At 39.3% G+C, this 57,671-nt stretch carries 45 protein-coding genes and 1 riboswitch (2 of these 46 running past the window's edge); of the genes, 17 read left to right on the top strand and 28 right to left on the bottom strand.

Annotation, left to right across the window (positions count from 1 at the left end; all coding sequences use genetic code 11):
• On the bottom strand, window positions 1-123 hold the beginning of the coding sequence (locus CFY84_RS07390) for an isochorismate synthase (RefSeq protein ID WP_088823580.1). 1,101 nt of this gene lie to the left of the window's left edge; only the first 123 of its 1,224 coding nucleotides appear in the window; its start codon is at window positions 121-123; its stop codon lies off the left edge, out of view.
• Window positions 124-187: 64 nt separating this feature from the next.
• The gene (locus tag CFY84_RS07395) at window positions 188-958 is read right to left on the bottom strand and encodes an SDR family oxidoreductase (RefSeq protein ID WP_088823581.1); all 771 of its coding nucleotides are present in this window, start codon (window positions 956-958) and stop codon (window positions 188-190) included.
• A 268-nt stretch (window positions 959-1,226) separates the two neighbouring features.
• On the opposite strand from CFY84_RS07395, the gene CFY84_RS07400 reads away from it, so the two are divergent.
• The 4 genes from CFY84_RS07400 to entS are packed head-to-tail and all read left to right on the top strand — an operon-like array spanning window position 1,227 to window position 11,169.
• Window positions 1,227-2,516, top strand: a complete 1,290-nt coding sequence (locus CFY84_RS07400) for an alpha/beta hydrolase-fold protein (protein WP_088823582.1) — start codon at window positions 1,227-1,229, stop codon at window positions 2,514-2,516.
• Between the two features lie 24 nt (window positions 2,517-2,540).
• A complete protein-coding gene (locus tag CFY84_RS07405; protein ID WP_088823583.1) occupies window positions 2,541-2,756 on the top strand; it encodes an MbtH family protein in 216 nt (71 codons plus the stop codon).
• Window positions 2,757-2,768: 12 nt separating this feature from the next.
• Window positions 2,769-9,926 carry an amino acid adenylation domain-containing protein gene (locus tag CFY84_RS07410; protein WP_088823584.1) on the top strand — a complete coding sequence of 2,386 codons (7,158 nt, stop codon included), beginning with the start codon at window positions 2,769-2,771 and terminating at the stop codon, window positions 9,924-9,926.
• Window positions 9,916-11,169: an enterobactin transporter EntS gene (gene entS / locus CFY84_RS07415; RefSeq protein WP_088823585.1), complete on the top strand. Its 1,254-nt coding sequence runs from the start codon at window positions 9,916-9,918 to the stop codon at window positions 11,167-11,169. The genes CFY84_RS07410 and entS overlap by 11 nt, the downstream gene beginning before the upstream one ends.
• 56 nt (window positions 11,170-11,225) lie before the next feature.
• Here the strand turns inward: entS and CFY84_RS07420 are convergent, their stop codons facing one another.
• On the bottom strand, window positions 11,226-11,942 hold the full coding sequence (locus CFY84_RS07420; protein WP_088823586.1) for a 4'-phosphopantetheinyl transferase family protein: 717 nt from the start codon (window positions 11,940-11,942) through the stop codon (window positions 11,226-11,228).
• Window positions 11,943-12,368: 426 nt separating this feature from the next.
• Between CFY84_RS07420 and CFY84_RS07430 the strand changes: the two genes are divergently transcribed.
• Together CFY84_RS07430 and CFY84_RS07435 are read left to right on the top strand one after the other, a co-directional pair.
• A complete protein-coding gene (locus CFY84_RS07430; protein WP_088823588.1) occupies window positions 12,369-12,659 on the top strand; it encodes a hypothetical protein in 291 nt (96 codons plus the stop codon).
• A 3-nt stretch (window positions 12,660-12,662) separates the two neighbouring features.
• Window positions 12,663-14,234, top strand: coding sequence for a PepSY-associated TM helix domain-containing protein (locus CFY84_RS07435; RefSeq protein WP_088823589.1), 1,572 nt, complete (start codon window positions 12,663-12,665; stop codon window positions 14,232-14,234).
• Between the two features lie 71 nt (window positions 14,235-14,305).
• Here CFY84_RS07435 and CFY84_RS07440 read toward each other — a convergent pair whose 3' ends face one another.
• Both CFY84_RS07440 and CFY84_RS07445 read right to left on the bottom strand, forming a co-directional pair.
• Window positions 14,306-15,010, bottom strand: a complete 705-nt coding sequence (locus CFY84_RS07440) for an amino acid kinase family protein (RefSeq protein WP_088823590.1) — start codon at window positions 15,008-15,010, stop codon at window positions 14,306-14,308.
• A gap of 144 nt (window positions 15,011-15,154) precedes the next feature.
• A complete protein-coding gene (locus tag CFY84_RS07445; protein WP_171289059.1) occupies window positions 15,155-16,075 on the bottom strand; it encodes an SMP-30/gluconolactonase/LRE family protein in 921 nt (306 codons plus the stop codon).
• A 318-nt stretch (window positions 16,076-16,393) separates the two neighbouring features.
• Between CFY84_RS07445 and CFY84_RS07450 the strand changes: the two genes are divergently transcribed.
• From CFY84_RS07450 to CFY84_RS07470, 5 genes are all read left to right on the top strand, one after another.
• Window positions 16,394-16,630 carry a hypothetical protein gene (locus tag CFY84_RS07450; RefSeq protein WP_088823592.1) on the top strand — a complete coding sequence of 79 codons (237 nt, stop codon included), beginning with the start codon at window positions 16,394-16,396 and terminating at the stop codon, window positions 16,628-16,630.
• Between the two features lie 476 nt (window positions 16,631-17,106).
• A complete protein-coding gene (locus CFY84_RS07455; protein WP_088823593.1) occupies window positions 17,107-18,720 on the top strand; it encodes a purine-cytosine permease family protein in 1,614 nt (537 codons plus the stop codon).
• A gap of 103 nt (window positions 18,721-18,823) precedes the next feature.
• A complete protein-coding gene (atzF, locus tag CFY84_RS07460) occupies window positions 18,824-20,644 on the top strand; it encodes an allophanate hydrolase (RefSeq protein WP_088823594.1) in 1,821 nt (606 codons plus the stop codon).
• A 38-nt stretch (window positions 20,645-20,682) separates the two neighbouring features.
• On the top strand, window positions 20,683-24,300 hold the full coding sequence (gene uca, locus CFY84_RS07465) for an urea carboxylase (RefSeq protein WP_088823595.1): 3,618 nt from the start codon (window positions 20,683-20,685) through the stop codon (window positions 24,298-24,300).
• Window positions 24,301-24,303: 3 nt separating this feature from the next.
• The gene (locus tag CFY84_RS07470) at window positions 24,304-24,996 is read left to right on the top strand and encodes a GntR family transcriptional regulator (protein WP_088823596.1); all 693 of its coding nucleotides are present in this window, start codon (window positions 24,304-24,306) and stop codon (window positions 24,994-24,996) included.
• A 60-nt stretch (window positions 24,997-25,056) separates the two neighbouring features.
• On the opposite strand, the gene CFY84_RS07475 is transcribed toward CFY84_RS07470, so the two are convergent.
• The 3 genes from CFY84_RS07475 to prfB all read right to left on the bottom strand — a co-directional run bounded on the left by CFY84_RS07475 (window position 25,057) and on the right by prfB (window position 28,727).
• The gene (locus tag CFY84_RS07475; protein WP_088823597.1) at window positions 25,057-26,181 is read right to left on the bottom strand and encodes a glycerophosphodiester phosphodiesterase; all 1,125 of its coding nucleotides are present in this window, start codon (window positions 26,179-26,181) and stop codon (window positions 25,057-25,059) included.
• A gap of 109 nt (window positions 26,182-26,290) precedes the next feature.
• Window positions 26,291-27,349, bottom strand: a complete 1,059-nt coding sequence (locus tag CFY84_RS07480) for an alkene reductase (RefSeq protein WP_088823598.1) — start codon at window positions 27,347-27,349, stop codon at window positions 26,291-26,293.
• Window positions 27,350-27,631: 282 nt separating this feature from the next.
• Window positions 27,632-28,727, bottom strand: a protein-coding gene (gene prfB, locus CFY84_RS07485) for a peptide chain release factor 2 (protein WP_143218774.1) whose coding sequence is annotated in 2 segments (ribosomal slippage) — window positions 27,632-28,654 and window positions 28,656-28,727 — 1,095 coding nt in all. Because the reading frame shifts where the segments join, the coding sequence is not laid out codon by codon here.
• A gap of 342 nt (window positions 28,728-29,069) precedes the next feature.
• On the opposite strand from prfB, the gene CFY84_RS07490 reads away from it, so the two are divergent.
• A complete protein-coding gene (locus tag CFY84_RS07490; protein ID WP_088823600.1) occupies window positions 29,070-29,843 on the top strand; it encodes a putative porin in 774 nt (257 codons plus the stop codon).
• A gap of 44 nt (window positions 29,844-29,887) precedes the next feature.
• Here the strand turns inward: CFY84_RS07490 and recJ are convergent, their stop codons facing one another.
• From recJ to CFY84_RS07530, 8 genes are all read right to left on the bottom strand, one after another.
• Entirely contained in the window at window positions 29,888-31,594 is a 1,707-nt protein-coding gene (recJ, locus tag CFY84_RS07495; protein WP_088823601.1) for a single-stranded-DNA-specific exonuclease RecJ, read from the bottom strand.
• Complete coding sequence (pdxH, locus tag CFY84_RS07500) at window positions 31,595-32,251, bottom strand: pyridoxamine 5'-phosphate oxidase (RefSeq protein ID WP_088823602.1); 657 nt, start codon at window positions 32,249-32,251, stop codon at window positions 31,595-31,597.
• Window positions 32,248-33,591 (bottom strand): phosphoglucosamine mutase, encoded by a 1,344-nt coding sequence (gene glmM, locus CFY84_RS07505; RefSeq protein WP_088823603.1) that lies wholly within the window; start codon window positions 33,589-33,591, stop codon window positions 32,248-32,250. The genes pdxH and glmM overlap by 4 nt, the downstream gene beginning before the upstream one ends.
• 140 nt (window positions 33,592-33,731) lie before the next feature.
• On the bottom strand, window positions 33,732-35,198 hold the full coding sequence (gene guaB / locus CFY84_RS07510; RefSeq protein ID WP_088823604.1) for an IMP dehydrogenase: 1,467 nt from the start codon (window positions 35,196-35,198) through the stop codon (window positions 33,732-33,734).
• Window positions 35,199-35,356: 158 nt separating this feature from the next.
• Entirely contained in the window at window positions 35,357-35,935 is a 579-nt protein-coding gene (locus CFY84_RS07515; RefSeq protein ID WP_088823605.1) for a TMEM165/GDT1 family protein, read from the bottom strand.
• 75 nt (window positions 35,936-36,010) lie between these two features.
• A riboswitch (yybP-ykoY riboswitch) is annotated at window positions 36,011-36,137 on the bottom strand.
• A gap of 165 nt (window positions 36,138-36,302) precedes the next feature.
• On the bottom strand, window positions 36,303-38,330 hold the full coding sequence (locus CFY84_RS07520; protein ID WP_088823606.1) for a 2-oxo acid dehydrogenase subunit E2: 2,028 nt from the start codon (window positions 38,328-38,330) through the stop codon (window positions 36,303-36,305).
• A 4-nt stretch (window positions 38,331-38,334) separates the two neighbouring features.
• Entirely contained in the window at window positions 38,335-41,049 is a 2,715-nt protein-coding gene (aceE, locus tag CFY84_RS07525; protein ID WP_088823607.1) for a pyruvate dehydrogenase (acetyl-transferring), homodimeric type, read from the bottom strand.
• A gap of 231 nt (window positions 41,050-41,280) precedes the next feature.
• The gene (locus CFY84_RS07530) at window positions 41,281-41,946 is read right to left on the bottom strand and encodes a M23 family metallopeptidase (protein WP_088823608.1); all 666 of its coding nucleotides are present in this window, start codon (window positions 41,944-41,946) and stop codon (window positions 41,281-41,283) included.
• Window positions 41,947-42,047: 101 nt separating this feature from the next.
• On the opposite strand from CFY84_RS07530, the gene CFY84_RS07535 reads away from it, so the two are divergent.
• Window positions 42,048-42,506, top strand: a complete 459-nt coding sequence (locus CFY84_RS07535; RefSeq protein WP_088823609.1) for a DUF721 domain-containing protein — start codon at window positions 42,048-42,050, stop codon at window positions 42,504-42,506.
• 75 nt (window positions 42,507-42,581) lie between these two features.
• Here CFY84_RS07535 and lpxC read toward each other — a convergent pair whose 3' ends face one another.
• The 9 genes from lpxC to CFY84_RS07580 form a co-directional block, all read right to left on the bottom strand.
• Complete coding sequence (lpxC, locus tag CFY84_RS07540; RefSeq protein WP_088823610.1) at window positions 42,582-43,484, bottom strand: UDP-3-O-acyl-N-acetylglucosamine deacetylase; 903 nt, start codon at window positions 43,482-43,484, stop codon at window positions 42,582-42,584.
• A 122-nt stretch (window positions 43,485-43,606) separates the two neighbouring features.
• Window positions 43,607-44,809, bottom strand: a complete 1,203-nt coding sequence (gene ftsZ, locus CFY84_RS07545) for a cell division protein FtsZ (protein ID WP_088823611.1) — start codon at window positions 44,807-44,809, stop codon at window positions 43,607-43,609.
• 164 nt (window positions 44,810-44,973) lie between these two features.
• A complete protein-coding gene (ftsA, locus tag CFY84_RS07550; protein ID WP_088823612.1) occupies window positions 44,974-46,239 on the bottom strand; it encodes a cell division protein FtsA in 1,266 nt (421 codons plus the stop codon).
• Window positions 46,240-46,308: 69 nt separating this feature from the next.
• On the bottom strand, window positions 46,309-47,163 hold the full coding sequence (locus CFY84_RS07555; RefSeq protein WP_088823613.1) for a cell division protein FtsQ/DivIB: 855 nt from the start codon (window positions 47,161-47,163) through the stop codon (window positions 46,309-46,311).
• 3 nt (window positions 47,164-47,166) lie between these two features.
• Entirely contained in the window at window positions 47,167-48,096 is a 930-nt protein-coding gene (locus tag CFY84_RS07560; protein ID WP_088823614.1) for a D-alanine--D-alanine ligase, read from the bottom strand.
• A gap of 44 nt (window positions 48,097-48,140) precedes the next feature.
• A complete protein-coding gene (gene murC / locus CFY84_RS07565) occupies window positions 48,141-49,601 on the bottom strand; it encodes a UDP-N-acetylmuramate--L-alanine ligase (RefSeq protein ID WP_088823615.1) in 1,461 nt (486 codons plus the stop codon).
• Window positions 49,602-49,615: 14 nt separating this feature from the next.
• The gene (murG, locus tag CFY84_RS07570; RefSeq protein ID WP_407640202.1) at window positions 49,616-50,713 is read right to left on the bottom strand and encodes an undecaprenyldiphospho-muramoylpentapeptide beta-N-acetylglucosaminyltransferase; all 1,098 of its coding nucleotides are present in this window, start codon (window positions 50,711-50,713) and stop codon (window positions 49,616-49,618) included.
• A gap of 339 nt (window positions 50,714-51,052) precedes the next feature.
• Window positions 51,053-52,000, bottom strand: a complete 948-nt coding sequence (gshB, locus tag CFY84_RS07575; protein WP_088823616.1) for a glutathione synthase — start codon at window positions 51,998-52,000, stop codon at window positions 51,053-51,055.
• Between the two features lie 15 nt (window positions 52,001-52,015).
• The gene (locus tag CFY84_RS07580; protein WP_088823617.1) at window positions 52,016-52,861 is read right to left on the bottom strand and encodes a shikimate 5-dehydrogenase; all 846 of its coding nucleotides are present in this window, start codon (window positions 52,859-52,861) and stop codon (window positions 52,016-52,018) included.
• Between the two features lie 85 nt (window positions 52,862-52,946).
• On the opposite strand from CFY84_RS07580, the gene CFY84_RS07585 reads away from it, so the two are divergent.
• The gene (locus CFY84_RS07585) at window positions 52,947-53,159 is read left to right on the top strand and encodes a DUF1737 domain-containing protein (RefSeq protein ID WP_088823618.1); all 213 of its coding nucleotides are present in this window, start codon (window positions 52,947-52,949) and stop codon (window positions 53,157-53,159) included.
• A 25-nt stretch (window positions 53,160-53,184) separates the two neighbouring features.
• On the opposite strand, the gene pyrE is transcribed toward CFY84_RS07585, so the two are convergent.
• Window positions 53,185-53,844, bottom strand: a complete 660-nt coding sequence (gene pyrE, locus CFY84_RS07590; protein WP_088823619.1) for an orotate phosphoribosyltransferase — start codon at window positions 53,842-53,844, stop codon at window positions 53,185-53,187.
• A gap of 45 nt (window positions 53,845-53,889) precedes the next feature.
• Here pyrE and CFY84_RS07595 point away from each other — a divergent pair, with 45 nt between their 5' ends.
• Both CFY84_RS07595 and CFY84_RS07600 read left to right on the top strand, forming a co-directional pair.
• Window positions 53,890-54,708: an exodeoxyribonuclease III gene (locus CFY84_RS07595; RefSeq protein WP_088823620.1), complete on the top strand. Its 819-nt coding sequence runs from the start codon at window positions 53,890-53,892 to the stop codon at window positions 54,706-54,708.
• 551 nt (window positions 54,709-55,259) lie between these two features.
• Window positions 55,260-55,622 (top strand): Spx/MgsR family RNA polymerase-binding regulatory protein, encoded by a 363-nt coding sequence (locus tag CFY84_RS07600; RefSeq protein WP_088823621.1) that lies wholly within the window; start codon window positions 55,260-55,262, stop codon window positions 55,620-55,622.
• On the opposite strand, the gene CFY84_RS07605 is transcribed toward CFY84_RS07600, so the two are convergent.
• Window positions 55,623-56,060 (bottom strand): DUF2147 domain-containing protein, encoded by a 438-nt coding sequence (locus tag CFY84_RS07605; protein ID WP_088823622.1) that lies wholly within the window; start codon window positions 56,058-56,060, stop codon window positions 55,623-55,625.
• Between the two features lie 154 nt (window positions 56,061-56,214).
• Between CFY84_RS07605 and CFY84_RS07610 the strand changes: the two genes are divergently transcribed.
• Window positions 56,215-57,126 (top strand): alpha/beta hydrolase, encoded by a 912-nt coding sequence (locus CFY84_RS07610; protein ID WP_088823724.1) that lies wholly within the window; start codon window positions 56,215-56,217, stop codon window positions 57,124-57,126.
• A gap of 25 nt (window positions 57,127-57,151) precedes the next feature.
• Here CFY84_RS07610 and dsbD read toward each other — a convergent pair whose 3' ends face one another.
• Window positions 57,152-57,671, bottom strand: the end of a protein-coding gene (gene dsbD / locus CFY84_RS07615; RefSeq protein WP_088823623.1) for a protein-disulfide reductase DsbD. Its footprint extends 1,268 nt past the window's final position; the window shows 520 of its 1,788 coding nt (coding positions 1,269-1,788); its start codon lies off the right edge, out of view; it ends in the stop codon at window positions 57,152-57,154.

The following is a 57,671-nucleotide window of genomic DNA, read 5'->3' on the forward strand; positions in this document are numbered from 1 at the left end:
ATAATCAGGGGTACTAAATAAAAATGCAGGTGTATCTCCGCACTGTAAAACCTCTTCTGCTAAGGCAACATGTGCTTCTGTTAAATTCGGATCTTGAATAAAATAAGGTGGTTGAATAGACATCGCATGCTTCCTTCTGCGGTTATATATTATTCATTTTTTTGTCATTAATTGATTAAATGATCGACTACACACCTAATGTAGCGCCTCCATCGACCACAATTTCTTGCATCGTGATTTGTGATGCTTGCTCAGACAATAAAAACACCACCGCATGGGCAATGTCTTCTGCTTGTGCCATTCGCTTAAGTGGAATACCGGTGCGAAACTGCACTAAGTCACCATCCACAATGCTTGCTGGCGGATGCTCATCTGTCCACAACTGTTTTTGCATTTGAGTCAAAGTTGAACCTGGGGAAACCACGTTAACGCGGACATTAAAAGGGGCAACTTCTAAGCCTAAATTACGACAAAAATGGCTTAGCGCAGCTTTGGTTGTGGCATATAAGCCAAGTTGTGTCCGAGCCATACGGGCACTGTTTGAGCTGACAGTAACAATGCTGCCACCACCTTGTTGAACCAAATGTTGAGCAACATATTGACTCAACACAATGGGAGCTTGTAAGTTCACGGCAATCGAGCTTTGCCAATCTTCGAGTGTTGCCTCTAACAGCGACGTCATTTTTAAAATACCTGCCACATTCACTAAACCAACCACATGATGATGTTGAACGATGTGTTGAATGAGCTTTTGTATTTGAGAAAATTCCGTGATGTCTTGCACCATCGCATGCCAACGGTGTTGATGTTGTTCTGTTATTTTTTGCTTAACTTCCCACTGATTTTTATCTGGTTCAATATCAATTCCAATGACATCAAAATCTTGTTCTAATAACTTTAAGGCAATAGCAGCCCCAATTCCTCTTGCAGCTCCTGTAACCACAATGGTAGAACCCATAAATCACTCCAAGTCGACCATTAATTGAGTAGTTAATACAAATAATTCTTATTAACATAATGATAATTATTTTATTAATCTTAACTGAAACTTAATTGAATCATTCTATGTGTCATATTTATTTAAATTACTAATATATACATATGATATTTATTAAAAAAATTAATTGGTCAATTTTTTATTAATAATAATGATAATCGTTTTTATTTACTAACAAAAATTACTCTGATAATTTAACGCGAAAATTTCCTATAAAAATGGTCAATAGATGAAGCTAAAATTTCATCCTACTCATCCCATATTGAATCAAGATCATGTTGGCTCAAGCATGTGGTGGGAGCAGATTAAAGACATTCAAAATCCGCTCATTACAGATCAGGACAACCACATTCAATGTCATTTTATTTATAGAAAAAAAAATTCTGACCATCATGTTTTAATTGATATTTATTCACAAACCCCTTCGGTATATGAACAGTGGAATCTTTTTCACTGTATTGAAAATACAGATGTTTGTGTTTACGAGATTGCTCTACCACGCGATTGGTTTGGCAGCTATGTGATTGTTGAAACCGTAGAACATCCACCTTTAACCACAATTGCTGCTGAGCGCCGTGCATGGTGGGTTCAACAATTACAACAGTGTGCACAAGTCGATCCATATAATGCTTATCCAAGCTATAAAGGTCAAATTGCTGCTGTTATTCACCAAATGTATGCTGTTGATGAGTTCCCAATCATATCAAAATCGAATTCATTAAATCGATATCAATCAAAATCATGGCATAGTGAAATATTAAATACTTGTTATCAAATCGATATTTACACCACCGAAGATCACAAATCACTGCAAGAGACTCCATTTGATTTGCCTCTCATTTTATTTTTAGATGGGCAATTGTGGTCTCAACAATCAGCATTGCATACCAAGCTTGCACAACACACTATATTACACCGTATAAAGCCTGCAATGTATGTGTTAATCCACTCTGCCTTTGAGCGACGACAACATGATTATGGTTGTCATGATCAGTTTAGTCATGCTGTGGTGAATGAATTAATTCCTTGGTTACAACAATGGCAAGCAAACATTGATTTGAATCAAGTTTCTTTAATTGGTCAAAGCCTAGGCGGCTTATGTGCCATACACAGCAGCATATTGTATCCAAATACCTTTCAACATGTGGTGGCACAATCGGGTGCATATTGGTGGTCTGACTTGACCCATAGCCCGTTTTTACAATCCCAACGAGATGCCTATCATTCAGCAGCGCATAAACCACCTATCGGTACTCAAACAACATCTACATCTGATGTTCAAACGACACCTGATTTTAATCATTTGATTCAGCCGCATTTAGCAGCTTATTCAACATCGACTCAATTTCATATGAGTGCGGGACAGTGTGAAAGCGATATGTATGAGTTGTCTCAACAACTCGATCTGCAATTCAAACATCACGGTATTCATTCCAATTTTCATCCATTTTACGGCGGACATGATCCTGTTCATTGGCACCACGATTTATTAAATACGCTTCAACACATTCTTGCTTAAAACATCACAATAAGGACATGTTATATGAGTCAATTACAAGAAAATTATGTCAATCCATTTGATAACGAACAACTTCCTTTTCAGGTATTAAAAAACCAAGCTGGTGAATATAGTTTATGGCCTGCAACACATCACTTGCCTGCAGGTTGGGAAAGCCATTTTGGTCCTGATACACGCCGTGCATGTATCGATTATGTCGAACAACATTGGACATCAATCAATCCATTTCAGCATGCTTAAAGGAGTTGCCGCATGAATCAATCTTTACCTTACCGACCTCAAGCAAATACATCGTATACACAAGAGTACCCTCTACTATCGACACAGCATGGCATATTTTTGGCTGATCATTTAACTGAGATTGAAAACTTATATGCGGTTGCACACTGTTTAGAATGTCCAAATAGTTTAGATATCTCTCAATTTACATTGGCCATTCAACAAGGTATTACTGAAGCAAAATCCATTACAGCAGCTTATTCAACTCAAGCCCATCAGGCCGTATTTTTGCTTCAGCCTGATGCTAAAATTGCCATTGAAACATTGGACTTTCGTCATTTAGCTGCTGAACAAGCAATCCAACAAGTTTGGGATTGGATAGCTAGAGATCGTCAAAATGCCCCATCATTAAAGCAAAATAGTCATGCGCTCTATCGGCAAGTGCTTTTTCTAACGCATGACAAAGTATTTTGGTATCAACGCTATCACCATATTATGTTAGATGGTTTTAGCTTGATTCAACTGACTAAACGCATCATGGAAATTTATCAATACCGTGTGTTGAATCAACCTGTCACGCCATCGCCATTTATTGGTGTAGATGACGTCATTGGAGAGCGTTTGGCCTATGAAAAGAGCCAACAATTTAAAATAGACCAACAGTTTTGGCAGCGCTATTGTGAGGATTTACCCTCCCCCATCACACTGAGTATTCATCATGCTGCTGCAAAAACCACAGCGAAATTTGTACAGCATCAATTGCATTTTTCAACAGGAATTTTAAATAAAATTCAGCATCTTGCAACAGAGAACAAATGCACACTGCCTGATTTAATGATGGCATTGTCTTTATTGTATCTGTATAAAATGAGTGATAAATCTGCTTTGGTGGTGGGGATTCCATTCATGCGCAGACTTGGCTCTAAAGCCATTCGCGCTGTAATGCCAACAGTAAATGTGTTACCGGTCAAGTTTAATGTACTTCCAAACTCAAGCTGGTATGACTTAGCCACTCAAGTTCAACACATGCTGACATCGATTCGTCCACATCAAAAATATGATGCTGAACATATTGTGCGTGATCTTAACAGTGTCGATATTCACGAACGTATCCATGGCCCCATTCTAAATTATAAAGCGTTTGATCAAGACTTTAAGCTGGGTCAAGATGCTATTCAAACGCATCACATTTCTACCGGCCCAATTGATGACTTTGAGTTTTCATTTATTGTACAACAGCATACTTTAGTGATTGAGCTACGTGCAGATGCTGAACGTTATAGTCAGCAAGAGTTACTTGCACACGGGCAACGCCTCACCCTCCTTTTAGAGCAAGCATTAGCACAACCCAAACAGGCCATTCAACAGATAGACATTGTGCCGCAATCTGAAAAAAAAGCGTTAATTCAAGCTGGTACAGGTGAAAATATTACTCATCCGAATAAATATAATAATATTTTAGATATCTTTTATGAACAAGCTGCGTTATATCCTGACCGCATTGCACTCGTAAGTGGTGAGCGTGACCATTTATATCAACTCAGCTTTGCCGAACTATCCATTAAAATTAATCAATTTACACGATACTTAAAGGCACAAGGGGCCAAAAAAAATACCGTGATTGCGGCTGCAATGCCACGCTCTGCAGAATCTGTGGTGGTAATGCTGTCAATTTTAAATTCAGGTGCAAGCTTTTTACCCCTTGATTTAGATTATCCAATCGATCGCATGCAAATGATGTGTGAAGATGCCAATCCCATTTTTGTGCTGACTACACCATTGGTAACACATCAATTGCCACCTCATTTAAAACGGATTTACTTAGATGATCCACAGGTGCTTGAACAAATTCAACGCCAAGATAGCCAACCTATTCCACCAAGCCAACGTCATTTTGACTTTCAAGATGTTGCCTATGTCATTTTCACCTCAGGCAGTACAGGTCGCCCTAAAGGGGTGATGAATACACATGGGTCTTTACTGAATCTCATTCTTTCACATCAACACACAATTTTTCAACCTGCTTTAGATACAGTGAATCAAAAGCACCCACATCGCACATTACGTGCAGCACATACCCATTCATTTTCATTTGACTCATCATGGATACAAGTATTTTGGATGATATGGGGACAAGAATTACATATTTTTGATGAACATATGCGTCGTGATGCTTGGGGCTTAGTCCAAGAAATTCAGCATCGCCATATTGATACTTTGGACTTACCGCCGTCATTTTGTGCACAAATGATTACCAACGGTTTATTTGCTCAAGGTCAACATCATCCAAATCTAATTTTAATTGGTGGTGAGGCTGCACCATTGGCATTGTGGCAACAATTAAATGCTCAGCCTGATTTATTTGCACATAATTTATATGGTCCAACAGAATACACGGTTGACACATTCCGTGCAGAATTAAAACACACAGAGCGTCCTGTCATTGCCAACCCCATTGGCAATACACATGCTTATGTTTTAGATCGAGATTTAAAACTCTGTGCCACAGGGGTCATTGGTGAGCTTTATATTTCAGGTTTTGGTATTGCCAATGGGTATCTTGGACGTGCTGATTTAAGTGCAACACGCTTTGTAGCCAATCCATTTCAAAGTCAGCAACGAATGTACCGCACAGGTGATTTAGTGCGCTGGAATACCCAAGGCAAACTTGAATTTATGGGGCGTTGTGACGACCAAATTAAAATCCGTGGTTACCGTGTTGAAATTGGTGAAGTGGAAAATGCACTGTCTATTCTTCCCAATATTGAAAGTGCTGTGGTAATTGCAGAACCTATGAATAATAGCCATCGCTTATTGGGCTACTGTGTTGTGAAAGGCTTCGTATGGAATGCCTCAGATGCAGAACAATTAAGCCAATCTTATTTAAGTGTATTACGCGAAAATTTACCTGATTATATGGTGCCTTCTGCATTGACAGTGATGCAGCAATTTCCACGTAATGTCAGTGGTAAAGTGGATAAAAAAGCCTTACCTCGCCCACAAATATCGACACTGAGTCGTACAGCACAAACCCCTGAACAACAATTACTGTGTGACTTATCAGCTCAAATTCTCAAACTTGAACGCATGGGAATAGATGATGACTTTTTCATGATTGGAGGCGACAGTATTTCTGCCATTATGTTATGTACTCAATTACGTCAACATGGCTATGTACTCAAACCAAGCGAAGTATTCCAACTTAAAAATATGGCTGCCATGTCATCACGCTTGAAAAAGTTAGAACAACAGGCAAATACACCTTTAACTTCTCAGGCTTTAATCGACGAACAAGTGCTCCAACAGGTTAAATCTAAATATGGTGAGCATTTCACTGTATTGCCCTTATTACCACTGCATAAAGGCATGCTGTTTCATACACAATTAAACGCACAGCATGCAAGCTATAATGCATTTACCCAAATGAGTTTAACAGGTCAAATCAACCATCAAGATTTACAACATGCTTTAAATACAGTATTGGCAAAACATCCACAATTGGCAGGATGGTTTGACAGCGAAAATGCCGAAGAACCCATTTTTATTTACCAAGATCAAATCACCCAAAACTGGCCACTGACACAGCTCCACTGTACGGTCAATCAATTAGAAAACCACATTCAAGATGTGTTACAACAACCCATGCAGGTAAATCAGGCTTATGGATTAATTCGTGCAGTCTTGATTGAGCATAGCAAAACACATGCAGAGCTCATTATTCTGATTCATCATTTGTTAACAGATGGTTGGTCAACGCCCTTATTTATGCAAGACTTTATAGCAGCGTATCAAAAGCCTTCTGCCCATTTAAATCCACTGTCCCATTCATATCATGACGTTATGCTGCAACTGGTTCAGCAAGACCATGCCGCGTCTCAAACCATTTGGGCAGAAGATTTAGATGATGCACAACCTCTGATTTTATTTGAAGCCTCAAAAAATCATGCCATTCAAGAATATGCATATCAGCTCAGCCCTACACTGAGTCAACAACTAGAGCAGCGCCTTCGTGAAGTAGGTATTACCTTAAATGTGTTTATGCAAATAATTTGGGCAATGACGCTACAAACATATGCTTACCGTGAAGACATTATTTTTGGTACACCTGTCTCTGGTCGCACAGCACCTATTATGGGCTTAGAACAACAGATTGGTTTATTTCTCAATACCATCCCTGTACATGTCAAATTAAATATGCAAAAGAATTTGTGGCAACAGCTAGATGCATTACAGCAGCTGCATAGTCGCCATTTAGAACATGATGGCTTAGGTCTTAATGAAATTCAGAATCTCTGTGGTAAAGGACAATTATTTGATACCCTTTTGGTGGTGGAAAACTATCCTGATCATCAATATTTAGAGCAGCCTTTTGGCAATGCACAGATTGAAAAACTGACCAATCGCGGTTATAGCCATTATCCATTGGCACTGTTAGTGATACCTGACCAATCTATCGAACTGTTACTAGAGCATCGTGGTGTGGTTGATCAGCCTGATCTATTAATGATGCGTATTGTACAAATGATCGAAACTGCATTACATCAGCCACATTTAATATTGGCAGATTACCAAATGCAACTGCCGCAAGAAATGCAGTTTGTGCAATCGATCAATCAAACACAACATGATGTACCTGCCACCACATTACAAACCTTATTACAGCATGCAGCTCAAAAACATGCTCACACCGTAGCTTTAATTGATGCTGAGCATACACTGAATTTAAAACAAGTCCGTGAACAAGTCTGCTATTTGGCACAACAATTACAGCAGCATAATGTCCAAGCAGGTGATGTGGTTGCTATTGCATTACCCCGCTCAGCCAAATTGAGCTTGGCCGTTTTAGCGGTGATTGAAGCAGGTGCTGCCTATTTACCGATTGATTTACAGCATCCTCATGAACGTATTCAATATATGCTTGAAGATGCACAGCCTCGACTTATCATCACCGAATCCAACATATTGACTGATTTGCCGACCGCGCGATTTGATTTTGATGTACTATTTGAGATCCAAGCAGATACATTTGCCAATTACCAACCCCCCCCTATTTCCCCACAACATCCTGCTTATATGATCTATACCTCAGGAACAACAGGACAACCTAAAGGGGTATTGGTCTCTCACCAAGCCATTGTGAATCGGATTTTATGGATGCAAGCGCAATATCCGCTCCATACAGATGATGTGATATTACAAAAAACCCCAAGCACCTTTGATGTGTCAGTGTGGGAGTTTTTTTGGTCTTATTTGGTGGGTGCGCGTTTAGTGATGGCAGAAGAAAATGCCCACAAAGATCCAATTAAGTTATTAGATATCATTCAGACACAAGGCATTACAACACTACATTTTGTCCCATCCATGTTGTCAGTGTTTGAACAAGCAGTTCGTGCATGTATATCTCAAACAGAATGTCAGCAACTGCCATTAAAACGAGTATTTTGTAGTGGTGAAGCGTTACCTACAAGCTTAACCACGAGCTTTAGTCAGCACTTTAATGCAGATTTATATAATTTATATGGCCCAACAGAAGCTGCGGTGGATGTCAGTTTTATGCAAGCTAATACGGCAATAGACACCTCAGAACATCACATTGCGATTGGCTATCCTGTTTGGAATACCGAACTTTATATTTTAGATCAGTATTTACGCCCTGTGCCACTCAATGTCGATGGTGAACTGTATATTGCAGGTGAACAATTGGCTTTGGGATATCATCACCGACCTGATTTAACAGCAAGCCGTTTTGTGGCCAATCCATTTCATCATGGCAAACGCATGTACCGCACAGGGGATATTGCGCATTGGCAATCAAATGGTCGTATTCAATATGTTGGCCGTGCTGATGATCAAGTAAAAATTCGTGGTCAACGTGTTGAATTAGGCGAAATTGAACAGCAAATTCGTTTAATCACGCAAGTAGATGATGTTGTGGTTCATCCTGTTGTTTTGAATCCTTCGCAAGAACCGCAATTGGTGGCATATTTAAAAACAGCCACAGCATTAGAAACTGCTGCAATCAACAAAAAATTGGCAAAAGTATTGCCGCCTTACATGTGCCCAAGTCACTTCATTTCACTGACTGAATTTCCTTTAAGTCATAATGGTAAATTAGACCGTAAAGCGTTACCTAAACCTATTGCCCTACAGACACATACTCAGCGATTACCACATTCTGAAATACAGCATCAAGTTGCTGCAATATTTAAAAAGATTTTAAACATTGAAGATGATATTTCGATTGATGCTGATTTTTTTGCGCTTGGTGGTCATTCAATTTTAGTGATGAAATTGGTGATCGAACTACGCAAAGTATTTAATCAGTCTTTACCAATGGGCATGTTAATGACACATGTGAGTATTGAGCGTATCGCAGCCTTATTGTTATCACAAGAACGAATCCACCATGTGGAACAAAGTGGTATGCAAGCGGTGTTGCCAATACGTGAAGGCACCACACGGCCGCTATTTTGTTTTGCACCAGGTTCAGGCTCTGCATGGCAATATACGGCATTGTCACCGTATCTTGATCCAAGTATTCCTATGATTGGCTTACAATCTCCTCGTCCCGATGGGCTGCTTGCAACCAGTAGCACACTTGATGAATTGGTCGAAAAACAATTGGCAATCATTCGTACCATACAGCCACATGGACCATATTACTTTTTAGGGTATTCCTTAGGTGGAACAGTAGCATATGCATTAGCAGCCAAACTGCTTGCACAAAATGAACAGGTGGATTATTTAGGATTATTAGATACGTATCCTGCCGAAATTCATCAGTGGTTAGATGCCTCAGCTGAAGACCTACATGCTGAAGCAGAACAAGAACAATTGCAGTTTTTTAATGATGTTTTAGATGATGCAGATGTGTCTCTTTGTCAAGAAACTCAGCGTTTGCAAGAAGATATTTTTGCAAATTATCGTGATGCAGTACGGCTATTAAAACCATTTAAAATGCCAAAATTTAATGGTCATTTACATCTTGTGGTTGCAGAAAAAGATTTACTTTCGTATATCCAACCACAAGCTCAGTGGCAACCTTTGGTCGCACAGCTTTCAATAACCACGCTGCCAAATGCAGATCACAGTAATGTGTTATCACCAAGCCAACTCAAAACATTTGGGCAGACGTTAAACCAATATATTATGCAGGCTCGTCATATTGCGGAGATTGATCATGTCATTTAACCGCTTAGTGACAGATTTTAGTATTCTGAAAACCAACCGTCATTTTCGTCATATTTTTATTGCACGAACTTTGTCGTTATTAACCATTGGAATGTTAATTGTTGCCATTCCACAACAAGTTTACCAAATGACACATGACCTGTTGCATGTCGCTTTTGCGACTGCAATTGAAGGCATTGCCATGTTTATTGGGTTGTTATTGGGTGGCATTTTATCTGACCGTTATGACCGAAAAAAACTGATTTTATGTGCTCGAAGTTTATGTGGTATTGGGTTTATCGGCTTGGCTGTGAATGCCATGTTGAGTTCTTCATCACTTAGCGTCATTTATTTTTTAAGTGCTTGGGATGGTTTCTTTGGTGCCTTAGGTGTAACCGCCATGATGGCAGTCATGCCCATTATTGTTGGTCGTGAAAATATTATGCAAGCACGTGCTGTCAGCATGTTGTCAATCCGTCTTGCAACAGTGATTGCTCCTGCATTAGGTGGCATAATTATCGCTACAACCAATATTGCTGCTGCTTATTGGATTGCAGCCATCGGTACTTTATTGACTGTGATGTTATTGCTCAACTTGCCGTCCCTTAAACCACTGCAACACAATGAAAATACTGAATCACCATTCAAACAACTGTTATTAGGCTTTAAATTTGTGTTCCATCATAAAATTGTCGGCAGTACCATTTTAATTGGTACGCTGCTTAGTTTTAGTAGCGCAATTCGTATTGTTTTTCCACAAATGGTTGAGCAGCAATTTGCAGGTGGTGCGTTTGAATTGGGACTCATGTATTCAGCAGTGCCTTTAGGAAGCGTTGTTGCTGCTTTTTTAAGTGGTTGGACCAATCAACTTATCCGTCCAGGGAATGTCATGCTGTATTTTTGCTTGGCCGTATTTACAAGTATGATTGCGATTGGTTTGAGTCCATGGTTTAGCCTGACCTTGTTTATTTTAACCGTATTTGGTTACTGCAGTGCGGTTGCCAACTTATTACAATATAGTATTGTGCAAGGCCATACGCCTGATCATTACTTGGGGCGTATTAATTCCATTTGGTTGGCACAAGATGCATCTACAGATTCTATTGCCACCACAGGTCTAGGCTTACTCACGCGTTTCTTACCGATTGCAAGCAGTATCTTTTATTTTGGGTTAATCAGTTTATTCATTGGATTACTGTGCATGATGCGTTTTAGCAGCGTACGGAAAACAAGCTTACAAGATCCTGATTTACAAGAAAGTTAATACAGCATCAGAAGAAAGCAACTTGCTTTCTTCTGACCTCCCCCATCTAAATGCCTTTATTTCAATTGAGAAACCCAAGTCATTATGTGGTTTGGAGCGACTTGCCAATAGCCATCATACTCATCAAGCAGTTGATACTTTTTCTGTATGTGATCTGAGAATTTTAATTTAACCCGCTGCTCTGCGAATGATATTTCAAATAAAGATGCATCTAAAAAATCAATATAATGCTGAACTTGTGGATAAACAGCTTTATATAAACTTTCTTTCATAGAAAACACAAGAGTAAGAAATTGCTGAAAGCTAAAATATGATTGTGCTTTTTGCCATATATTTAAATCTTGCTGATTTAAAATTAAATGCTGTCCATCTGTTAATAACTCCTCGCTCACCCAATGCTCTATATCCATGCCAATATAATTGACTTGGCAAGAGACCATGACCACAACTTGCTGCTTGGAGTGACTAATACTGCCTAAAATAGGTGAAATCCATTGGGGTAAACGCTGTACACACGATGTAATTGGTTGATAAAAATTAAAATGATGTGCCAATATCGCCTGAGTTAAAATCCTTCCGCTATAAAATTCTAATTGCCGCTGAGCAACAGCATGCTGCATATATTGTGGAGGCTTAAGAGATTTGAACAACTCAAGATCAATATGGTTTAAATCCAATTGATAGCAGATCCAATCCTTGCCTAAATTTAATTTTTCCGCTTGTTTAAATACGTGCTGAATTAAACGTGAATTAAAATATAAATAATGATTCATTAAAAAATGCTAATAAAATAAATTGTTAAATAAAATTATATATTTATAGTTTAAATTATTTTCTAGTGATCACTTTTATTTAAGCTTAAAAATATAAATTATTTACTTGATAATGATTATCAATTATATATACTCTTCAACAAATAAACAATGATTATAATTTATCATTCATATGAAAATGCTTGGAATATTACTCACGCTCATAGGGACATTGAGCATCTATTGCAGCCATAAAAATCAGAATTTATTCATCGTACCTCTTCCGCAAATATTTAAATTATTGGGAATAGAGATTTTATTGGTTGCACTGATTGTCCTCCTCATCAGCTTACCTAAAGTGGTTGCTTGCTTCATTTGGATTACGTTAATGATTTTGGTTTGGTCACATATTCCATTCATTAAACTCTTGAAACGCAGGCTGAATCCATGAAAAAAAATGCTGCGAAAACAATTCAACCTGATTGGTGGTCAAAGTCATGTGTTGGGGCAATTTTAGGTTTAAGTTTAGCGATTGCTTTGGGCAATTTAATTGTGGTGATTGGTAAACACTTTTTTGCGGTTGGTCTGATGGTACAGATTGGCATGTGGAGTATTGCATGGTTGTGGATGCCCCTCTTTTTTATCAGCTATCTATTTTATACCGGTAAAACTGCGTTTATCTACATGGCACTTGCCAATACCGTGGCCTATAGCTGCCTGTTCTTTTTACGAGGATAAAGCATGAAAATTCGCTCTGATCTCATGAAACTCGCAAAAAGTATGCATACTTGGGTGGGTGTAAGTGCAGGTATTTTATTGTTCATCTGCTTTTTTGCAGGTGGGTTAAGTATGTTTCAACATCAAATTAGTCAATGGTCGACGCCACAACAGCAAGTTTTACCTGCTATCCAACCTGAGCAATATAGCCAACTTATCCAACAAGTTCAGGAAAAATATCCTGCTACCCGACAGTCTTTTTTATTAAACATTCATTCTCTTGAACATCAATATGCCCCATTAATTTGGAAAGAATCTGAACATCGTCAAGGCTTTAATCTTGCACAACAGACATGGCTTGCAAGCTTAGATTCGCAAGGTCAGCTCATGACACAACAAGTTAATTTATCCAAAGCAGGTTGGTTAATCGAACAATTGCATGAAACGGCGGGTATTCCTGGCATGGTTGGCCGCCATGGCTTAGGCGTTTATGTGATGGGTGTGGTTGCCATATTATATTTTTTAGCCTTAATGACCGGTCTCATTTTATTACTTCCTACATTGGTCAAAGACTATTTTGCGGTTCGTCCCGGAAAAAATAAAAAACGTTTTTGGTTAGACACCCATAATGTGGTTGGAATCACAAGCTTACCGTTTCATATCATTATTTGTATTTCTGTCATTGTTTTTGCATTTCATGATTTTTTTTATGATTCAATTAATCAGCTTGCGATGAAAGGAAAACCTGCTTTTAACCGACCCAAACAAGAGCAACCTCATTTTCCATCAACCACGCTCGATATTCAGCAAATATTGCTCAAAACTCAAAAAGTAGCACCTGAATACACTGTGGACTACATTGAATTTAGTAATTTAGATCAGCCGCAAAAAGCGGCAGCACGTATTGCTTTATATAGCAGCGATCAAATGTTGCGTGGGGCATCAAATGATTTTGTACGCATGAACCCATACCACATTGAAAAGATCAATTACAGTGGTATTAGCACGCAAACAGATGCAGGCAATACCTTGGTCAATGCGATGTTTAGTCTACATTTTGGTAGCTATGGTGGTGATGTGGTACGTTGGATTTATTTTATTTTTGGTATAGGCGGTGCTTTTTTATTTTATTCAGGCAACATTCTTTGGATTGAAAGCCGTGCTAAAAAGCAAAAATTTGCACATGACCCGATTCCTGTTCAACGTAAAGATGTCACTTTTTTTGCGAATTTAACCATTGGCATGTGTTTAGGCTGTATTTTTGCAATTACAGGAACATTATTGATAAGTTGTTGGTTTTATTCAGTCGTTCATATCACAAGCATAAATCACTTCTTCCTTTATAGTTATTATGCTTTTTTCCTTTTGTGTACAGCTTATACATTCATGGTTGGCTATGCAAAAGCATTGCCGCATTTATTGGCAGCCATTTCAGTCAGTTTGGTTCTAATGCCAATCACCTCGTTCATCATCTCTAGCACCAACATTTGGCTTAATGTGCTTGCGCTATGTACCGCGTTTATGTTCTTTCGCTTTTATCAACAAGCGCAAGACCGTGCACATGCAGCACCTATAGGCTCGTTATGGGCAAAATAACTTTGTTGATAAACGACCTGTTTAATGTATTCAGGTCGTTTATCAAAACACATTTTGAATGGTGTATCATATTAAATTATAAATGTACCAATAGTCTCTTCGCCTATCAGTGCTTTATATAAACGATCTGAGTACATACCATTTCCAACCCAAACCTTGCCTCCTCTTTTTAAAATAAACTCAGGAACACATCGATCAACAGCCGTATGACCAAATGTGATTAACTCTTGAGCAGAAATACTTTGTAAGGGTTTGGCTTGTGCAAAATCAGAATTTATTGGAAATATTCCATCTACATTGGTTAAAACCATTGTAATTGGGCTCTGTATAACCCATGAAAACCAAACAGCTATACCATCAGAAGTGATATCCCAAGTTTTTTGAAAAGGATCCATGGTAAAAATAATCTGTGATGGTAGTAAAACAGGTATTAAATGTTGATCAGATATAAATCGAGCTTCTGCCAATGTAGTACATGGTCGTAAATATTTGCTAAAAATAGGATCACAAATCATCAAACCGGTCTGATCTTGAGCTCGCGCACAAGCTGCATGATGTGTTTCTGCAGATAAAGTATATTTTTGATCTATTTTTTCAATTGCTTTATCTGTTGGACCACCTCCAGGAATAACTAAAAGCTTTTTACCGTTTAACCGGCAAATTTCTAACGCTTGTATGGCATGATGCATTTTTTCAGCATCAATTAATAAACTACCACCAAACTTAATCACACAATCAAAATTATAGTCTGTATATCCACAAATATGATGATTCATAAAAACCTGTCTTTTACTGGTTATTCATTTAATAGTGCAATATTTAAATTAAAAATAATTTCTTTACTAAAATTTTAAATTTTTGATAAAGAAAATACCTATCCTCAAATTAATTAATGATATTTTGAATAACTCATAAAATGATTAGTTAGCTGCGCTCACATCAACGGCTAAACGATAAAGCGATGTACCACCTGTGATATAAACCACTTTGCTTCCATTTTTTAAGGTGGTAAATACCATGTTAGCAACAGGGGTTGGAAATTTGAGTTGACCTAATAATTTTCCTGCTTCAGTGAAAACATGAATATATTCACCACCCGTCACCCAAATATTGCCTTTATCATCGACAGCTAAGCCATCTGGTATACCTGTATCAATTCGTGCAAACATTCGACCATGTTGCGTCTGTTTATTGTCATCAATGTCATAGACAAATACATGATGATTCAATTGCTTATTGTTTTGATCATGCGCAATCTGTGAATCAGTCAAATACAGTTTTTTCTGATTAGGGCTAAAGGCAATTCCATTTGGTGTTTTAACCTCTGGTGTATTTAGTCGAATCAGTTGCTTAGATTTTGGAGAAAAACGATAACTGAATTCACCACCCACCACAGCATTACCACCATAACCTTCATTGTCTTTTTGAATACCAAAGGTTGGGTCGGTAAACCAAATATCTCCATCTCGATCAATAATTAAATCATTTGGACTATTTAGTTTTTTATCTCCATATAAATCGACAAGAATATTCCACGTTCCATCTGCCTCTAGGCGCTCAATGGCTCGTTTACCATGCGATGCTGCAACCACACGGCCTTGATGATCAATAGCATGACCATTATGAAATTGTGCTGGAAATAACCACGTTTTAACACCTGTTTGATCATTCCACTGTAATACTCTGTTATTTTCAATATCGCTCCAAATAATTGTTCCACCTTGTAAAATTGCTGGTCCTTCGCTCCATTTTGCTTGATCGGTAATCACTTCAATTTTAGCGTCTTTCGGAATAGGTAATGCTGCAAAGGTATGTAAACTCACCGCATAAACCATACTCATGACGAGTTGCTTGAACATTATGCTTTCTCTCCGTGTTTTATTTAAGCATTCACTTTATTATTTAATTTCAGTAATTAATTTAATTATCCCGTTGCAATGTATATGGCTCAGCCATCACCATTAAAATAAAATATTAGCTTTAAATCATTTAACACTTCAATATATCAAGTGTGAATAGCTCATAATAATAAATCTTAAAATATACAATTATTAAACTAATTATATAATAAGTGAACATTGTCACACAATAAACTTAATTATAAAATCCCGACCCTATAGAGGAATCTATTTCTAATTATCAATATATGGAACATAAACATGATAAAGCACTGTATTTTTGTATTGCCTGTTTTTTTATTATTATTGTCTGGCTGTGTATCTGAACAACAACAAATTCAGATGGATAAACAGAAGTGTTTAAATTTTGGTTACACCAACAGTAATAAACTTGCTGACTGTGTTAAAGACATTCAAATTCAAAGAGATAAAGAGTCTAATTATAACTTTAGACAAAATAACCGTTGGATGCATACCCAATCATCAAAGAGTAAATAAATTGATTTAAATATATTTAAATCAAAAAATATTATTACTTAATAAATAGGTATATTTTCATACCTATTTATTCATTTTATTTAATATTTATAATAAATCAGTGATTTATCAAAAATAAAATTAAAATAGATGAATTAAGAGATTAACTATTAAACTGAGTCATCAACTTAACTTATTACTCATATTATAATATAGACCTATCTGTATATTAAGTTATCCTCTATTACTCTTATTTAAAATCATCAAATATCTAAAATTTTTACAACATATACATTAATGAATATCAAAAAATTTATTATCTAAATTTCCTTAATAAAATTACACATTTTAATTCACCTCAATTTAACCAACTAATTTAATTAAATTTTTCATATTAAAATTGCAAAATTGGATTATTCATTCAATAAATATTGGCACAAGGCTTGCTACATATCATATGCATTTAATAAATAAAACTAAGGACAGGAGCATATGAAATGCAAAACTCTCATTCAACGCATGTCATTGACCGTGAAAAACCAACGGATCAATCAGCTCACGAAACATTAGAAGATTACACTTTACGTTATGCACCATACAGTTTTCGGCGATGGAGTCCAAAAGTTGTTGCCATTACTGCACTTGGTGGAATTGCCTATTTAGCTGATTTTTCCATTGGTGCCAGTATTGGAATGACTTATGGCACAACCAATGCTTTTTATTCAATTTTATTTGCAGCACTCATTATTTTTATTACTGGTATTCCACTGTCTTATTATGCAGCACGATATAATATTGATTTAGATTTGATCACTCGCGGCGCAGGTTTTGGATATTTTGGCTCAGTTATCACAAGCATTATTTTTGCAAGTTTCACCTTTATATTTTTTGCCCTTGAAGGTTCGATCATGGCGCAAGGACTATTATTGGGCTTAAATATTCCATTATGGCTCGGTTATATGATTTCGACATTCATGGTCATTCCGTTAGTTATCTATGGCATGAAAGCTTTAACCCAATTACAGGTTTGGACTACCCCTATTTGGTTAATTTTAATGATTGGTCCAGTCGCATATTTGATTTACCAAGAGCCTGATTTGGTTCAATCATTTGTCACATTTCATGGTCAATCAGGCTATCCTGTCGGTGATCTTGCTGCCATTATGCTCGGTGCGGGCATTTGTTTATCGCTGATCATGCAAATTGGTGAGCAAATTGATTATTTACGTTTCATGCCCGCAAAAACTAAAGAAAATAGCACTTCATGGTGGATTGCTGTTATTTCTGCAGGTCCAGGTTGGGTCATTCTTGGTGCAATCAAGCAAATGATTGGCGCTTTTTTGGGCTTTTATTTACTGACTAAACTTCCAGGCGTTGATTCAGCAGAACCAGTACAACAATTTAATGCTGCTTTTCACGACATGGTGCCAGGCTGGTTGGCTTTGTCTTTGGCTGTCATCTTGGTGGTTATTTCACAAATTAAAATTAATGTCACAAATGCCTATTCAGGTTCACTTGCTTGGACCAGTGCTTATACACGAATCACCAAAAAGTATCCTGGTCGTATTATCTTTGTTTTATTTAATCTCGCCATTGCTTTGTTGCTTATGGAAGGCAACATGTTTGCTGTTTTGGGTAAGATTCTTGGTTTTTATTCAAACTTTGCAATTTCGTGGGTTGTGGTGGTGGCTACAGATATCGCTATAAATAAATATCTACTCAAACTATCTCCGAAACAACCTGAATATCGCCGGGAAATGCTATATGACTATAACCCTGTGGGTTTAATTGCTTTTTTTACGGCAGCAGGTTTATCACTTCTTGCCTTCTTTGGCTTTTTAGGCAGTTTTTTATCTTCTTACTCACCACTTATTGCATTGGTCACAGGATTTATTTTAACTCCTATTCTTGGATTAATTACCCAAGGAAAATATTATATTCAGCACACAGATGATGGCATTGATGAACCTCGATTTGACCAAGACGGATCACCTGTGGCCACAGTCTATACCTGTTTATCCTGTGATCAAGATTATGAAAGACCTGATGTCATGCACTCAGTTAAACACCGTGGTGTTATTTGTTCATTATGTAAAACCATGGAAAAATAACTTCTTTATATGATCCTCGTCTTGTAAACAACGTTGATTTTACTCTTGGCATATTTTATGCTTATTTTTAAGCATCAACTTGTATACAAGATGGGATTTTAAAATGGATATTAAAAAAACCTGTGGATGGACAATTCGTGATTGGCAAGTCGCTTATCAAAATTTAGACATAAAAATAGAAGATTTAATTCGTTTTGTGGAACAATTTGATCCAAATGATCCCGCATGGATTTCAATTGCATCTCGTCAACACATCCAAGATCAAATAGAGCAACTACAAAATGCCATCCTTGATGCATCATCATCTGATGAATTTCCATTGTATGGTATTCCTTTTGCAGTCAAGGACAATATTGATGTAGCTGATTTTGTATCAACAGCAGCTTGTCAGGCACTTACAACAAAAGCCTCAAAAGATGCCACACTAATACAACGGCTCAAACAAGCAGGCGCTATTGTGGTTGGTAAAACCAACTTAGATCAGTTTGCGACAGGCTTGGTCGGAACACGTTCACCTTATGGTGCGGTACACAACACCTTTGATGCAGATTACGTCAGCGGCGGTTCAAGCTCAGGTTCAGCAAGTGTCGTTGCACGTGGACTTGTTCCTTTTTCCTTAGGTACAGATACAGCAGGTTCTGGACGAATTCCTGCTGGCTTTAATAATATTGTTGGTTTAAAGCCGACCAAAGGTCGTTTTTCAAATAATGGATTATTGCCTGCTTGTAAAAGTCTAGACTGTATTTCCATTTTTGCACTGACGGTTAAAGATGCTGAATATGTTGCCAACTTAGCAGAAGGCTATGATGAACAAGACAGTTATTCTCGTCACCATCCGAATACTGCACCTGCACAATTTTCTAAGCAGCCTGTTTTTGCCATTCCAAGCCATTTAGAGTTTTTTGGTGATCATCAAGCAAAACAGGCATTCCAAACTGCTGTTGCCAAGTTAAAATCACTTGATGTATCTATCAAAGAAATAGATTTTACACCTTTTAAAACGCTGGCATTACAACTTTACCAAAGTGCTTGGGTTGCTGAACGTACTGCTGCACTAACGCCCTATTTAACTGAACACCATGCAGATTTTGACCCAACTGTGCGTCAAATTGTACAACAAGGACATCAATACAGCGCAGTTGATGCCTATCAAGCTGAATACTTAAAACAAGATTTAGCACGTCAAATTCAATCTATTTTGGCTGAAGTTGATGCCCTGTTTTTACCAACTTCCCCGACCATTTACACCATCGAACAAATTAAAAAAGATCCGATTCAATACAACTCGCATTTCGGTACTTATACCAATTTCACCAATTTGGCGGATTTGAGTGCACTCGCATTGCCTGCTGGGTTTAGGGAGGATGGCCTACCACATGGCATTACATTAATTGCCAATGCATGGCATGATCAGGCTTTAGTACATTTTGGCAAATACTGGCAAAACCATTTGAATTTAACTTTAGGTGCAACACACCAACCGCTAAAGAAACAACCAACAATATCACCACCATCTAAGCATCATGTCCGGATTGCTGTGGTGGGTGCACATTTAACAGGAATGCCATTAAACGCTCAACTGACCGAGAGACAAGCGGTATTGGTTGAAACAACTCAGACCTCTCAGGCTTATAGTTTATATGCGTTAAAAGGCACAACACCGCCCAAACCAGGATTAGCACGAGATGAAATCAATGGACAACAGATTATTGTCGAACTTTGGGATATACCTCTTGCAAGATTTGGAGAATTTGTTGCTGAAATCCCAACACCGCTTGGCATAGGTAACATTGAACTTACAGATGGACGCTGGGTTAAAGGATTTATTTGTGAACCTTATGGGTTACAACATGCTGAAGATATCAGCCATTTTGGCGGTTGGCGTGCTTATATTCAGCATCTTCATGCGTCGCATACTGCATAACATATTGCATCAACTGAAACTGATCAAAGGGATTCGCTATGTTTCATACTGTTCTTATTGCAAACCGTGGTGAAATTGCGGTTAGGGCTATTCGCACGCTGAAAAAATTAGGCATTCAAAGTGTCGCTGTGTATTCATCATCTGACCGTTATGCACAGCATGTTTTAGATGCAGACGTGGCTATTTCTTTAGATGGTACTAAACCCGCTGAAACGTATTTAAATATTGAAAAACTGATTCAAATTGCATTAGATACAGGTGCCGAGGCAATTTTTCCAGGCTATGGTTTTTTATCTGAAAGTGCTGAATTTGCACATGTCTGTGAAGAAAATAATATTGTATTTATCGGTCCTACAGCGACACAAATTGTTGAATTTGGTCTAAAACATCGAGCACGAGAACTTGCAGCTTGTGCAAATGTCCCGATGACACCAGGTACAGGACTGTTAACCAATTTAGCAGATGCAATTTCATCAGCTGAAGAAATTGGCTATCCCGTTATGCTCAAAAGTACCGCTGGCGGCGGTGGTATTGGTTTAACTCGTTGTAATTCAGAACAAGAACTGATTGATGCCTATGACAGTGTAAAACGGCTTGGAGAACAGTTTTTCAAAGATTCAGGTGTATTTTTAGAACGCTTTATCGATCAAGCACGCCATGTAGAAGTGCAAATATTAGGTGATGGTCAAGGCACTGTGGTCGCATTAGGCGAGCGTGACTGCACTTTGCAACGACGTAACCAAAAAATTATAGAAGAAACCCCTGCTGCTCAACTACCACAGGCGACTCAAAAAAAGCTCCATCAAGCTGCGATTCAATTGGGTGAATCGGTTCAGTATCGCAGTGCTGGCACTGTCGAATTTATTTATGATGCTGTCCGTGATGAGTTTTATTTTTTAGAGGTCAACACACGTTTACAAGTTGAACATCCGATTACAGAAATGGTGACCGGATTAGATTTAGTTGAGTGCATGTTGCGCATTGCCGCCAATGATCGATTAGATTGGCAAGCATTATCAGCCCTTCAACCTAACGGTACAGCCATTGAAGTCAGAATTTACGCTGAAGATCCTGTACAGCAGTTTAAGCCGAGCCCTGGCATATTAACCGATGTATATTTCCCACCTAATATTCGAGTAGACACGTGGGTAAGCACAGGAACTGAAATTTCACAGTACTTTGACCCCATGATTGCCAAAGTCATCATTCATGCTCCAACACGACAAGAAGCGATCGCTCAATTACAACATGCTTTGAGCAAGATTCGACTCAATGGTATCAGTACCAATCTTGACTATGCACGTAAAATTATTGCTGATCAACGCTTCCATGCCATGCAAATTTGGACACGCATGTTAGATGATTTTTCATTTTGCCCACATGTCATTGAAGTGCTTGACGCAGGTACAGCAAGTTCTATTCAAGATTACCCTGGACGTATCGGATATTGGGATATTGGCGTTCCACCATCTGGCCCAATGGACGACTTTGCATTTCAGCTTGCCAACCGTATTGTAGGCAATCATGAAACAGCAGCAGGCTTTGAATTCACCCTACATGGACCGACATTTAAATTTCATGCAGATACTGTGATTGCCTTAACAGGTGCACCATCTGATGCACTACTCGATGGAGAACCCGTTCATTTTTGGCAACCGATTGATATTCAAGCAGGTCAGCAGCTTAGTTTAGGTTATGTTACCTCAGGCTGCCGTACTTATATGGCAGTACGACATGGCTTAGATGTGCCTTTATATTTAAATAGCCGTTCAACATTTGCTTTGGGGCATTTTGGTGGACATGCAGGTCGTACACTTCGTATCGGAGACACCATTAAAATGGTAGATCCTTTACAAGCATCTGATCATGTGCAAACTGCATCTACTTTGCCCCAAGCTTTAGCGCAAGATGCAGTTCCTCACTATAGCAATCAATGGAACATTGGCGTGGTATATGGACCACATGGCGCACCTGATTTTTTCACAGAAGAATATATCAAGACATTTTTTGACACACAGTGGACAGTGCATTTTAACTCTAATCGTTTAGGTGTTCGATTACTTGGACCGACACCAAACTGGGCACGCGAAAATGGTGGCGAAGCAGGATTACATCCATCCAATGTCCATGACTGTGAATATGCCATTGGTGCCATTAATTTCACAGGTGATTTTCCTGTTATTATTGCCAAAGATGGACCAAGCTTGGGAGGTTTTGTTTGCCCTGTTACTATTGCACATGCTGAGTTATGGAAAATTGGACAGTTAAAAGCAGATGATCAAATCACTTTTTATCCACTAAACATTGCTGAAGCCAATGAATTAGAAAAACAACAAAAACATACTATTGAGCATTTAGTGCAGCCTGTGCAGCCTGTGCAGCCTGTGCAGCAGCCGATAATGACTCACGCTGAGCCAACATCAGCAATATTAATACAAATTGAATCCACTGAAATTTCACCTAAAATTGTTTATCGCCAAGCAGGAGACCGTTATATTCTCCTAGAATATGGTGATAATGTCTTAGACCTCTCGCTGCGCTTACGAGTTCATCAACTGATTCAATCAATACAACACCTAAAAATTAAAGGCGTGTTAGAGCTTTCTCCGGGCGTCAGATCACTCCAAATTAAATATGATGGTTTAATTATTCCGCAGCAAGAATTAATTTATCAATTGATCGCTATTGAACACAATATGGGTGATTTAAGCCAAATTAAAGTGCCATCTCGGATTATTCATTTGCCCATGGCATTTGAAGACAGTGCAACATTAAACGCTGTTCAACGCTATCAAGACAGTGTTTGTGCCACTGCACCTTGGCTTCCAAATAATGTCGATTTCATTCAACGCATCAATGGCTTAGAACATCGAAATCAAGTGAAAAAAATCTTGTTTGATGCAAAATATCTCATCTTGGGTTTAGGTGATGTTTATTTAACAGCCCCTTGTGCTGTGCCAATTGACCCAAGACATCGCCTACTCAGCTCTAAATACAGTCCTGCACGTACTTTTACTGCAGAAGGTACCGTAGGCATTGGTGGAATGTATATGTGTATTTATGGCATGGACTCACCAGGTGGTTATCAATTGGTTGGGCGTACACTGCCGATTTGGAGCAGATTTAAAAAGAATAGCCAATTTAGTGATCAAGAGTGGTTTTTACGCTTTTTTGATCAAATTAAATATTTTGAAGTCACAGAAACTGAGTTAGAGCAATGGCGTGAAGATTTTGCACATGGTTTAGCTGAAATTAAAATCGAAAGCACAGAGTTTGATTATGCAAAATACTGTACTTTTTTAGAAAATGAAGCTGAAAGTATCCAAGCGTTTAAAGACCAACAACAAGCTGCTTTTGAACGAGAAGTCTCACATTGGAAAGAGCAACCTGCGCCTGCTGAATATACGCTCGCTGAAGATCATTCATCGCAAGATTTTAGCCAATATACGGCCATCAATGCATCGATGACGGGAAATGTTTGGAAAATTTTAGTTGAAGCAGGTCAGATTATTCAGCAAGATGAGCCGATTGCCGTCATTGAAGCCATGAAAATGGAACTGCCTGTTTATGCGCCTAAAAAAGGCATCGTTAAAGCAGTAATGTGTCGTACAGGACAAACTGTTCATGGTGGCGAACCACTTGTTTATATGGAATAAGTCATGAAAAAAACGACAGCAACTACACATCGCGCTGAAAATTTATCTGAATTGGTATATCAACAATTAAAAGCTGATATTTTTGATTTTAAGTTAGCCCCAGGTGAGCGATTTACCGAGTCTGAAATGTGTGAACATTATCAGGTAAGTCGAACACCGATACGCCAAGCTTTATATCGTTTACAGCAAGAAGGTTATGTTGAAGTCGGCTTTCGTCGAGGGTGGCAAATCAAGCCGCTGAATTTTCGCTACTATGAAGAACTGTATGATGTACGCACTATTTTAGAAAAAGTGGCTGTAGAAACGCTATGTGCAAACCCTAGCCAAGCAAGTATTGAACTAGAGGTTTTAAAAGAACAATGGTGTATTGCGCCTGAACACTATTTAAAAGACATTAAAACACTTTCTAAGCAAGATGAGGCCTTTCATTGTGCTTTGGTTCGAGCTGCTGCAAACCAAGAAATGGCGCGAATTCATAAAGAACTCAGTGAGAAAATGCGTATTATACGGCGCTTAGACTTTTCTAAACAACACCGTATTGAGGCCACCTATCTTGAGCATCAAACCATATTAAATTATATATTTGAGCATAATACCGAGGCCGCTTTAAATGCATTGGTATCACATATTCAACAAAGCCGTGATGAGGTCAAAAAAATTACTTTACACATGCTCGATTCAAGCCAATTTATTTAGGTGTTACTAAAAAATAAAGCGAGCACCGTGCTCGCTTTATTCAAAAACCAAGATGATCACTTATTTAATGGTCGCAATCGCTTCACGGCCAAGTTTTGAATCATCTGTAAAGAAGCCATCAATACCAAGCTTGATGTATTGCTGAATTTCTTTAATTGAACCTGTTGGGCAACGCTGATCTGCAACAGCACTACATTTTAAGTTTTCTGGTAAGAAATTATTTTCTGGTCTAAATGTATATGGATGTACTTTTAACCCAGCTTGATGCGCATCAGCCACATAAGTGGTTGGCTGCTGTGTTGCTTGATTAAAGATATAGCCTTTGCTAGGACCAACGCCATCTGCATATGTCGCAACTTGCTTTAAACCATTTGCTGTTGCTAAGTCTGCATATGTGGTCGCGACATCTTGCTTCACAAAATCAGCAGGACGAATGGCAGGATCATCATACAATTGAATAATTTTTGCATGTTGAATACCATATTTTTTAGTACGGTCTTTTAAGTACTTTAAGTTGGTTACTTCAAAAGACTGTAAATATACAGGTGCAATGTCACGCGTATATTTATATTTTGCAAGCGTTTTTAATAGGCGGTCTTCCATTGCCAAACCTTGCGATGCAAAATAAGTTGGGTGTTTGGTTTCAATGTATAAACCAATGACACGGCCTGTTTTTCTGTAATGTCTTTCTGCTAAACGAATAATCTGATCAAGGGTTGGAATACCATATAAATCATTAAACGTTGTATTGGCAGGACGAATATTTGGAATACGCTCTCTGGCTTTTAACTGTCTGATTTCTTTTGCTGTAAAATCTTCTGTAAACCAACCTTCTAATGTGTGTCCATCAATGACTTTTGTGGTTTTACGCTGAGCAAAAATAGGCAACGCACTCACATTTGATGTACCACCAATTTCATTTTCATGACGAGCAATTAATACACCGTCTTTTGTTGAGACCAAGTCTGGCTCAATAATATCAGCACCATCTTCAATTGCTTTTTGATAAGATGCCAATGTATGTTCCGGGCGCAATGCGCTTGCACCACGGTGGGCAATGACTAAAACTCCGTCTTGTTTATTTTCTTGGGTGGCGTGATTTTTTTTCACTTGGTGTGCAAAAGTTTCACCTGCACAAACAAACATAGAAACCGCACTTAAACCCAATAACACTTTTTTAAGCATACTTTGCCTCAATTGTTGTTATGACAATTTAAGTGCTTATCATGTAACAGTTTCTTTACTGTTCTATGAAAAATGCCTCTGGGACAGAGGCATTTATTAAAAAAAGTAATTATATTTTTGGGTAATCTGTATAACCTTTCTCTGGCGGTGCATCAGATGGATATAATGTGTTTGCATCAAGTTCATTGAGCGGTAAATTTTGCTCTAAACGTGTTAATAAGTCAGGATTAGCAATAAATAAGCGTCCGAAAGCAACCGCATCGGCCTGACCATCACGTAAAATTTGTTTTGCGCTATCAGCAGTTAAGTTTTCATTGGCAATCCAAGCACCACTAAATTGCTCACGTAGTTTTGGACCAATGCTATCTTCAGCCTGATGCTCACGTGAAAAAATGAATGAAATATGACGCTGATTTAGTTGTTTAACCACATAGCTAAATGTTTCGAATGGATTAGCATCGCTTACATCATGTTGGTCACCACGTGGCGAGATGTGTACACCAACTCGGCCTGCGCCCCACACCTCAATAAATACATCAGTTACTTCAAGCAGTAAACGTGCACGGTTTTCAACTGAACCACCATATTCATCTGTTCGGGTATTGGTCCCTGAATGTAAGAATTGATCAATCAAATAACCATTGGCCGCATGTAGCTCTACCCCATCAAAACCTGCGAGTTTTGCAAGCTCTGCAGCCTGCTTAAACTCAGCAACAATGGCTTTAATTTCATCAACGCTCAGCGCTCGTGGCTCTACATAAGCACGTTTAGGACGCAATAAGCTAACACGCCCTTGAGGTTGAATGGCACTTGGTGCCACAGGCGTTTCGCCATTTAATAAATCTGGATGTGAAATGCGCCCAACATGCCACAATTGGCTAACAATCGTTGAACCTTGCTCATGAACAGCATCTGTTATTTTTTTCCAAGCATGGGCTTGCTCTTGGTTCCATAGCCCGGGTGTATTTTCATATCCCACAGCATCATGACCAATGACAGTTGCTTCGGTTAAAATTAATCCCGCATTAGCACGTTGTTTATAATATTCCACGCTTAAATCTGTTGGAATGCGTTCTGGGTTACTGCGTGCACGCGTTAACGGTGCCAAAACCAAGCGATTTTTAAATTCAAGATCACCCGCTTTAAACGGTGAGTTCAACTCAGCCATATTCTTCTCCATTTCTTACAATTTATATGATTTACATGGTGTTTTACAGCTTGTGTTTGAAGAATGTACCGAACCAATTGTTATTTTTATCTTCGCTCATCATATTGTAGATGTATAAAATGGATCATCCCCAAACCCATTTATTTTTTGATCACGAGACATCAGCTGATTCAGCTAGTCATTTCATACTAACTGAATCTAAGCATCGTGGTTATGCTGATTCATGATATGTATATTTATCTCACAAAAACACTACACAGCATCATGTTTCAGCACAAGACCTTAAAGGCCTTGTTTTAAACTGGCTTCAATAAATTTATCTAAATCACCATCTAATACAGCAGTGGTATTTGAGTTTTCAATACCTGTTCTTAAGTCTTTAATACGCGAGTCATCAAGGACATAAGATCGAATTTGGCTGCCCCACCCAATATCTGATTTAGAATCTTCTAATGCTTGTGCAGCATCATTGCGTTTTTGCATTTCTAACTCATACAATTTTGCACGCAGAAGCTTCCATGCACGGTCACGGTTGGCATGTTGTGAACGCTCGTTTTGACAAGCAACCACTGTACCGGTTGGGGTATGGGTTAGACGTACTGCAGAATCCGTTTTGTTGATGTGCTGACCGCCTGCACCAGATGCACGATAAGTATCTGTACGAACATCTGCAGGATTGATATCAATTTCGATGTTGTCATCGACTTCAGGTGATACAAACACTGCACTAAACGATGTATGACGACGGTTACCACTGTCAAATGGTGATTTACGGACTAAACGGTGAACGCCCGTTTCTGTTCTTAACCAACCAAAAGCAAATTCGCCTTCGACTCGTAGTGTTGCCGATTTAATCCCTGCAACATCACCATCAGACACTTCCATCAACTCAGCTTTAAAGCCATGACGCTCAATCCAACGCATATACATTCGAAGTAACATCGATGCCCAGTCTTGTGCTTCTGTACCGCCCGAGCCTGATTGAATATCCAAAAAGCATGCATTTGGATCCATCGGATTGTTAAACATCCGTCTAAATTCAAGCTGTGCTAAAGCAGTCTCTGCCGCATCTAACTCACTTTGAACATCAGTTAATAGGCTTTCATCATCAGCTTCAACAGCCAAATCAAGCATGGCTTTTGCATCATCTAACTGTTCTGCTAAACCATCTAAAACATTTAACACATTTTCAAGCTCGCCTTTTTCTTTGGCCATGTTTTGAGCTCGTTTTTGGTCATTCCAGATGGTGGGATCTTCTAATTCACGTAAGACTTCTTCCAAACGCTCCTTTTTCAGATCATAGTCAAAGATACCCCCGTAATATTTGACTACGGTCGGATAAGTCTTTTAATTGATTTAAATACGGGTTAATTTCCACGTAATTCTCACTTACTCAATATTGAATCACTATTTTAACATATACCAGCTTGGCTCAAAGCCCTGTTTTAAACTTGCTGATCATTCATTTTCCTCAAGAAATCACTCAATATTTTTAGTCAAAAAATCAATTAATTACATGAAATAGACAGTTCATACACATAGTTAATAAAAGAAAACAATAATTTTTTATTTTTTAAATCAAATATTTACAATCAAAAATAGAATATTTAATGAAACTTTAAGATTTTATTTACCTGACAGCCATTGACCACTTTACGGTTTAACTTAAACTTCAACTTGTAACAAAAAATTTAATGCCTACTCTTGGAGTAAAGTAACCATGAAAAAAACGCTTCTTGCAACTGCACTTTTTGCGGGTCTAGCCATCACAGGAACAGCAAACGCTTATCAAGCTGAAGTTGGTGGAGGCTATAGCTATTTAGATCCTGACAATGGCAGTGGTGTAAGCCAATTTGGTGTGAATGGCACATACTACTTTAACCCAGTACAAATTCGTAATTCACCATTGGCAGAAGCTGCTTTCTTAGATAAGGCCAGCAATGTAAGTGGTAAGGCAAACTACGGCGATAACAGCGGTACAAAAAATTCGACTTATGGAATTGCAGGTGAATACTACATTCCAAACTCAGAATTTTATGTAGGTGCAGGTGTTGCACGTAATGAATATGAAGTAAAACGCGCAAACATCGACCAAAAAACAACGCTTTATAATGCAGAAGTAGGTTATTTACCTGCACCAGGTTTATTGGTTGCAGTCGGTGTACAAGGCTATGACACCAAAAATGGTGGTGATGGCGCAGACCCAACATTACGTGCAAAATTAATCACGCAATTGGGTACACATGATGTGAACTTAGAAGCACGTGGTGTGTTTGGCAGTGATGAAAACAAACAATACTATGTTGGCGGTGATTATTACATCGATAAAACATTCAGTGTTGGTGCAGACTACACCAAAGATAAATCAATTGATCAAGATCAATGGGGTTTAAAAGCGAAAAAGTTCATTCAACCAAATTTAAGTGTTGATGGCCGTGTTGGCTTTGGTGATGACTATAATACCTATACTGTAGGTGCATCATACCGTTTCTAATTGAAGCTGATTTAAAAAAACCGTGTCCACTGACACGGTTTTTTTTAAACTGATTTTAAATATATCACTTTTAATTGAATCGCGATTCGGCCATTAAACTCATTTTTATCAAGCTCATAAACCAAATGGACTTTAGGTTTTTGTTCAGCAAATTCAAAGCGGTCTTTTGCATTAAATGCAATCGCATCCACTGTCTGTCCTGTGGGTAGTTGCAAAGTCAGCTTCAGGTGTATGTCTTTCAACCAACGCACTTGAGCAATTAAAAACACATCATCAAATACAGGGCGTGGAAAACGTTGTCCCCATGGGCCATAGTCGGCAATCATGTTCACTGTGTTTAAATGGATGTCACTTGCAGGCAATGCACCATCTGTCCAAATCACCGCTTGTAATAATGTTGGGTCTAACGCTGCAACTTTTTCTTCAAATACGCGTTTGAATTCTGCAAAATTTTCTTTAACTAGACTCAACCCTGCCGCTGCTGCATGCCCACCAAAAAAACGGACTAAATGCGGGTATTGCTCTGCCACATTTTCAATTAAGTCACGAACATGTATGCCTTCAACAGAACGTGCTGAACCTTTAATATGTATACCATCTTCATCCGGTGCGAAAACAATGCTTGGACGGTGAAACTGTTCTTTTAAACGCCCTGCTACAATGCCAATTACACCTTGATGCCAATGTGGCTCATACAAGACCAATGCTGCAGGTAAATTGGCTTGATCAATCTCGATCTGATTTAAATAATTTAAAGCATCCTCTTTAATTTCAGTTTCAACACGGCGACGTGCCACATTAAATGCTTGCAACTGCATGGCATAAGAATAGGCCACTTGGTTTTCTTCTGCCAACAGGCATTCAATCCCCACTTGCATGCTGTCCATACGACCTGCCGCATTTAATCGAGGACCCAAAATAAAGCCTAAATCTGATGCTTGCATACTCGCAGGTTCACGGCCAGCTACGTCCATTAGCGCTAAAATACCAGGTCGACATTGACGTTTTTGGATTAATGATACACCAGCCTGAATCAAAATTCGATTGTTATGGTCAAGTGCCGCCACATCAGCATATGTGCCTAATGCCACCAAATCTAAATATTGTGTCATGGCAACAACCGACTTATTTTGCTTCTTTCGATAAGACATTAAATAAGCGAGCACATAAAAAGCCACACCCACGCCTGCCAATGCTTTGCTTTCAAAAGGACAGCCTAGCTGATTGGGATTAACCACAGCTTCTGCTGTAGGTGCAGCTTTTGTGGTTAAATGGTGGTCTGTAATCACCACTTTCATGCCATAGTGCTGTGCTTGCTGCACCCCTTCATGGCTCGAAATTCCATTATCTACTGTAATGAGCAATTGTGGCTGATATAACGATTGCACCAAATCAGAAATCTTTGCTGTGAGCCCATAACCATATTTAAAACGGTCCGGTACAACATAGTCAACGTCTGCACCTAAAGCACGTAATGCCAAGATCATCAGCGCTGTACTTGTTGCACCATCAGCATCGTAATCACCCACAATGACAATTTTTTCATGCTGATCAATGGCATGATCGATGAGCGCAACCGCTTCATCTAACCCTTTTAGCGTTGGCTGTAATAGACGCTTTAATTTAAGCTCTAAATCCGCTATAGAAGACACCGAACGGCGTGCCAAAATATTGGCCATAACTTGCGGCACCCCCAAAAAAGCTTCAGGGTGTGTGAATTGTGGACGCTGTTGTATATGAGGTGCTGACATTTATGGCATCAATCGTTGCAATAACCATTGGTCATCTTTTTTAATGTAGCTTAAACGGTCATGTAAACGGTTTGGTCGCCCTTGCCAAAACTCATATGATGTTGCTTCTATGCGATAGCCGCCCCAAAATTCAGGTTTTTCAATTAAATCTTGACTTGCCATATCATTAGATAATGCCTGAAAACGTGCTTCTAATTCTGCACGATTTGCAACTACACCACTTTGTGGGGTACTAATATGTGCAGCAAGCTGACTTTCTCTTGGACGTTTATGGTAATAAGCTGTTGCTTCTTGTTCACTAATTTTACTGACTTGTCCATGAATTCGAATTTGGCGTTCTAAACTTGGCCAATAAAATAAAATTTCAGCCTGCGCATTGGCGGCTAAATCTAAGCCTTTTTGGCTGTCATAGTTGGTATAAAAGTCATAGCCTGCTGTCGTTGCACCGCGCAGTAACACCGTTCTCACATGTGGATGCCCTTCTGCATCTGCTGTTGCTAAATACATGGCATAAGGTTCATGTAAATCAGATGCTAAAGCATGATTAAACCACAATGTAAACTGATCATGTGGATCTGCTGCCACTTGAGTTTCAAGCAGTTCACCTTGTTCATAACTCAAACGCAATTCACTTAAATCTTTGATAATATCTTTCATGGATTGACCTGATTAGAATAATGACGAATGGCTTCAGCAAGCTGTTCTGCAAGCTGATTGACTTCTTGCTCTTGATCGCCTTCTACCATGACACGAAGTAATGGTTCTGTGCCTGATTTACGAATTAAAATTCGTCCGCGACCTTTTAATTGTTGCTCTGCTTGTTCAAACAATGTGACCAGTTCAGGCACAGTATATGGATCAATCATTTGCTTCAAACGAATGTTGATCAACACCTGTGGAAATAATTTAAAATCTGCAATCAATTCATGCAGTGCTTTATTTTGATAAATCATGACAGCAAGCACTTGCAAGGTTGCAATAATGGCATCACCTGTGGTGCTTTTGTCTAGAGTTAAAATATGGCCTGATGGTTCACCACCAATTGCCCATTTTTGCTCTACTAATTGTTGTAAAACATAACGATCCCCCACTTGGGCACGAACAAATGGGATATTGGCATGTTGTAAAGCCACTTCAAGCGCCATATTACTCATGACTGTACCAACAATTCCTGCCGGTTGTTTTCGCGCTTGTGTAGCAAGAATATATAAAATATGGTCGCCATCAACCAAACGACCTGAACGATCGACCATGACTACACGGTCAGCATCACCATCAAAGGCGACACCTAAATCTGCACCATGTTCAACCACAGCTTGCTGTAGTGATTCAGGATGTGTTGAGCCACATTCTTTATTAATATTTAAACCATTGGGCTCATTGTGAATGGCAATCACTTTGGCACCAAGCTCTCTAAATACGGCTGGTCCAACGTTATATGCTGCACCATGAGCACAGTCCACAACAATGGTCAAATTACGTAAATTAAAATGGTATGGGAAACTTGATTTACAAAATTCGATATAGCGGCCATTGGCATCTTTTACACGTACGCTTTTGCCAAGCTGTGCTGAATCTTCAATCACAATGTCATGCTCTAATTCAGCATTAATTTGATTTTGTAATTCGTCAGGCAGTTTCTTACCTTCTGATGAGAAGAATTTAATGCCATTATCAAAATAAGGATTATGTGATGCAGAAATAACAATGCCTGCATCTGCATGGAGTGCACGAGTTAAATGTGCAATCGCAGGCGTTGGTAATGGACCGAGTAAATGGACATACACCCCTGCTGCATTCAATCCGGCTTGTAATGCAGCCTCTAAAATATACCCTGATAAACGGGTATCTTTCCCCAATACCACCACAGGTTTATGGTTAATATTTTGCTGTTTTAATACTTTCCCCGCAGCAAAGCCAAGTTTTAAAGCAAAATCTGGTGTAATAGGTAACTCACCAAATTTCCCGCGGATACCATCTGTCCCAAAATAACTCATGCATTTCTCATTTATGTACAAATCAGTTAAATCTGCCGATTAAACTATCAGTTTATTTAAAAATTAATTCACTTTACAGAAAAAAGAAAAAACCGTCATCTGTAGACGGTTTTTTCTCATATTTATTTGTAAAGAAGCAATTATCCTAAATGATAATTTGGTGCTTCTTTGGTAATAGTGACATCATGTACATGTGATTCTTTCATGCCTGCTGCCGTAATTTTGACAAATTTTGCATTATGACGTAAATCATCAATGGTTGAAGAACCTGTGTATCCCATAGATGAACGTAAACCACCCATCATTTGATGTAAAATAACACCCATTGGACCTTTATACGGTACACGACCTTCAATCCCTTCAGGTACTAATTTTTCTGCACCCGCTTTCGCATCTTGGAAGTAACGGTCAGCAGAACCTGTTGAGCCTGCCATAGCGCCAAGTGACCCCATACCACGGTATGCTTTATAATAGCGACCTTGGAAAAATTCAACTTCGCCTGGTGCTTCTTCAGTCCCTGCAAGCAATGAACCCACCATGATGGTGCTTGCACCTGCGCCAATCGCTTTCGACATATCGCCTGAAAAACGAATACCGCCATCTGCAATTAATGGAATCTGCTCTTTTAATGCATTTGCTACACTGTCAATTGCTGACATTTGTGGAACGCCAATACCTGCAACAATACGTGTTGTACAGATTGAACCTGGACCAATACCTACTTTTACAGCATCTGCGCCTGCATCTAATAATGCCAATGCTGCATCACCTGTTGCAATATTACCGCCAATCACTTGGACTTGAGGGAAGTTTTTCTTCACCCAATTTACACGCTCAATCACACCTGCTGAATGACCATGTGCAGTATCTACAACGATGACATCTACACCCGCTTCAACCAATGCTTCCACGCGAGATGGTGTTTCAATGCCTGTGCCGACTGCAGCACCTACACGTAAACGACCTAAATGGTCTTTTGAACTGTTTGGATAAGACTCCGCTTTACGGAAGTCAGTCACTGTAATCAAGCCTTTCAATGCATGATGTTCATCCACCACAAGGACTTTTTCAATACGGTGCTTTTGTAGTAACGCTTGAATGTTTTCTTTTGACTCGCCTTCTCGCACAGTGACTAAACGATCTTGCTGGGTCATAATATTACGTACAGGTTGCTCTAAATTGGTTTCAAAGCGAGTATCACGACCTGTCACAATACCAACCACTTTGCCATCTTGAACAACAGGTACACCACTGATGTTATTGGCTTGCGTGATGGCATTTAACTCACGCACAGTGGTGTCTGGTGTAACAGTAATTGGGTCTTTCACCATACCTGCTTCAAATTTCTTCACACGGCGTACTTCTGCAGCTTGGGCTGCAATATCCATATTTTTATGAATAATACCAATACCGCCGTTTTGCGCCATCGCAATTGCCATACGTGCTTCAGTCACTGTATCCATTGCGGCAGACACAAGTGGTACATTCAGTTGGATATCACGTGTTAAACGTGTTTTGAGTGAAACATCTTTTGGAAGGACAGCAGAATAGGCAGGCACTAATAAAACATCATCAAAGGTTAGGGCTTCTTGAATGATGGTTAGCATAACGATCTCATTGATTAATTCCGTGATCTATTATAAACAAATTTTGTCTTAAATTTCATGTCTTGTTATATTTTTTTAAACGATAGATCACATCTCGTGACAAATTTTCAACTAAAAATGCCACCCCAAGATTGATACGCTAGGATGGCATGATCGATTCAAATAAAGTAGTGCTTCACAAGTGCACTGATGCCGACAACCAAGAAAATCACAGCACCGATACGGTGAATGAGCTGAATAGGTAAGTTACCCGCCATTTTATGACCAATGAAAACAGCAGGTGCATTGGCAATCATCATACCAACCGTCGTTCCAATCATCACCATTAAAATACTGTCATATTGAGCAGCAAGTGCCACGGTGGCAATTTGTGTTTTGTCCCCAATTTCTGCAAGAAAGAATAAAATAAAAGTCGCGCCAAAAACCCCAAAACGCTGCCATTTATTAATGTTATCTGCTTCATCATCATCAAGTTTATCTGGAATCAGCATCCATATTGCCATTGCAATAAAGCCCACTGCCAAAATCCATACCATAGTGGTTGGACTGATCACGGTGGTTAGCCACTGGCCAAGGACTGCGGAGATGCCATGATTGATGGTTGTTGCTAATAAGATTGCTGCTAAAATTGGAAGCGGCTGACGGAAGCGTGCTGTGAGGAGTAATGCCAATAATTGTGTTTTGTCACCCATTTCAGCGAGCGCAACAACAGAGACAGAAATCAGAAAAGCATACATCTTATGTTTTCCTTGGCTGGCGTGAAATACCAATGATCTACTCCTCCTGCCAGCCAAAATTTTGCAGAGAAAGTAAATCAAAGGTCTTGCCAACAAAAGAAATTTGGTTCTTTGCTATAATGGCCATGTTCAAGCGAACAAGTATGTTGACCATCATCTATTCACGTGATGTGAATAGCGGCTACTCCCCAATGAAGTTACACTTATTATATAAAAATAAATATATATTGCAATCCCAACCAAAATAGTCAACTTTTAAATATTAGAATTATCTAATATATTTCAATATCTTATAAAAAATAAATACTTTGAAAAATAAAAAAGCCCTGTATAAAACAGGGCTTTTAATGTTACAAGATGTAAAACACTATAATAATAGCGAACGAATGTCTTGTAATAGTTTGGTTAATTTATTGCTAAAACGTGCTGCATCTGCACCATTAATCACACGGTGGTCATAAGACAGTGACAATGGCAACATGAGGCGTGGCTCAAACTCACTTCCATTCCATACAGGTTGCATTGTGGCTGGAGAAATCCCCAAAATAGCAACTTGTGGCCAGTTCACTAGTGGTGTAAAGGCTGTGCCGCCAATACTTCCTAGACTGGTGATGGTAATATTTGCACCTTGTAAATCTTTCGGAGATAACTTCTTCTCACGCGCTTTTTTACTCAGCTCACCCAATTCAATTGCAATTTGCTTAATTGATTTTTGATCTGGGTTACGTAGTACAGGAACAGTTAAGCCATCAGGTGTTGCAACCGCAATCCCCATATGAATCTCATTACGCAGCAAGACTGATTTTTGATCATCAGCAAGGTGCCCTGCAAAGTAAGGTTCTTCTTTTAACAAGTGTGCTAACGCTTTGGCAATAAATGCTAAAATCGTTAAGCTAATACCTTGTTGTTTGAATTGACCTTTCAATTCACCACGCCATGCTTCTAACGCTGTAATATCAGCCAAATCAAACTGTGTTACTTGTGGGATGAAGTTGTTTAACGACAGCTGTGGTATAGAAACCTGCTGTAAACGCGTCAACGGTTTCTCTTCAACACCACCAAATGCAGTAAAATCTGGCAGCTTAGGCAGGCCTGTTGCGGCAGGCTGTGCAGCAGGTGCAGATTTTGTCGAAGCTGGCTGATCATCAGTTAAACGTTTTTTCACATAAGCGAAAACATCGTCTTTCATGATGCGTTCATGCGGGCCTGATGCACTCACTTGAGTGAGGACAACACCAAGTTCACGTGCAAGTTTTCTGACCGCAGGGCCAGCATAAACTTTAGCATTCGCAACTTGCTGTTCTTTCGTCAATTTATCGACTTGGCCTGCTGTAAGCTCAGGGTTCACTGTATCTTTTGCAGCAGGTTTAGCTTCATCAGCTTTTGGCTGTGGTGCTTTTTCTTTTTCAGGTGCCTGAGGCGCAGCTTGATGTTGCGCAGGTGCTTGACCTTCTGCTTCAATCGTAGCAATTTCAACGCCTTCTGTTACATCTTGCCCCACTTTGACATGAATGGCTTTAACCACACCTGCTGCTGTACTTGGCACTTCAACTGTGGCTTTATCTGACTCGACCACCAAAATACTGTCATCTTTGGCAATCGTATCACCAACTTGTACCAAAATCTCAGCCACTGCTGCTTTATCCACCCCAAGGTCAGGCACTTTAATATTAATGGTGCCCGATGCTTCGGAAGATTGTGATTGAGGCTGTGATTTTTCTGCTGAAGCTGGTGTTTCATCTTTCGATGCATGCACAATTTCAATTTTAGCTTGTGGCTCATCTGAAGCGTCATGAGATGCTGTTTTTAATTTAATTAAAACTACACCCTCTTGAACAGTATCGCCTTCTTTAATCTCAATACTTTCAACTTGACCTGCATGTGTGCTTGGCACTTCAACAGTCGCTTTGTCTGATTCAACCACCACAATACTGTCGTTTTCTGCAATCTCATCACCAACTTTCACTAAAATCTCACCAACAGATGCTTTTTCAACACCAATGTCAGGTACTTTAATGTCAATCACTGCTGAACTTGTATTGCCTTTAGGCTGTGCTTTTTCTTCAAGTACAGTGGTGGTTTTTGCAGGTTCAGTCTGTGCTTCAGCTTTACTGTTGTCTTTATCTTGGCTGTCATTTTTTGGCTCAGCAGATGAACCTGATGCCTGACCTGCTTCTTCAAGCTCAATTAAAAGCGTGCCTTGGCTGATTTCATCGCCTTCTTTCACAACAATACGCTTAACCACCCCCGCTGAAGTGCTTGGCACTTCAACAGTGGCTTTATCTGACTCAACGACAATAATGCTATCGTTTTCTGCAATCTCATCGCCAACTTGAACGAGGATTTCAGACACGGTTGCATGATCTACGCCGATATCCGGTGTTTTAATTTCCATACTGTTAGTCCTTCTCACCCGATTGCTCTTGGTATTCAGCCACTGCCTGTACTTCAGGATACGTTTGCGGCGCCCATGCAACAGGACGATCTGTATCGAGTTCAAATGATGAAATGGCATCTTTGACTAAGCGATTATCAACTTCGCCTTCATCTGCCAATTTTTTCAATGTCGCAACCACAATATGTGCTGCATCAACACCAAAGTAGCTGCGTAAGTTTGCACGTGTATCTGAACGACCAAAACCATCTGTTCCTAATGTGACATAAGGACGATTGTCTGGAAGATACGCACGAATTTGTTCACTATACGCACGCATATGGTCTGTTGTTGATACTACAATACCATCTGTTGGTCTAAGTAATTGCGATACCCAAGACTCTTTGGTCGTTTCAGCCAATGGATGTAAGCGATTGTATTCTTCACACACCATACCATCACGCGCAAGCTCATTGAAGCTGGTCACACTCCATACATTTGAATGGATTTGATATTCTTCACGTAAGATGGCAGCAGCTTTAATGACTTCACGTAAAATCACACCCGAACCAAGCAGCTGTACTGTGGCTTTATCATCTTTTTCAAGCAAGTACATACCGCGTTTAATGCCTTCTTCAGCACCTTCAGGGATTGCATGGTGTTCGTAGTTTTCATTCATGAGCGTTAAGTAATAAAACACGCGCTCTTGATTGGTATACATACGTTTTAAACCATCATGCATAATCACAGCAAGCTCATAACCAAAGCATGGATCATAAGCCACACAGTTTGGAATGGTGCTGGCTAAAATATGCGAATGACCATCTTGGTGTTGTAAACCTTCACCATTTAATGTAGTACGACCTGCTGTTGCGCCAAATAAGAAACCTTGTGCTTGCGCATCACCTGCAGCCCATGCAATGTCACCAATACGTTGGAAACCAAACATTGAGTAATACATATACATCGGGATCATTGGCAAGTCATTGGTTGAATAACTGGTTGCCAATGCAGCCCAAGCACTCATTGCACCGGCTTCATTAATCCCTTCTTGTAACATATGACCATCTTTTGCTTCACGATAGTTCATGAGCTGTTCTTGGTCTTCTGGGGTATAATTTTGCCCATGTGCAGCGTAAATACCAAGCTGACGGAACATACCCTCTAAACCAAAGGTACGTGCTTCATCAGGTACAATTGGTACAACATGGTCTTTTAAGCCTTTCTCTTTGAGTAAAGCTGAAATTAGACGCACAGCAACCATTGTAGTCGATTGCTCTTTACCATTACTGCCTTTAAGCACTGCATCAAATACTGATAACTCAGGAATTGGTAGCGTTTTGCTTTCTTTACGGCGTGCAGGTAAATAGCCACCTAATGACTCACGGCGTGCTTTTAAATATTTCATTTCAGGTGAGTTTTCGCTTGGGCGATAGAATGGCAATTCACCAAGCTGGTCATCTGAGAATGGTAAGTTAAAACGATTTCTAAAGTATTTCAGCGATTCAAGCTGCATCTTTTTGATTTGATGCGTTTTATTGACTGCTTCAATTTCATCAGACAAGCCATAACCTTTCACAGTTTTCGCTAAAATCACTGTTGGCTGACCATTACTTTTGGTTGCTGCGGCATATGCTGCATACACTTTATATGGGTCATGACCACCACGTTTTAAATTATCGATGTCTTCATCACTTAAATCTTTCACTAATGCTTCTGATTCAGGATAACGTCCAAAGAATTTTTCACGTGTATAAGCGCCACCTTTTACTTGATAACGTTGATAGTCGCCATCAACAGTTTCATCCATACAAGCACGTAACGCGCCTGATTCATCTTTTGCAAGCAATGGGTCCCACTGACGGCCCCAAACCACTTTAATGACACGCCAACCTGCACCACGGAATAAAGACTCTAATTCTTGGATAATTTTGCCATTACCACGAACTGGACCATCTAGACGCTGTAAATTACAGTTGACCACCCAAATAAGGTTATCTAACTTTTCACGACCTGCCAAAGAAATCGCACCTAAGCTTTCTGGCTCATCCATTTCCCCATCGCCAAGGTATGCCCAAACTTTACGATCTTCTTCTTTAATTAAGCGACGGTTCATCAAGTACTTTTGAATGTGTGCTTGATAAATAGACATGATTGGGCCAAGACCCATAGATACTGTTGGGAACTGCCAATAATCTGGCATGAGATACGGGTGTGGATAGCTTGGTAAACCATTGCCGTTCACTTCACGGCGGAAGTTGCTTAACTGCTCTTCAGTCAAACGTCCTTCTAAGAAAGAACGTGCATAAATACCTGGCGCACAGTGACCTTGGTAGTAAATCATATCCCCGCCAAACTGATCGTTATTGGCACGGAAGAAATGGTTAAAACCGACATCATAAAGTGTTGCTGATGAAGCAAAGCTGGCTAAGTGTCCACCTAAATCATCACCTGTTTTATTGGCACGCAGTACCATTGCTAAAGCATTCCAACGAATTAACGCACGAATACGGCGTTCCATATCTGTATCGCCTGGCATAGCAGGTTGTTCTTCTACAGAAATTGTATTGAGATATGGCGTATTGAGGCGCTGTACAGGGACATGTTTAGCAATTGCTTGCTGGTATAACTTCTCTAGCAAAAACGCAGCTCGATCTGTACCCATATGCTTTAAAACGGAGTCAAAGGCGTCTTGCCATTCTTGGGTTTCTTGTGCGTCGGAATCACCATAATACGCCATATTTCACCTTTCCTTAATCGTTATCGATAGCCACACGTAGTTTTACCATGTTTTCACAGCAATGCGTAATGGCTACTTTAAAATACAACACCATTTCAACATTTATTAAATAAATATTGGTTTATTTTTAAACAAATTTAACAGAAAAAAATCGCCAAATTGGCGATTTCATCACACACGACACAATCTTTGTTTTAAGCAAACAGATTATGGTTATAAAAGCACAATAATCTATGGCAACATTGCTAAATAAGTGCTTGGATTTTTGCGTTTTCCATCTGCAACAATTTCATAATGTAAATGCGCGCCTGTGCAGCGACCAGTACAACCTACTTTGGCAATTTCAGTGCCGGCTTGGATACGATCACCCACTTTCACCAAAATACGAGAAGCATGTCCATAACGTGTCAGATAGCCATTGCCATGGTTAATTTCAACCAATTGACCATAGCCTGTCACCCAACCTGAACGAACTACAATGCCTGAGCCGGAAGCATAAATTGATGTGCCTGTTGGTGCTGCCAAATCAATGCCTGTATGACCTTCTTTTTTACCAAACATGATACGCTCACCAAAATGAGAACTCACGCGTACAGCATCTGGTAATGGATTCTTGGTCAACCATGACATGATCCCATTACTAGAGGTTGTATATTTCTTGGTGGCTGTTAAGGTCTGTTCAGTCGTATTACTTTTTGTATTTCTAAGTGTAATGTTTGTTGTTCTTTCAGTAGAAACACGTCCATTCTCTTGCTCATCATATGAGCCAGCTGATAGTGTTTTAGTTAAGCGATCTACAGAGATCTCTCTAGGCTGGCTATTTGTTGTTTCAATTAAATCAGCAAAGCTTGCTGTAGAAACAAACAAAGACAGTGCTGCGAACAAGATACGTTGCATAAAAACCTCTAAGTCATGATGAACCCAGTTTAAATGATGTCATGCCTTGTTTGATGATGTATAAGCACTTAATATGCATTTGCACATATCAGAGGTGATTTATGTCTCATCTAACGCGCTTTTTTCAAAATAACCACCAAGATAAAAAATCAGGTCAAGTTAAATCACTGACACAGCATGTTTTATATTGGCAAAAGCTGACAAAACTCATTCAACCGCTGTTGCCACAACCAGAAAATTGGCAAGTGGCTTGTTATCAATATGGTGTTTTAACACTGACAGGTGAGAACCAGGCCATGGTGAGCCAACTCGGTTATCTGCAAAAACACTATATTGAAAAAATATCACAACTGAGTGAGTTCAGAGAACTCCAAAAGATTCATGTTCGAGTCAGAGAGTCTGCAACAAAGCCACCGATTTCAAAGACATCTAAAGCACTTCCTGCAGATGCACAGCAAATGTTAGAACATGCAGCTCAGCTTGTGAATGACCCTAAGCTTAGCCAAGCTATACAGCGTTTTGCAAGCATTAAAAAACACAGCGATGAAAATGAAAGATAATTCTTCTCATTATCACAGGCTATATTTTATTTTCAGTCTAAATGAAAGAAAAAACAGTCATTTAATTTTAAAGAGTTAGCTCACTTCGACATACGGAATTGGGCAACTGCCCATGTCATTAAATGTTACAATTTCATAGTTTGATGGGTCTGCATAAACATTGCGTAACAATTGGTTATTCAATGCGTGACCAGATTTATATGCATCAAATTTGGCAATAATCTGATGGCCAAGTAAATACAGATCGCCAACAGCATCTAAAATTTTATGACGAACAAATTCATCGCTATAACGCAGACCTTCTTCATTTACAACCCCAGTGTCATCAACACCAATTGCATTCTCTAAGCTTGCACCTAAAGCCAAGTTATTGGCTTTTAGAAAATCCAAATCTTTCATAAAACCAAAGGTACGAGCATCGCTAACCTCATACACAAATGTTTCAGTTGAAAAATCAATAGTGGCAGATTGATGCTCTTTGGCAATTGCAGGATGATTAAAATCTATGGTGAAGTTCAGCTGAAAGCCTTGATGCGGTGTAAAGATGGCTTTTTTGTCATCAATGTAAGCTTCTACAGGTTTTAAAATTTTGATGAATTTTTTTGCAGCATCTTGCTCAACCAAGCCGCCTTGCATGAGCAAGTAAATAAATGGCCCTGCACTCCCATCCATAATCGGCACTTCTGAGGCAGAGACTTCAATAATTAAATTATCAATGCCAAGCGCTGCAATCGCACTCATGACATGCTCAATGGTGCCGACTTTGACTTGGTCTTTAATTAAATTTGAACACATGAATGCTTCTTGAATGAGCATGGCATCTGCTGGCAAGTCAATATGTGGCTCAATATCAATACGACGGAAAACAATGCCCGAATTGACCGTATGCGGTACAAAATTAATCATGACTTTTTGTCCGCTATGCAAGCCAATGCCACTGGCTTTAACAACACGTCTAAGGGTACGTTGCTTTAACATCTATACTCATATTCCGCCTATCAAACCGCTATACGTTAGCACATTTAGCCATTGATAAAAAACAAAAAAGGTAGGTTAACAACCTACCTTTTTTTAGATGATGAGTATTGAATTAATCAATATCACTTACCTTGTTGTTTTTTAAGGTATTCTTGAATACTCATCGGACTTGGTCTTGAATTTGTAGCATTTTTTTCTGTGCCTGTCGAAGCAGAATCATCGGCTATACCTTGACGCTGAATGGCAGGAACATCATCATCACTGCCTGATGCAACAGATTGTTGGACTGCATTTTGCTGCGCTGCTTTGTGCACAGCCACTTTAGATGGACGTGCTTCTTGGGTATTTGAATTACGTGTTAAGCCTGTTGCAATCACCGTCACACGGATTTCATCACGCGCATCTGGATCAAAGACTGTACCGAAGAAAACTTCACCTTCGTCCAAATCTACAATTTGGTTAACCACGTCAGTGATGATTTGTGTTTCGCGTAAGGTCACATCATTACCGCCTGTGATGTTAATTAACACCCCTTTGGCATTCATGATATTCACATTATCAAGTAGTGGACTACGAATCGCTAAGCGTGCTGCTTCTTCTGCACGATCTGGTCCTGAGCTTTTACCTTCACCCATCATGGCATAACCACGAGTGCTCATCGCTGTTTTTAAATCGGCGAAGTCAAGGTTGATATGTCCTGGTCGAACCACTAAATCAAAGATACTTCTTACTGCGCTTAGCAATACATCATCAGCTTTACGATATGCATCTTGCATTGAGATGTCGCCATAGACATTCAATAATCGCTCGTTTGGAATAATAATCAGCGAGTCTACAAATTGTTCTAGCGCTTCAATGCCTTTTTCAGCTGATTTTTGACGGCGACGACCTTCAAAATTAAACGGTGTTGTAACCACGCCAACAGTAAGCAGTCCCATTTCTTTGGCAATTTCTGCAACCACAGGTGCTGCACCAGTACCCGTACCACCGCCCATGCCCGCAGTCACAAATACCATATCTGCACCTTCTAGGTGCTGGCGAATTTGTTCACGGCTTTCTTCTGCAGCAATTTGTCCAACTTCTGGATTTGCACCTGCGCCTAAACCACGGGTACTTTGTTCACCAAGCTGGATTTTAAACGGCGCATTCATACGATCAAGCGCTTGTTTGTCTGTATTAGCACATACAAATTTAACGCCTTTGATATCTGATTGCACCATGTGCTGCACAGCATTTCCGCCGCCGCCACCAACACCAAATACAGTGAAACGGGCTTGACCGTTACCTTCAGTTTGTTCGTCTTCTAAAAATTCAAATGAGGCCATGACCTTGAATGTTCCTAATGTTTTTGGCAGTGACTTAAGCCCGTATGCTGCCTTATCTTTCGAATAAAAATTTAAATTACTTTAAGCATGAAGCGATCAGGTGAGTTTTGTCAAGTATCACTCTAACCACTTACAACAATTCAACACGATTCGCATAATTAAAACTAAAAAATCGTTTTAAGTGTATTATTTAAGCTATTCCATCCACGCTTTAAACGTCCAACCAAGGTTTGTGGTGCTGCATTTGCATCAATATCCACCGTTTCTGATGGCTCTTTTTGGCTATACAGCAAAAGCCCAGCAGCCGTTGCATATTGCGAACGCCGAAGAATCGGCAATAAGGCATCTTTTGCCGTAATTTGGATAGGTATATTGCCTAGATGAGCAGATACACCAAAGAAATTCCGCGCAAAACTTACCATGCCTTCAATTTGACAAGAGCTCCCTGTGAGTACCACACCGTGGTATAGCCCATGTAATGCACCTGTTTCTTCTAAATCATAACGAATTTTCATCATAATTTCTTCATAACGTGCAATGATAATTTCACTCAATTCTATACGGCTGATGGTTTGTGGCCCTTCAATGCCTTGTACTTGCACCATATGGTCAGGTTTAACTGATTTAAGGTCAATACAGCCATGCAAAACTTTTAAACGCTCAGCTTCTTCTGTGGTGGTCTGTAACACTGTTGCAATGTCACGTGTCACGTTTTCACCACCTAAAGTATAGGTCTTGGTGAGCGCCAAACGTCCATCAAGATAAACAGCTATATTGGTCGTTCCTGCACCAATATCAATTAAACAAACACCATAGTCTTTTTCATCTTGTAATAGACTGGCTTCAGCAGTTGCTAAACATGACACCACCATGCTTTCAACACCTAAGTTTGAGCCTTTCATGGCACGGTCTAGGTTTTGCATGGTGCTGATCGGCAACATCATCAATTGATAATGTCCAGAAATACTGTGTGCCGACATACCCACAGGGTTAATGACCCATTCATCCGAATTATTATTTAATTCAAAGCCCAATGGCACAGCACTGGCCAAGTAGTAATCTGTTGCAATATGTTCTTTTTTTGCTTGCTCTAATACTGTAACCACTTCACTTGTTGTAATACTTTGTTGTGAGTTAATCACTGATGTTTTGCCTACAGCATAAAAACTTTTTAAATCTGTGCTTGGAATAGATACCCACGCTGAGTGTACACGACATTCAGCCATATTCTCTGCTTCAGAAATTGCATTTTTAATCGCAGATATAACTTTGTCTAGGCTGATAATTTTTCCTTTACTCATGCCACGATTGAGCGCGGTTGCCATACCCACCACTTCAATATGGTCAGCAGCATGGACTTTACCAATCAATACAGAGATTTTATGTGTTCCGATATCTATCGCTACCACTGAAGGAACAACTTCATTCATTACCTAATACCATCGACTTATCGTTTAATTATGGCTCATCGCCTGTTCTTTATACTTAAAAACCATATATTATGGCTTTGCTGGTGCATTTCCTGCAATAGCTGATTCATTATTCGTTACAACAAACTGCCCATGTGACACTGGTGGCACGCCTTTCCATTGAATAGACAATCCATTACGATAACGTAAATCAACAGTCGCAATTTGTCCCCACACTGGGTTCAAATCTCGCCCTGCCAATTGGCTTAGACGTTGTAATTTACTCATGGTTTGATCTTGATCAGCAATAATGCGTAATCCAGTATCAAATTGCATAAACCAAGTCATTCGCTCTGTAAGATACAGCTCTTTCAAATGTAAACCAAATGGTTTAAAAAGCTGATTAATCTCATTATAGCGACGCATCATCATTTGTGATTGATTGGCAGGACCATGTAATAACGGTAAATTGGCATGGTTTTGAGCAACCGCCTCTTTAAATACTAAACCACTGTCACTTAACAATCGCCCTGTTCCCCAACGTGCAATAGCATGCTTAGGAATCACGCGAATACGAATTTGATCTGGCCAAGCTCGTGAAATCACGACTTTATCCACCCATGACATTTCTAATGTTCGGTCGCGAATTAAGCCTAAATCTGCAGTAAAATAATTATTTTGTACCACAGGCTGAACATACGCTTTAATTTGTTGTTGTTCTGCTGCAGATTGTGTACCGACGACATCAAGATGCACTGCACGTGCATCTGTCATGACTTTGTATAACCCATATAGTCCTAAAATAGCAACGCATGTTGCAAATACAAGCAGCAACCACCCACCGACATTCATCAGCTTGTCTTTTACTGTGGCTGGTCGATCATGAATCGATGTCACTGCGGCCGTACGTGGTTTACGGCGCATTGATGCTGGCAATTGCGACATAAATTAGTGAGCCGTTTTGGTCAGAGTTTGTTCTAGAATTTCTAAGCATAAGCGATCAAAGCTATAGCCAATCGCTTGCGCTGCCTTTGGAACAAGTGAATGACTGGTCATACCTGGTACTGTATTGACTTCAAGCAACCAAAAAGTGCCGTTTTCATCTTGCATGGCATCAATACGTCCCCAACCTTCTGCACCAACAGCATGAAAAGCGCGTAAAGTCAGTGCTTTAAGCTGTGCTTCATCTTCATCTGACAATCCACTTGGAATACCATATTCAACATCATTACGCTGATATTTTGCATCATAGTCGTAAAATGCAACATCTTTTGGTGGTTGCAAACGAATCACAGGCAATGCTTCACCATTCAATACCACAATAGTGTATTCCTTACCTGTAATCCATTTTTCTGCCATCACCACATCATCTAAAGCAATGGCTTTTTCAATGGCTGCAGCCAAGTCTTCTACACGCTCAACTTTACTCATACCAATACTTGAACCTTCATGCACAGGCTTGATAATGAGCGGTAAACCCAATTCAGCAACAACCTGTTCAGGATCTGAATCTTGAGTCACTATGCGGTAAGGTGCTGTTGGTAAATCACTACCTTGCCAAATTTGTTTGGTTTTAATTTTATCCATACCAATGGCAGAGCCCTGCACACCTGTACCGGTATAAGGTACTTTAAACCATTCAAGTAAACCTTGAATTTGACCATCTTCACCGCCTCGACCATGCAATACAATAAAAACACGGTCATACTGCTGTAACTCAGCAATTGGGCGCTGCTGTGGATCAAATGCTTCTGCTTGAACACCTGAACGAATTAATGAGTCAAATACAGCTTGACCACTGTCTAATGACACTTGGCGTTCTGCAGAATGACCGCCGAACAATACTGCTACTTTTCCAAACTTTTGCATAGATGACACCTTATTCTTTCTCTAATCTAATGAACGGTCATAATCATAAATGACTAAACCTGTTGTAAATACAACTGCTTTTGTGCAAGCTCAGATGAGATTGCGCCAACATTACCTGCGCCTTGTGTCATCACCAAATCATTGGCATGTAAAAGTTTTCTTAACACTTGTTCTAAATGGTTCTCATCAAGCGGATCAATTAAAATAGGTTCAACTTGACCACGTAATCGAATACTTCTTGCTAAAGCACGACTGTCTGCACCAACAATCGGTTTTTCACCTGCAGGATACACCTCAAGTAAAACCAATTCATCCACTTCAGAGAGCACATCAACAAAATCATCAAAACAATCACGTGTACGTGAAAAACGATGGGGTTGAAAAATCATGACCAAACGTCGGTCAGGATGACTTTGACGTGCAGCTTTGATGGTGGCATCGACTTCTTTTGGGTGATGACCATAATCATCAATTAACTTTACAGTGCCCTCTGCCACTGGATATTCGCCTTGAATTTGAAAACGGCGTCCTACCCCACCAAAGTTTTTTAATGCACGGCTGATTGCACCATCAGACACGCCTTCATCTGTTGCAATACCAATTGCGGCAAGCGCATTTAAAATATTATGTAGACCGGGCTGATTAATGGTTAAGCGAAGTGGTGAACGGTCTTTACGAAGCACTGTAAAATGCGACTGCATGCCATCTTGAACAACATCAATTGCACGGATATCGTTGTCTTCATCAAAACCATACGTCAAAATGGGACGACCAAAACTTGGCATAATTTCACGTACATTGCGATCGTCGCCACAGACCACAGCTAACCCATAAAAAGGCAATCTACGAATAAACTCAACAAAAGTTTCTTTTAACTTATCAAAGCTGCCTTGATACGTATCCATATGATCGGCATCAACATTAGTCACAATCGCAGCCATAGGCTGTAAATGTAAAAATGATGCATCAGATTCATCGGCTTCAACCACAATAAATCGGCTCTCCCCCAATGCAGCATTCACACCGGTTCGATTCAATAATCCGCCAATCACATAAGTCGGATCAAAGTTTTCTTCAGCCAAAATTGTGGTCAATAAACTGGTGGTAGTGGTCTTTCCATGTGTACCTGCTACTGCAATACCATGACGGTAACGCATAAGTTCGCCTAGCATTTCTGCACGACGTACCAATGGAATACGCTGTGCCAATGCTGCTTTAATTTCAGGATTATCACGATCAATGGCGGTTGACACCACAATCACATCAGCACCTTGAATATTATCAGCACTGTGACCAATAAATACCGTTAACCCATCTTGTTCTAATTGAGCCGTGGTTTTTGACGCTTTAATATCTGACCCTGAAACCAAATATCCTTGATTTTTTAATACCTCAGCAATACCACACATGCCGGCCCCACCAATACCCACAAAGTGAATATGCTTAATACGGCGCATTTCTGGAATTCGAATCAACGTTTTTTCGAGATGAGTTTGAAAAGGTGTTGGTGACATAGGGAGCTCAAATATTATAGTGTTTCAATTAAATCAACGACATGCTGTGTCGCATTCGGTTGTGCTTTTTGACGTGCTTTTACTGCCATTTCTGTCAATCTTTGGCGATTAAACAAGTCAGTTAAGGTGTGATACAAGCTGTCTTGTGTAAACTCAGTTTGTGGACACAGCTTGGCAGCATTGTCTTGGGATAAAAACTTGGCATTGGCTGTTTGATGGTCATCCACAGCACTTGGCAATGGTACAAACAGTGCAGCAACACCTGCGGTTGCAACTTCAGTCACCGTCAGTGCGCCTGCACGACAAATAATTAAGTCTGCATCTCGATAAGCCGTTGCCATATCTGCAATAAATGCAGTGGTTTGAACCTGTATATGCGATGGATAATCTGCATAACGCGCTTGGGTTTCTTCAAATTGTTTTTGACCCGTTTGATGGGTAATGTGAAGCGGCATATCAAACTGTTTAAATACCTGTGGTAAAGTTTGGTTAAACACTTGAGCGCCCAACGAACCACCAACAATTAAGATATTTAATGGCAATTGTTGCTTTTCACGCTGTTCATAACGCCATGCAGGACTAAAAATATTAGAAATTTCTTCACGCACAGGATTGCCGGTGGTCACAATTCGCGTATGTTCAGGAAATGTTTTTGGAAAAGCTTGGCACGCAATTTTGGCAACACGTAATAATTGCACATTGGTAAAGCCTGCAACTGCATTTTGCTCATGAATAAGTACCGGAATACCCAAAGCACGGGCAGCTAAACCACCCGGCCCTGCCACATATCCACCAAAACCTGCTACAGCATCCACTTGATGTTTTTTTAATAATCGAATGGTGCAGACAACAGCTTTAAGAATTTTAAATGGCGCTGCCACTTTACGAAATAATCCATTACCACGGACACCCTGAATATCAATTTGATAAATTGGAATATCTTCATTTTGAAGCAGTCTATTTTCCATACCATGCGGTGTCGCAAGCCATGAAACTTGATGCCCTTGTTGCTTTAATTGCTTGGCGACTGCTAATGCAGGAAACACATGACCGCCTGTGCCTGCGGCCATCATCATGACATGTTTACGGTTTGGAATTTCAGATTTGCTCACGTGTATAACTTCAACTGCAAAGTGATCATTTTAAAAATCTTATTTTAATCATAAAGTGCCAAAGGGGGTGAATGATTTTCACGCCTTTTCAACAAATATTGATGCAATCAAGCTATTTCATGAAGGTGCTTGAATCAATTGCGATAAAATTTTAGATTTCACCATTATTTATGCCTACAATAAGTAAGGTATCTTCAGGATTCATTACTTGAATTGTAAATTTATTCCATTTTATTTGTTATTTTGACTGTGCTTTAAAATAAAAAACACACTGCGTATTAAAACACAGTGTGTTATGACATACCATCTGCTACGTACATTTTAACGACAATTGCACGCTTATGATGCTGAGCGTTTTGCCTCAATCACATCAAATAATAAATCGGCAATTGATGTACCATATTGAGCATCAATTTCACGAATACAGGTTGGACTGGTTACATTAATTTCAGTCACATATTCACCAATCACATCTAAGCCAACAAAGAATAAACCTTTGTCACGAAGAAATGGACCTACTTTTTCGGCAATTTCACGGTCTTTTTCAGTGAGTGGTCGTGCTTCACCTAAACCACCTGCAGCAAGATTACCACGTACTTCACCACCTTGAGGAATACGTGCTAAGCAATAAGGTACAGGTTCACCGTTAATCATTAAAATACGTTTATCTCCATCAACAATTTCAGGAATATAACGTTGTGCCATAATAGGAACTGTACCTAATGAAGTGAGCATTTCTAACGTTGCACCAATGTTTAAACCACCATGAGTTACCCGAAAAATACCTGTTCCACCCATACCATCTAAAGGTTTTACAATCACATCTTGATGGGTTGCAATAAATTCGCGAATTAAACTGGCTCTTGATGTTACAAGCGTTGGAACTTGAAGCTCAGGAAACTGTGTTGCAAAGAGTTTTTCATTACAATCACGTAAAGACTGCGGCTTATTTACCACCAAAACCCCTTCACGCTCAGCTTGCTCTAAAATATACGTGGTATAGACAAAATTCATGTCAAATGGCGGATCTTTACGCATCAAAATGACATCAAAATCTGCAAGCTGAGTTTTTACTTGCTCACCCAAATGATAATAATCGGCTTGATGCTCAAACACTTTTAAATCAGCCGTTAAACCCCATGCTTTGCCTTGATCAAGATATAAATCTGACTGTTCAATATAGCTGAGTGAATGCCCACGGCGGCTCGCTGCCCACAGCATTGCCATGGTTGAATCTTTTTTTAGATTAACGTGTTGAATCGGGTCCATGACCACAAGAATACGCATAATACTTACTCGGTTTTATGATTTATAAAGACATTCAATTTGAATTTTGGCTGTTTCTTGACGAGAAAATTCAGCAGCTTTTTGAAACAAATGTTGATCGGGATAAACCCCGGTATACAAATAAAATTGTTCTAATGCTTGTAAGCTAAACACTTCTGCACCTGAAATTGTGGCTTTATGAAGCTCGCGGGCTTTTTGGATCAATGGCGTCTCTTCAGGTAAAGCAACCACATCAAAAACAATTTGTGCTTGCCTAATGCTGTCTTCATCAAATGCCAATTCATGAGCTACATCTGAACCTGCCATACCGATGGGTGTGGCATTAATGAGAAGATCAAATGATGCCGCTGATATTGCCTCTTTCCATTCATAACCCAATGTTTTCGCAAGTGCAATGCCTTTAACACGGTTTTTAGCCACAACCACACCATTTTCAAAGCCTTTTTGCTTTAAAGCAAACAATACTGCTTTAGCCATCCCCCCATTGCCTCGAACTGCAAAGCGACTCTTGGATGAAATGTTATGCCGTTCTATAATTTTTTGAATCGCAATATAATCAGTATTATATGCTTTTAATATTCCGTCTGTATTGACAATGGTATTGACCGACTGAATAGCTTGTACAGATGCATCAAGTTCATCAACCCATTGTATAGCATCTTCTTTATAGGGCATTGAAATTGCACAGCCTCGCACAGGAAGCCCTCTCACGCCTTGCAATGCTTGAGATAAATCTGCTGGCGCAAATGCTTTATATAAATAATTTAAACCTAAAGCTTGATACAAAAAATTGTGAAACCGTGTACCAAAATTACTCGGATTTGCAGCCAATGAAAGGCAAAGTATGGTGTCCTTATCCATTTTTATATCTTTCCTTTTTTGATATTTATTATGACGCACTGAATAATGTATACCATTCAAAAAAAAATTACAGGAGAATCATACTGTGAAATTATATCGTTACTTAACTGGGGTAGATGATGCTGCATTTTGTGCACGTGTCACAAAAGCTCTCAATTTAGGATGGGAACTATATGGTTCACCTACTATGTCATTTAATGGCGAGCATATTATTGTTGGACAAGCCATCACTAAAGAAACTTCTCATGATTATCAAGAAAGTACCGATATTTTGAATGAACTAAAACAAGCCTCATAAAAAAAGGAGCATAAGCTCCTTTTTATTAGATCGTTTGAATACCGTAGCGATCTCGATATGCTTTCATATTCGCTAGGGCTGTTGTTTCGCCTTTAGCCTCTAAATAATCCATTAAATCATGCATTGTAATTAACGCATGAACTGGAATTTCAAGCTGTTGCTGTACTTCTTGGATTGCTGACAATTTAGTTTGACCACATTCTTGGCGGTCTAATGCCACCAATACACCTGCTATACTTGCCCCCGCTTGACGTAATATCTGTACCACTTCACGAATCGCAGTTCCTGCAGTAATGACATCATCGATAATCCATACTTTTTTGCCGGATACAGCAGCACCAACCAATACACCACCTTCGCCATGGTCTTTGGCCTCTTTACGGTTAAAGCCCCATGGTACACTTTTCCCATGGTGCTGAGAGAGTGCCACTGCTGTTGCTGCTACAAATGGGATGCCTTTATAAGCAGGACCAAAAATCACTTCCACATTTTCACATTGATTCAACTGAGCTGCATAACCTTGTGCTAATAATGACAACGCATCTCCGTCGTTTAATAAGCCTGCATTAAAAAAATAAGGGCTCACACGACCTGATTTTAAAGTAAACTCACCAAACTTAAGCACACCACGTGATAAGGCAAGTTCAATAAAAGCTTGCGAGTTAAATTGAGAAGGCGTTGTCATGAATGAGGTGCTCCGTTTTTTTCGACATTGAGGTAAAACTAAGCCATGATACCAAAGGATAGCTATTCGAGTGATGAAAAAATTCTTCGTGTGGTCTCATTAAATGTAAATGGATTACGTGCATCGGTAAAAAAAGGCCTACTTGAGTGGTTAGAACAATCCGAAGCCGATGTGGTCTGTATGCAAGAAAGCCGTATTACGCCAATTCAATGGACTGAACAATTTAAACCTGAAGGTTGGTATACCCATTTGTTCCCAGCTGAGCGTGCAGGTTATGCAGGCACAGCTATTTATAGTCGTCTGCCTTTTGTGTCTGTGCAAGATGGTCTTGGTTTTGAATTGGCTGATTCACAAGGTCGATTTATTGCAGCTGAGTTCGATTTAGGCCTAGGTCAAAATGCATTTATTTGTTCGTTGTACTTACCATCGGGTTCATCAGGTGATGAAGCACAAGCCCGAAAAGATATTTTCTTAGAAAAGTATCAAGCTATATTAAAGCAATGGCGTGATGAAAAAAAATCGATCATCATCTGCGGTGATTACAACATTGTTCATAAACGCATTGATATTAAAAATTGGTCAGGCAATAAAAATTCATCCGGTTGCTTACCACATGAACGTGAATGGCTAGATCATATGTATGATGAGCTAGGGTATGTTGATACTTTCCGTACTGTTCGTCCTGAAGCTGAATTATATTCGTGGTGGTCTAATCGTGGTCAAGCACGTGCTAAAAATGTTGGGTGGCGAATTGACTACCATGCATGCAGCCCTGATTGGAAAGATCGTACAGTCAATGCATGGGTATACCGTGATCAGTGGTTTAGTGATCATGCCCCTGTCATCATTGACTATAAAATCTAATCATAAGCGACAAAAAAACATGATAAGATTTGACCTATTGGTCATTTTTTGTCATGTTTGTTGTTCCTATGTCATCAAATCATCATGATAAGCAACTAATCTGTAATAGAAGTTCAAAAAATATATAAAAAAATTAAAATAATTGAATAAAAATTACCTACCCCTAATATCCTTTATCACTATTTATCAAAAGCTTATTTCAAATGTGAACATATGTTCTCTTGGGCATGGTAAAAGGCTTACATTCTTTGTCGTCCAAGATGATATTTATCTCACTAAAATAAGCGCATTATTCCTGTACGGCAAAGGGACATGTCAGGATGACAGAAAAGGATTGGACGCCGTAGGATGAAAAAGAAAGTCGGTAAATTTATTTACAGGTTTTCTCAAGGATGTGACATTGGACGTTGAAACTCGAGACCCGCATAATCAGGATGATTTAATGCGGGTTTTCTTGTTTTAAAATACTGAAAACAAAATTTAATATAGCGAGTTATTTTATTTTACGCTAGGCTTATTTATCAATTCCTTCAATTAAAACGTATCATAATATGTTAAAAATTTACGGCATTAAAAATTGCTCAAGCATGAAAAAAGCATTCGATTTACTCAATGAATTGGGTTTAAGTTATGAGTTTCATGACTACAAAAAACAAAGCATTGACGAAGACACGCTACATACATGGTTAAATGAAGCAGGCGCTGCGCTTATTTTAAATAAAAAAGGCACTACATGGCGCAAACTCAGTGAAGAAGAACAAGAGCATGCGCTTGTCGGTCAGGCAGAATTAATTGAAACTTTAAAAGCACATACCAGCTTAATTAAACGCCCTGTGCTTGAAACTGCACATGGGCTCATTATTGGTTTTGATGAGGCACAATACCGAGCGCTTCATCAAAATATATCTAAATAATTATTGAATACGTTGCCATACTTGGTCACGACCCAATAATGCGACACCCAAATACCCTCTTAATTTCAGTACTTTATTTTGCTGTGTAAGTTCACCTTTTAAACGGTAAGTTTTACCGTTTTTAGGGTCTAAAATCTCTCCACCTTCATATTGATTATTTCCAATCGGCTTTAGCCCTGAAACAATCGTCACGCCTTGCAATGATTTATTGTGGTATTTGCCTTCACATGATGAACAAATCCCCCCTGCATCACCACCAAATATGCGTTGAATATTCGCAGATAATGTACCATCAGCTTGTTGATTAAATACAACTTGTGCTTTGGCTTGTTTGGTACTGTCGTCAATGGTTTTCCACACAGTACCATGTAGTGGGTCTGCGGCAGATGCTGCAGTAGCTAAACCGAGCATAGTAAATGCAAGCAATAATTTTTTCATTGTTCCCTCGACACATCAATCATTTGATTGAATTTTGATCTAAATACGTTTTTACCAATCCAATCAGATTGGTGTAAACTGACTGATTGACTGAAGAATACAAATAATACTTCATCTATTTTATGACAATAATAGGATAATTACGATGCATGAGATGTGGAAACAATATTTTGTTGAAGGGTTACTCAAAGGCACGGTTCGCTATCCAAGCACACGTCGTTTATCGCCTAAAATCATGCGTATTTTTACTGAGCAAGTCAGCCAAATCTTTCCTTTAAATAAAGAACAAATTCATATTGCTGACTATGCATTGGGGTCTATGACAGCTGAAAAAATATCCCCACTTGCAATCACAAGCCCTAAAGTCATTTTATACTTTCATGGTGGCGGTTTTTGCTTGGGTTCGCTCAAATCACATCGTGCTTGGATTTGTGACTTAGTCCGTGCCAGTAAAATTCCAGCTATTCATTTAGATTATCCTTTGGCGCCTGAAACTACGTTTCCTGAATCTGCAGAAGCCATTTACCATGCGTATATAACATTGGTTGAATCAGGTATTGAGCCTAAAAATATTATTTTGGCAGGTGATGATAGCGGTGCCAATATTGCATTAAGTTTAGCGCTGCGCTTAGTACGTCAAAAAACCACAGCTTTGCCTTGTGCTTTAATTTTATTATCACCATTTTTAGACTTAACATTAACCAGCGGATCGGTGCGTTATAACCAAAAACATGATGCAGTAATGTCACCTAAATTTTTACAGCAAGCGATTCACTACTACCTTGACCACACAAATTATGAAGTAGACAACCCAAGGGTTTCTCCATTATTTGATGATTTAAGAGGGCTACCGCCACTGTTTATTCAAGTCGGCAGTAAATCATTACTGATGGATGATGCTAAACGGCTCAAGGAAATGGCAGATACTGCAGAAGTTGAAGCCACATATAAACTTTATACGGGCATGTGGCATAATTTCTTTATGTTTAATGCATGGTTTGAGGAAGGACAAACTGCATTACACGACATTGCACACTTTGTTGAACAACTCAAAGAAGATGCATGAGCTCACCCCATGCATCTTCTTTAATTTAGGGTTTTAATGCAGCCAACTGTGTTAATAAGGTGTCTGCATGAAACTCACCCGTAAGCCTTAATTCACGCTGTTCTTGGTGTGCTGTATTTAAAAATAAATATGTTGGTGGACCAAGTAAATCCCAAGTCGATAAAATTGTCTGCTGTGATGGGTCATATTGGCTTAAATCAAATTTAATTAAATAATATGGCTGTAATGCCTGTTGAACGTCAGTCTGTTTAAGAATTTTATGTTCAATAGGCTGACACGCTACACACCAATCTGCATAAACATCAATCACAACTGCCTGATTGGCAGGTGCTTGACTTAATAGCTGCTGAAATTCATTGGCATTTTTAGCCACATGCCATGTTAGTACATCGTGTTGTGACTGCGCATTTTGGTATTCATGTTGTGTGTAGACAGCAGCACTCACAGTTCCGATCGCCAACACCAAATACAATGCTTTTAAGCCTACTGATTGCTTATAAATGGCATAAAGCGCATATGCTGTTGCACTGATGAACAGCGCTTGA

Source organism: Acinetobacter apis (assembly GCF_900197575.1).
GTDB lineage: Bacteria > Pseudomonadota > Gammaproteobacteria > Pseudomonadales > Moraxellaceae > Acinetobacter > Acinetobacter apis.

What these genes read in the sequence shown, in the direction of transcription:
- CFY84_RS07440 (WP_088823590.1), bottom strand. Translation starts at nt 15,010, where the DNA reads ATGAATCATCATATTTGTGGATATACAGACTATAATTTTGATTGTGTG.
- CFY84_RS07490 (WP_088823600.1), top strand. Translation starts at nt 29,070, where the DNA reads ATGAAAAAAACGCTTCTTGCAACTGCACTTTTTGCGGGTCTAGCCATC.
- recJ (WP_088823601.1), bottom strand. Translation starts at nt 31,594, where the DNA reads ATGTCAGCACCTCATATACAACAGCGTCCACAATTCACACACCCTGAA.
- murC (WP_088823615.1), bottom strand. Translation starts at nt 49,601, where the DNA reads ATGTCACCAACACCTTTTCAAACTCATCTCGAAAAAACGTTGATTCGA.
- atzF (WP_088823594.1), top strand. Translation starts at nt 18,824, where the DNA reads ATGGATATTAAAAAAACCTGTGGATGGACAATTCGTGATTGGCAAGTC.
- CFY84_RS07555 (WP_088823613.1), bottom strand. Translation starts at nt 47,163, where the DNA reads ATGTCGCAATTGCCAGCATCAATGCGCCGTAAACCACGTACGGCCGCA.
- CFY84_RS07600 (WP_088823621.1), top strand. Translation starts at nt 55,260, where the DNA reads ATGTTAAAAATTTACGGCATTAAAAATTGCTCAAGCATGAAAAAAGCA.
- CFY84_RS07445 (WP_171289059.1), bottom strand. Translation starts at nt 16,075, where the DNA reads ATGAGTATGGTTTATGCGGTGAGTTTACATACCTTTGCAGCATTACCT.
- CFY84_RS07605 (WP_088823622.1), bottom strand. Translation starts at nt 56,060, where the DNA reads ATGAAAAAATTATTGCTTGCATTTACTATGCTCGGTTTAGCTACTGCA.
- CFY84_RS07475 (WP_088823597.1), bottom strand. Translation starts at nt 26,181, where the DNA reads ATGCTTAAAAAAGTGTTATTGGGTTTAAGTGCGGTTTCTATGTTTGTT.
- CFY84_RS07405 (WP_088823583.1), top strand. Translation starts at nt 2,541, where the DNA reads ATGAGTCAATTACAAGAAAATTATGTCAATCCATTTGATAACGAACAA.
- glmM (WP_088823603.1), bottom strand. Translation starts at nt 33,591, where the DNA reads ATGAGTTATTTTGGGACAGATGGTATCCGCGGGAAATTTGGTGAGTTA.
- lpxC (WP_088823610.1), bottom strand. Translation starts at nt 43,484, where the DNA reads ATGTTAAAGCAACGTACCCTTAGACGTGTTGTTAAAGCCAGTGGCATT.
- aceE (WP_088823607.1), bottom strand. Translation starts at nt 41,049, where the DNA reads ATGGCGTATTATGGTGATTCCGACGCACAAGAAACCCAAGAATGGCAA.
- CFY84_RS07515 (WP_088823605.1), bottom strand. Translation starts at nt 35,935, where the DNA reads ATGTATGCTTTTCTGATTTCTGTCTCTGTTGTTGCGCTCGCTGAAATG.
- pyrE (WP_088823619.1), bottom strand. Translation starts at nt 53,844, where the DNA reads ATGACAACGCCTTCTCAATTTAACTCGCAAGCTTTTATTGAACTTGCC.
- ftsA (WP_088823612.1), bottom strand. Translation starts at nt 46,239, where the DNA reads ATGAATGAAGTTGTTCCTTCAGTGGTAGCGATAGATATCGGAACACAT.
- guaB (WP_088823604.1), bottom strand. Translation starts at nt 35,198, where the DNA reads ATGCTAACCATCATTCAAGAAGCCCTAACCTTTGATGATGTTTTATTA.
- CFY84_RS07530 (WP_088823608.1), bottom strand. Translation starts at nt 41,946, where the DNA reads ATGCAACGTATCTTGTTCGCAGCACTGTCTTTGTTTGTTTCTACAGCA.
- CFY84_RS07400 (WP_088823582.1), top strand. Translation starts at nt 1,227, where the DNA reads ATGAAGCTAAAATTTCATCCTACTCATCCCATATTGAATCAAGATCAT.
- CFY84_RS07535 (WP_088823609.1), top strand. Translation starts at nt 42,048, where the DNA reads ATGTCTCATCTAACGCGCTTTTTTCAAAATAACCACCAAGATAAAAAA.
- CFY84_RS07595 (WP_088823620.1), top strand. Translation starts at nt 53,890, where the DNA reads ATGATACCAAAGGATAGCTATTCGAGTGATGAAAAAATTCTTCGTGTG.
- CFY84_RS07580 (WP_088823617.1), bottom strand. Translation starts at nt 52,861, where the DNA reads ATGGATAAGGACACCATACTTTGCCTTTCATTGGCTGCAAATCCGAGT.
- CFY84_RS07435 (WP_088823589.1), top strand. Translation starts at nt 12,663, where the DNA reads ATGAAAATTCGCTCTGATCTCATGAAACTCGCAAAAAGTATGCATACT.
- uca (WP_088823595.1), top strand. Translation starts at nt 20,683, where the DNA reads ATGTTTCATACTGTTCTTATTGCAAACCGTGGTGAAATTGCGGTTAGG.
- CFY84_RS07520 (WP_088823606.1), bottom strand. Translation starts at nt 38,330, where the DNA reads ATGGAAATTAAAACACCGGATATCGGCGTAGATCATGCAACCGTGTCT.
- CFY84_RS07610 (WP_088823724.1), top strand. Translation starts at nt 56,215, where the DNA reads ATGTGGAAACAATATTTTGTTGAAGGGTTACTCAAAGGCACGGTTCGC.
- ftsZ (WP_088823611.1), bottom strand. Translation starts at nt 44,809, where the DNA reads ATGGCCTCATTTGAATTTTTAGAAGACGAACAAACTGAAGGTAACGGT.
- CFY84_RS07450 (WP_088823592.1), top strand. Translation starts at nt 16,394, where the DNA reads ATGATAAAGCACTGTATTTTTGTATTGCCTGTTTTTTTATTATTATTG.
- gshB (WP_088823616.1), bottom strand. Translation starts at nt 52,000, where the DNA reads ATGCGTATTCTTGTGGTCATGGACCCGATTCAACACGTTAATCTAAAA.
- CFY84_RS07455 (WP_088823593.1), top strand. Translation starts at nt 17,107, where the DNA reads ATGCAAAACTCTCATTCAACGCATGTCATTGACCGTGAAAAACCAACG.
- CFY84_RS07430 (WP_088823588.1), top strand. Translation starts at nt 12,369, where the DNA reads ATGAAAAAAAATGCTGCGAAAACAATTCAACCTGATTGGTGGTCAAAG.
- pdxH (WP_088823602.1), bottom strand. Translation starts at nt 32,251, where the DNA reads ATGAAAGATATTATCAAAGATTTAAGTGAATTGCGTTTGAGTTATGAA.
- CFY84_RS07410 (WP_088823584.1), top strand. Translation starts at nt 2,769, where the DNA reads ATGAATCAATCTTTACCTTACCGACCTCAAGCAAATACATCGTATACA.
- entS (WP_088823585.1), top strand. Translation starts at nt 9,916, where the DNA reads ATGTCATTTAACCGCTTAGTGACAGATTTTAGTATTCTGAAAACCAAC.
- CFY84_RS07470 (WP_088823596.1), top strand. Translation starts at nt 24,304, where the DNA reads ATGAAAAAAACGACAGCAACTACACATCGCGCTGAAAATTTATCTGAA.
- CFY84_RS07395 (WP_088823581.1), bottom strand. Translation starts at nt 958, where the DNA reads ATGGGTTCTACCATTGTGGTTACAGGAGCTGCAAGAGGAATTGGGGCT.
- CFY84_RS07480 (WP_088823598.1), bottom strand. Translation starts at nt 27,349, where the DNA reads ATGGCTGAGTTGAACTCACCGTTTAAAGCGGGTGATCTTGAATTTAAA.
- CFY84_RS07420 (WP_088823586.1), bottom strand. Translation starts at nt 11,942, where the DNA reads ATGAATCATTATTTATATTTTAATTCACGTTTAATTCAGCACGTATTT.